Genomic DNA, 57671 nt, shown 5'->3' on the forward strand with positions numbered 1-57671 from the left:
GCTTATGCCCCATAAGAGGTACAGGCGCACCATAAAAGTGCGCCTGTTCACAATTTTATAAAGCGGCCCATTCCAGCCGCGCTTTCATTCCCCAATAGCTGGTCCAGCCGGTGGTTGAAGAAACCACTTCACCTTTATAAAGCACAACCAGCGTAGGCGTGACGCCAACCTGCCAGTTGCGCGACAACTCACCCGAGGCATCATTAACCACCGGAAGCTGGACTTTCTTTTGCTCCAGCCAACGCAACACGGCTTGTGGCTCGCCAGAACGCAGCGCAATCGTCATTACGTTTTCCCCCTCTTCCACCAGCCGTGATACCGATGGCGTGGTGTAACGGCAGACGCCACACCAACTCGCCCAAAAATAGAGTAACAACGGGCGTTCTTCACTCAGGGTATTTAGGGTCAACGTTTGCCCATCCAGCGTCTGTAGCGGCGTGCTGTCAAAAGTGGTCGGCATTTTTGGTGCGCGCCACCAGTCCATCAGCACTACGATGGTGATAAGAACCAACACCATCACCAACGCTTCCCGCCCCCACCGTCGCAGCTTACCGATCATTAGCCTGCTCCAGTTTCTGTTGGACCAGTTCATCAAGGGATTCCCACGGTACGGCACCCGCCAGTAACGTATCACCAACCAGTGTCGCAGGTGTTCCTTGTACCCCAACAACCCGTGCCAGTTGTAGATTGAGGTTCAGTGTTTCCCTGCTCAATTCATCCGGCTCGACTCGTGTGGTGCCACTTTTGGTTGCCGCAGCGTCGATGGTGGCCGCCGTATGGTTACCCTTTTTCGACATCAAACTTTGATGCAGCGGCAGAAACTGCTGCGGATGCTCACGCCAGGTTGTCAGCGCCACGCGTGAGGCAAGCGAGGAAGATTCACCACGAAAAGGCAGCAACTTAAACACCACCGCTACATCAGGATATTTCTGCACCACTTTTTCCAGCATCGGGTCGAACTGTTTGCAGTAAGGGCAGTTGTAATCAGTAAAAGAGATAATCGTCAGTTTTGCAGTGGTAGCACCTATCCGCGGGCTGGATGGATCGTGGTACAACGCCTGGTAAATCATCTCCTGCAGCTGTTCTTCGTCGGTTGAAGTCGCGGCGAAGGCGCCAAAGATGGGGGCAAGTAACAGCACAAGTGTCATCAGCAGTTTCATGATTTATTTCCTTTCGCATCAGTTAGCGCATTCAGTACCGCATCGCGCGATAAAAGTGTCGGTAGCGGTTTCCCGGCGGGATAGTTCGGCCCATAGATTTGATTGAAAGGCACACCAGCCTGCCCGCGTTGCTTGAGAAACTCAGTGATTTCTTTTGAAGGGAGTGTCCAGTCACCACGCAGTGCAACCACGTCAGGCTCCTGCAATGCAGCCTGCACATCAGCACGGGAAATGACATTTAACTTGTTAATTTTACAGGTGATACACCAGTCGGCGGTGACATCAATAAACACTCGCTTGTTTTGTGCGAGCGCATCCTGAATCGCCTGTTCGCTTAACGGCTGCCAGGTAATATTTTCTTCTGCCGGGACCGTTGTTAAAGCGCTAAAATGCACCGGCAACAGGCTCGCCAGCCATAGTGCCGAACCCAGCATCATCACCGCCAGGATGCGACGCAGCCATAGCATCCAACGCCCCGGTTTTGGCAGAAGTAACGCCAGCGATGGGCGCATGGCGATCAATAACCACGGCAAGCCCATCCCCACGCCTAAGGCGAAGAATATTCCCCACAGCGCGGGCAACGCGGCTCCCAACGCAACAGCGACAGCGGTTCCGAGGAACGGTGCGCTGCAAGGTGTCGCCAAAAGTGTTGCCAGTGCGCCCTGCCAGAAATGCCCACTTAAGCCATTTCCACCCTGAGTTGCGAGTTTGGTTGTCACTTTCGATGACAGTCGAATTTCAAACAATCCAAACAGGTTGGCGCTGAACACCAGCATCACCAACACCATAAAGCTGATAAACCAGACATTCTGGAACTGGATGCCCCAACCCACCGCCTGATTGGTCAAGCGCAGGATGGTCATTAACAGCGCCAGTGCCATAAAGGAGAGCAGGATCCCGGCAAAAGAGGCGAGGAATTGCTGGCGTATTTTGCGCCGATGTTGTTTTTCCACCATCAACACCGAGCCGAGTTTCATACCCAGAACCGGCAAAACACACGGCATCAGGTTGAGGATAAAACCGCCCAACACGGCAAAGAGCAACACCTGCCAAAGCGTGAAGTCCTCCCCCACATCGGGCACAACCGGCGCATCTTTTATCGTGATACTACTTTGCTGCGCGACACCGTTATCAGCGATAACCACTGATAAATCGCGGCCACGCAAGTCCGGCCCCGCCCCCTCCCAACCATCACTAACCGGTATCGTCGCCCACAGCGTTTCACCTGCTATCTGATATTTTGGTTTCCCAAAACTGGCATCTTCCGGCATATCCAGATACAGCTCTGGTTTCTGCCAGCCCGCTGCGCGAGTGGCTTGTACCACTAACTCCGCATGGTGATATCCGGCAGTTAGTTTATCAGTCAGGCCGCCAGCAAGCGGCACTTTGCCCATGGCTTGCGCATAGTCATGGGCAAAATTCGCATCGCTTTGAGCAGGTGTGATTTCAAACGGGAAATCGGTCAGCAGACAAACATCTTTGCACGTTGATAGCGTCAGCACTCCGGCGATTTTAGACGGCGCGTCACCTGCCAGTTTTATCGGGATACTGACCTGATGCTGGTAGCCTTGAGTGGTGATCCCAGCCACATCAAAGCGCTGTGGTACGGGCCAGAACCAAAGGGCTGATTTTACCGGCTTATTCCAGTTGATGATCGGTGCAACGCCACCATCACCAGGCGAACGCCAGTAAGTTTTCCAGCCATCCTCAAGTTTTACATCCAGCAAAACCTGCGTCTCGCCTTGCGGTGAAGTGTCAGCGCGCAGACGCACGCTGGCATGATTATTGTCAGCTGACTGTAGCCAGCCGGATTGCGCAGCCCAACTGGCTGGCAACCATAGCAGCAATAGGCAGAGCAACGCCTGCCTGAAAATACTCAACATATTGTTTCTCCATAAATGAATAATCGGACTGTGTTAAACAGCCGTTTTCATTCACGGAATACGCAAAATCGCAGATGGACTCTGAGGGTGGGCGAGGAAAACTCACGAACGGGGACAATAGAAGAAGATTTCGGCTGCAATGGCACAAGCAGTGTCAGCAGCAGGCTGAAGATAAACAATGCACCTTCGAACAGCACTGGCGGCGCGGCAAGCAGCGATTTAGCGCTCAATTCACAAGGCGTAATGGGAGACGCTTTATCCGTATCGGTAACACCGTTTTGCGCCATCATCACGCTTTCGGCAGCTTTCATTTGCAAAGCATGCAGTCCCGCCATGCGCTGCGCGGTGCACACTAACACCACCAGACACGCCAGGAACAAAAACCACTTTGCAATTTGCTGCTGTTTTAACATGAATTCTTCACTCCATTTGAACCGCATATCTTAGCCCGTCGCCTCGGTTTGGCAACTTATGCGCTGTAAAGATATGTCTATGGCGTTTAATGACACGGTTTGCTTGTTTTATCAGCAAACGAACCAACCGCGTGATGAGAGGCTTTGACAAGCCTGAAACACCTCGCTAATATGCGCCCCGTTAACCGATTCCTCTGTAGTTCAGTCGGTAGAACGGCGGACTGTTAATCCGTATGTCACTGGTTCGAGTCCAGTCAGAGGAGCCATATTTAAGTTTTCATACATCTCCACGAATCCTTATGCGATTTAGATTCAACGAGTTAGTGTGAAAAGTCTTCCCGGTGCATTTTCATTTTTCCCTTCGCATCGGACAAGATTGGTGGTCTGATTTGGGGTCATTTCAGTTCGATTATGGAGTGACCACCCTATGTCTCTGAACGACACAAAAATACGCAGTCTCAAGTCTGTTGAAAAACCTTTCAAAGTTTCCGATTCACACGGCCTGTACCTCTTAGTAAATCCAGGCGGTTCACGTCTCTGGTATCTCAAATATCGTATCAATGGTAAAGAATCCCGCCTCGGCTTAGGCGCCTACCCCTATGTCTCTCTGGCGAATGCCCGACAACAGCGTGACGATATCCGTAAACTCCTTGCGCAAAATATCAATCCGGCTCAGCAACGTATCGCAGAGAAAGCCACTCGCTCCCCAGAGAAATCCTTTAAACACGTAGCATTGAGCTGGCATAAAAACAATCGAACCTGGTCAGAGAACCATTCCGCCCGCCTGCTTGCCAGCATGAATAATCATATCTTCCCTAAAATCGGGCACTTGCCCGTCTCGGAACTCAAAACTCGCCATTTTCTCGACCTGCTGAAGGGCATCGAGACAAAAGGTTTGCTGGAAGTCGCGTCCCGTACTCGTCAGCACCTGTGCAATATCATGCGGCATGCAGTTCATCAGGGGATAATAGAGAACAATCCAGCATCGAATCTCGAAGGTATCATCACAGCTCCGGTTAAACGCCACTACCCCGCCCTTCCCCTTGAACGACTACCTGAACTCTTGAGTCGTATTGATGGCTATCATCAAGGACGGGAATTAACCCGGCTGGCAGTAATGCTGACCTTACATCTGTTTATTCGCTCCAGCGAACTGCGCTTTGCCCATTGGTGTGAGATAGATTTCAGAAACAAAATCTGGACCATTCCAGCCACTCGCGAGGCTATCCCCGGTGTCCGCTATTCCGGACGTGGCGCGAAAATGCGCAAGCCGCATATCGTACCGTTGTCCCGGCAGGCCATCAGTCTGCTTCAAAAAATAAAAGACATTTCCGTCCATCAGGAATTGGTATTCCCTGGAGACCATAATCCTTACAAGCCAATGTGTGAGAATACGGTCAACAAAGCATTGCGCCTGATGGGCTATGACACAAAAAAAGACATCTGCGGTCACGGATTCCGGACTATGGCTTGCAGTAGCCTGATGGAATCAGGACTGTGGTCACTGGATACGGTTGAACGCCAGATGAGCCACCAGGAGCGTAACAGCGTCCGGGCCGCTTACATCCACAAAGCTGAGTATCTCGAAGCTCGCCGGACTATGATGCAGTGGTGGTCGGATTATTTGGACCGATGCAGAAAGGAATTCGTGCCACCCTATGTCTGGGGCCGTCAGAAACAGATGGTATGAGCCCTGGGATATAACTAATGGGTAATTTTGAAAAAGGGCTCAGCTAACGGGTAATGCCAGTCAGTTAAGCAACTGACTGGCATTTTCCAGGCTTTTCCACATTTACGTGGCCTTTCCTTTACCACTCTCGGGAAGGCCCTTTCTCTTCTTATCGGTAGTTGTAGCATCTACGCCATGCTCTCCATGTCCCGCATGAGTTCAGGGATTCGCCCCGGTGATGCACCCTGCAATGTCATCACCATTCCGCATGATTCAGAGAAGCTCAGCTGGTTCGGCCAGTAGCCCTTCAGGCTGTTCGCCATCTTTATCATCTGGTATTGGTGAAAACGAAGGCGTCGCCTTCGTGCCACGACGATTTGAGTTCATCCTGAACATACTGCGTCAGCATATTTGACGGCCCTGAAGACATCGTTCAGTTGCGAAGGATGTTGCGACAGTACCCACTGCTAGCTCAGTACTGAAATACACCAGATGATTCCCTTCGCTGCCTCGATATGAAAAATGACCTCGGCGTACTGAGTCGGGGCGAGCAGACCATGGCGACATTCTTCATGTCTGTCTGGACTGCTGAGAATGAAGGATTTGATTTTCTTGATGAGCAGGTTTGCTCGATACCAGCGCAAAACGCATAGTTATGACGTGGTTTGCCGATCCGTTCTGGCCGTAACGCTTTTCTCTGCTGATGCTCACCTGCGAAGGTGATAAAATATCAACTATCTTTCAAATTCATAACGATCTTAACGTGAATACTCCGACCCAGGCTGAAAAAAAGTCCTTCCCGTTTTTGATTTTGACAGAACGCTTACTCGGCATGATAGCTTTATACCCTTTCTGCGCTTTGCCTTTGGTAATCGATTTTTTACCCGCAGAGTAGTTAAACTCACCATGCCATCGATTCAATGTCTTCGTCGGAAACTGACGCGGGACGAACTCAAAGAGATTCTGATATCAACATTTCTCACCGGTATTGAGGAAAAGTGGGTCCAGGAGAAAGCTGAGCTCTATTGCAATCTTTACTTCGAACGTCTAATGCGAGCCTCTGGCTTGCTGGCCGCAGCTTCGGAGGTGTCTTAGGGAGTCGAGGTAACGCTATGTTCAGCATCACCGAGGCTTGTGCTTGGGCCGTTTGCCGAACGTCTTGGGGTCAAACTCATTGGCACTGAACTTGAAAGTGTGAATGGTATTCTGACCGGGCGTATTACCGGGCACAATTGTCGTTGCATACAAAAGATCAACAGGTTGGAATCTATTTACGGGTCACTGTATGCGTATTCCGCTCTATTCGATCACGTGTTCACATTGAACATCGATCAGGGATTCGCGGTGTTTTTCAAGGTAGTTGTCGCCTCTTGTAATCAAATCACTTCCCGTTCCTAAAAGCTGAAGAGATACCTGAGTTCTGCATGCCTTAGAGGGTTACACCGGTAGTAAGCTTGTCCAGATAGCCACGAAATTACTGATGATTACGGGCGTGAGAACTATCGAATTGCGCGCGGCATTATGGCAAAAATTTGATCTGGATAACGCTATTTGGGAAATTCCTGCTGAAAGGATGAAAATGCGCTGGCCGCATCTTGTGCCCTTATCGACTCAAGCGGTAGATTTACTCAATGAACTTAATATCATGGCAGGGAACTATCGTTATGTTTTTCCAGGGCGGAACAATCCGAACAAGCCAATGAGTGAGGCTAGCGTCAATCAAGTGATCAAACGTATTGGCTATGCTGGGAAGGTTACTGGTCATGGTTTTCAGCATACTTTCTCGACTATTCTTCACGATTACGATTTTGATACTACCTGGATTGAACTTCAGTTGGCTCATGTTGATAAAAATTCAAGTAGATGTACGTACAACCATGCTCAATATATAATTGGTAGAAAAAGAATGATGCAATGGTACTCTAACTTTATATTCAAGGTGTAAAATATATGTTTATCAAGACCCTCTCGTTAAGAAATTTTAGGAATTTTAAGGCAACATCTCTGTCCTTTAAAAAAGAATGTGTTAATACTATCGTTGGTGAAAACTCATCGGGGAAAACAAATATTTTTGAGGCGATGAGGCTTATACTTGACGATACTTTGCCATATTATAAACGATATCTTTTAGAAAATGATTTTCACCGAGGATTAGGGACTGCGTTTGGTCATTGGGTAATAGTTAGCTTGGAGTTTGATGAGATAGGGGGGGATGAAGAATCAGAGCTACTGTGTCAATTAAATACTACAGTTAATGGTGGTGGCACTGGGCGAATAACTTATATTTATAGGCCGCAACTTTATATCAGAGAGCAGCTTTTTAAACTGAATGAAATTGCAGATTATGAAGAGCGGAAGAGAGCATACCATACACTGAAAGAACAGTATTTAATTGATAAGACAACCTATGAATCTTTAGTGTTGTGCCAAGGTACTGCAGACTTTAGCGATGACCAAACATACTCTATTGTGGTTGGTGATTTTGATACGCTTTTACTTTCAGATCCTAAGCTAGAACGAATTAATTTAATTGGTAACAGACAACGTAATTATAATATACAGGATAATATCAGTTGTACTTATGCTCGTGCTTTGAGGGATGTGGTCAGTGAACTTAAGAATAATCGATTCAATCCATTTCAAAAACTATTAGAATATGTATCTAAAGGAATTGATAATGATGAAATTCTGAGCAGAAACATCAAGGATGTGAATGAAAAAATATCATCGATTAAAGAAGTAAAGAAACTTTCTGATGGGATATTATTATCAATAACTAATGCTGTTGGTACAACGTATTCACCAGTTTTAAATGTTACATCTGAATTACCCTGTGAACTCAAAGAATTGGTGAAGGTTTTACAACTAAAGGCAGGAGACTCACTTTGTGAAGGATATGTCTCCGAACTTTCAGAGATGAGTCTCGGAGGTGCAAATTTAATCTATTTGGCTTTGAAACTGTATGAGTATGAAGAGGGTATCAGTAAAAATCTTCTGGCTAATTTCCTAATAATAGAAGAGCCTGAGGCACATATCCATACGCATATACAAAAATCTTTGTTTAGCAATCTTAAAAATAATAAAACCCAGGTTTTTATTTCTACGCATTCAACCCACATCTCATCAGTATCAAATATTTCAACTACTAATGTACTTGTAAAAAATGGTCTTGAAACTATTTCATGCTCACCTTCCAATGGACTCGAAGAGGACAAGATTAATCGTATTGAACGATTCCTTGATGCTATAAGAACAGATATTCTTTTTGCAAAAAATGTAATTCTAATTGAGGGGGATGCAGAAGAAATATTAATCCCTCATCTCGTCAAAAATACTTTTGGCGTTACACTTGATGAACTTGGAATTTCATTGATATCTGTGCGGGGTACTGGATTTGAATTGCTGTCTTCATTGTTTCATATAGATCGGATTAAAAAGAAATGTGCAATTTTAACGGACGATGATATAAATCTGTATGGCGATAATAAGCCCGATTATTTATCACAAGAAGAATATAATAAAGCTGTAAAATCAGCAGAGTCTGGTGTTGCTCGTAAAGTCATCCTAGATGAAATAGTTGAAAATAACAATTTTATTCGTGCTTATTACTCTAAATTTACTTTTGAAATCGATTTAGTGCTGTCAGGAGCTGTAAGATATTTTGATCAGATAGCTGATGAATCATTTGAGAAAAAAGCATTTTATAGCCCATATCAAGAAGCGTTCTCATCTTCTGATAGACAAAAAATCGGTTGTTACGCTTTAAAGTTAGCAAATAAGCATAAAAAGGGTTGGTTTGCCATGATGCTGGCTGACAAGCTTGATGCCAATTTCCCTATCCCTGCGGCACTTTGTCATTCATTAGGATTTACTGGTGATTTTAATAAATTTACTCTTGCTAAGATGGTTAGATATCGTATGGAAGTCATTAAAAATAGAGATGGGAATGATTTGTTAAATGATATTCTTGGGCAGGATGATTTAGCATTTGTTATTGATAATTTAGATGCTTCCTTGGCAGTATTTAAAGAACATTGCCCTAATGATCCTTTAACTTTTTTGCTTGAGGTTCATTATGGATGATCAAAAGAGAGGATTGTTAAATATTAAAAGCAATCTATTGGTTAGCGCCTGCCCTGGGGCCGGGAAAACAAAGCTATTAATTGGTATGCTTGAGGATAATTTATATCATAATGAAGGTTTTCGTTGGCATATTGTGTTAACTCATACTAACGCTGCAGCTGATGAGATCTCTGGCAGGATAGACAATCTTAATATAGAGACTGAGAGAGTTTGGTGCGGTACTATCCATTCATTTCTTTTAGAGTGGGTTGTTAAAAAATACGCTGGAGCCATCCCACGACTCGTGGATGGATTTTCTTTGCTTTCAGAATACAAGCAAAGGAAAATAATCCAAAGTATAGAAATTGATAAAAAATTAGAAACAAGATTGCGTTATAATTGTGATGAGGAAGGAAATGCATTTGTTGAGCCATATTGCCATGTAGTGGATAGTAAAGACAAAGAGTTGCTAGTCATTCAAGAATATAATCGCATCAAAGAGGAAAATAAATACATTGATTTTGATGACATTATAAAATTAGGTGTTGGATTTTTTAATAAAAATTCAAATATATGCAAGCATCTTTCAAAGTTAATTGGAAATATTTACTTGGATGAGTCGCAAGACACTAGTTTAATCCAACTTAAAGCCTTGTCATATATAACTAGATATAACCGTGTTTCTGTTTTTATAGTTGGTGATAATGATCAGGCTATTTATCAGGATCTCGGAGTGTCTGTAAAAAACAAAGATATTCTTAAGTCTGAATTACAATTATCTGAATTAAGACATGAAACGCTGTCTGGTTGTTACCGATCTTCTAAATTACTGGTCAATTATTATAAAAAATATTCTGCTTCGCATAATGAAGTTATCTCTATGCGGGAAAGTGATGGTAGGTCACCTATTATAAAAGATATATCGCAAGATGAATTACCAAAAAGAATTTTTAATTTAATAAGCCAATATCACTCAAAATATAATGGTGTTGATGGTATAGCAATCATAGGCCCAGATAAGTACTATCTCATGCGTCTGATCAATGATTTATATGATATTTCTGAATGTTTTGTTTATGATTTTCAATCTACAAATCCACTTTATTGTGTTAGAAATACTGTTTTTTACGAGTTAATAAAGTTAGTTCTTCTAGATGTAAGTGTGATTAACTATCAAAGAAGACATTCTCTAGCAAGAAAAATAACTGACTCAATCCCTGAGTTAAGTCATCTAAGTCCATTACAGCTTAAACGTGATTTAAAAGAATTCCAATCTGTAAAAAATAATTTTATTTTATGGTTGAAAGAACTGTATGTCTTTTTAGAAGTGAAGTACCAAAAATCCATTAAGATAGAGACAGATTATAACATCTGTAGTGCAGCCGCTTCCGTAGCAAAACTTAAAGCTGGTATGGGGGCAATAAAAAAAATGATTAACAAAGATAAAAATGTTGTGTCTGTGTCTACAATTCATGGTTCAAAGGGCGAGGAATATGATTATGTAATCTCTATTGGATATCATGACAAAGTGGTTCCACATCAATCGTCCTATGATAAAGGAAATGATTATGCTCAAGATATTGCTAACAGATTAATGTATGTGGCTTTCTCTAGAGCAAAGGATTACATGAACATATTTATAGATGATCGAAAGGCGATTAGCCCTTTCTTTATTCGAGAATTGGACTGAAATTAAATAATTTGGCTTGTGAGAGTGCCTTTAGGTATATAAATAGAAATATAATACAGTTTTTCCCCAGAGCCGATCTCATATCCCCGCCACGCCTGAGCGCTTTATGAAGTGGTTTTCATGCAGCATAGACATGCACCCTCAACCTCTAAAGCGAAGCCAGAAAAATGCTTTGGAAAATTTTCTTTCGGAGTTTGTTAAGCGAAAATTTAAATTTGATTATGCGAAAGTACAAGCGATTTTCACTGGTTCGCGGGTAGGATCAGAATATCTCTTGAGAAACAAGCCAGAGGGTCAGTTCATAGTAAGTTGTATATACCCACCAGTTATGGCAACAGCACCTGCCAGAGAATGAAGCAACATGGGTAATAAAAGGCCATCGCTTTTAATTCTTGCATAACCTAAAACCAGCGAAAGAAGAATGAAAGAACCCTGAGTAGGCAAATCATACTGGGTATGTGTCATTGCAAACAATACAGCTGAGAATAAAATCCCCACCCATAAACCGTACCGCTCACCGATAACACAGCGTGACGCTTCTGGTATCAATCCTCTGAACAGTATTTCTTCAGCAACAGGAGCCATTATCAATGCCACAACTATTTTACCAATACATTCAATAACAGACACATTTAAATAGTTTGTGGTGAAATTTTGCTCTGGAAGCAGAAAAGAAAGGACTTGTATCAACACAACGATTAGCGCCAGTCTAATCCAGCTTGTACCTGGCTTGCCCAGCCCCATTCTATTCATTCCAGTATTATACATTAATCCCATAACTACCATGGCAATGAAAACAATTGCATACGAGAAAATAAAGTAATAGGAAAAATACTGACTGGTGATATGGGTAATGAAATTCTGTAAATTGAAAATGAAATATATACTAACAGATGAATTGCTTAAGCATTTAAACAAAACATAAGCCAGAAGTGCGAACAAAACAACAGACAGCCTTTGTTTAATCGTCAAGGTTCATCTCCACATTATTTGAACAGCGCAAAGTAACCTTACTTACACCTGCTTTATCCCTGGCGATTTTAAAGTTAAGCATGCACTTGCTTAATAAGTCGGGCAACCCTGAGTCATCACCTGTAAAATATAAATCCATGTCAGTAATCAGCTGGTCATCGCTATCGCTAAATGCGATATTAAGCGTCTCAAATGGAGTATAAACGGCAGACACTGTTGAAGGTTTACTCACGATGTTAATGATTTCGCTTAATGGGAGTAATACATCATTCCATCCCATTGATTTTAATGTCTCAATGAACAGCAAAAATCGGTAACGGTCGCTTTTATCCCCCAAATCACTTTGCCCAGATTGATGCAGAAAAGTAACTTTATTGAATAACTTTGCTGAAGCCCCATATGTCTCACCCTGATTAATTAACCAGAGAATTGTTTTAGCAACGGATTTAGGAAAAAGCTTCTTACGTTGTGCTTCTTTTAACCACTTCATGATCAGAATGTGTTTCTTTAGTTCCGAACCAGAACCTGACCGTTTTTCTTCCATGGCTATATGGACCAGAAGGCACCAGGACAAATGAACCTGTTCCTCGGTGATCTGCGTTTGATATTGTGGTGTCAAATCGTCTATCTCTTTGCTTAATCAGGAGCTTTAGTATCCCAATGCACAATCGAAATCGCAATACCATGCCTTAAAGGTATGACTTCCCCTACTCCCTGTTCCCGGTTGTGACAAGCATGTAGGAATTGTTCAACTGCCTGAGCTGTAAATCTGCCCGGTTTTGTAAGTCCCTGGACACTGGCTGGTTAGGCGTTGTTTGCAATTGCCTTATCAGCTCTTCGGCCGGGATGCTGTCATTGAATGACTTCGATATAGAGAACACCGCCGTTTTGAGCTCACTCACCGTCATGTACTTGCCCTTCTTTTCGTCCAGTTGGTTCAGTCTGTCCTGGAGCTTTTGAAGTTCAGTCACTCCCTGATACCACCCGCCAATGTTGGCAGCAGGCAAAGAATTCGCCGCTAACTTTGACTGCCAGTCTTTTGAAACCGTTTTTGACAGTTCGGTATCGGGGTAAAGATGGCGGGTTTGCTCGACCAGTTGAGAGCCATATTGCAACGGCCAGTTAGTCGGTATGGTGATGAGTTCATCCAGTCGGGTTTTTAATGTCTTCGCATAGCTATCACTGTTTGCTAACCATGCAGGTGAATCATGCCGTAGTTGATCAGCAACCGGAAGTGGCAAACTGGTTGGTAAAGCTGTGAGAGATGACATCACCGCCTCTTCCTCTGGATGGCTTAGCAATGTCGGCATGAATTTAAACGCGACGAGGCTCAATACCCCCGCCGTCAGCAACCCACTGAGGAATGCCAGACCGGGAGCGATTCGGGGTGTTGGTTTCTGCCTGACTTCGACATTAACCATTGGCTGAGTATCTACAACATATACCCAACGTGGACTGTTGTTCACTTCTGGCACAAAATCCTCTGCCCGTACTGGCAGCGTGACGTCAGTACGATGGCTTTCTAACTGGTCTGAGGAAGCATCGCTATTTTCAAGCCTGACTACAGCATTTTTCAATATTTGCCGTAGCACGTCCGTCCCGGCTGCATTGTGAAGCTCCAGACGTTGCAAGGCTTCACCTGTGGAGCTCAGTAATTTTTCGCTCTGGTACAGGGCTGGCAAATCGACTCTGTGAAATGACAGTGTCCGGAATTGCTGCTGGAGACGTTTACTCAGGCTACTGAGTATCTCCATACGGGCATGTGCCGATGCAGGCCACATCGCTGACCACTGATAACGTATCAGGGCATCAAGAATCGCCATGCCTTCATTGAATCCCTGTATACCTGCCAGTTGTGTTCTTGCCAGGGTAAACCATGCCGCCGTCTGGAGTTCGACACCATTGGTATCGAACAGATTTAATGCCAGTTTTTCAACATACTGCCAGTTAACATCTGGACGAGCGGGATGGGATAGTTTTGCGAGTTCATCACGTAATGCTGAGAAATCTGGCAGTGTGCGGGGATCGCTTCCTGTTTTAAGGTGGCGTTCGGCTGAATGGAACATTGTGAAGTCCGTATCGAATGAGGGTGTGGGGGAGTTAAATAAACTGGTGTTTTTCCAGATACTGCTGTTGTTTCAGATGCCTGAGCATCACCTTACCTTCAGGCATGAATTCAGTGCCGTACCGCACAAGCCCAATACCTTTCAGTTCGGCATCAATGGCGTAACGCAGCTCTCCAGGTACTTCCTGTTCAAGCAGTGTGACATTGAGCGACTGCAAACGAGGCTCATACTTCAGTAAAACGCCGGAAAGTGTATCTATCAGTTCATGGGCGGTTCCGGGCATGCCTTGCAGGATTTTAGTCATATCCGGCAAACCGAAATCGGGTAAATGAGAGATGGTCCCCGCACGAGAGTTTAATATCCGTTGGATATTATCCAGTACGGATAAAATAATCTGGTCCTCTTCATTTACCTGTTCGAGGGGAAGGTCACCTGTAAAATTGCCAGTGAGAATTTCATATAAGGAGGGAGATTTTGCACTCATGGAATGATGCCTATATTTTTAGTGTATTTTTTCATTTAACCAAGATATAAATAATGACAGAGATATAATGCAGGCAATGAATAATGACACGTTTCTGAATATTCCCACTTCAAAGAAGAGGTATATTGGATAAACAATGAGCAGAATGTATTTAAGTCGTCTTACTGCTTTGGATGTGTGTAACCCTGACTGTGACTTTCTCAACTGATTATTTGATGTGAAAATAAACAAATATGCCAAAAAAGCTGAGAAAACAAACAATAATGCCCTGCATGGCAAATCATCTTTAAAAATATCCATCCCCAGCAGCAGAGTTGAACCCACTCCTACAGTGATACCAATTGCTTGCCTGGAAATAGCAGTCGATATAAACACGCAAAATACAAGCAATAAATATACATAAAAATCATTGAGATTTGTTGATATATGTATTTTGTGAGGGGTGTAAAGTTGATAATAAATTAGTGAGAACGATAATGTGATAATTCTATAAATCATACAGGCTAACAAGCCAATTAGTAATTTTTTTAGTTGCATGTGCTTTTTTATATTTTTTCTCTTATCATACTTAAAGTTCTCTGTTGCAGAAAATAACTCCTGCAATGGGATAGGCTAATCATGTAACACCTCCCCATATTTTTTGATTGCTATGCTTCAGTTTATCTGGAAACTGTCATGTCCTGAATCGCCAGGATAGAAAAGTTCTTTTTTGTCACCATCCATAAATTCAATTGAGTCATAAGCACCCATTTCAGATGTACCATAGAATAATGAAGGTTTAAATATTACATTCCCTTCAATGTCATATAAAACGAAATAATAGTCTTCATCCTTTAAGTATTTATATAGAGAAAGTGGCGATATGACACCAAGATGATACACTATCACTTTGAAACTCTTACTGGAGTCAGTTATTTCAAATGCTTTTGATTCATCTTTAATAAACAACGTAGCAGGTAAAAACACCCAGCCTATGAATAGTACTATCAATCCCAAGTTCATTTTTTTATTTTTCATTGCAGCCGGGTTTCCTTACTGTGCAGTCGTTAGTCTCCAGAGAATAGCGTGACTGCCCATAAAAAAGGCAAGCCAATTATCCATCACTTCACTCTTTTACCGACACGAGGTTTATCCAGTCTCTGTAAAATCTTCAACCTCCCCGTCAAAGCACTGAAAGATGAGTTTCTACGGCGGATATTAATTAATGTTTATTGATTGTTAGTTTAGTTTAGTTTAATCAAGAAACTTCATATATATTTTTCCACCATTAATTTCACCAACAACATCTCCTCCATAGATTATTTTATCTACGCCGAGGTAAAATAATCTATCATCTTTAGATATACAATTACCAATAATACCTTTCAGGCATAACTGATAATCTCCAATCCAATATTGTAACTCTTTCTTATCATGTGGAAGTTCAGTCTTATTTTTTACAAAGAGTATATAGTCACAACTATCAACCAATGGGTTCCATTTTTTCAGTATTTTGTTTTGTTCATCTTTCCATAAAGATCTAAGCCCTGATTTTAGAAGTGGCACATGGTCTACAAGCACAATTGTAGATCTACACTCTCGCTCCCACACTGCATCATAGGATATATCCTGATATACATAGCTTACTTTTCCTGATCGTAAAAGAAAACAAACAATTATAAAAAGAATTAAACTTACAATAAAAAGTAACAACTTTTTCTTCATGGAATCATCCTTCTATTACGACATTAAAATTGGCTTCATTCACGAATGGCTTATAGCCATAATCTCTGAAGCGTTGGAGAATAAACCACGAACAAAACCACGAGGAATACTCGAAATATTTTCCGTTAACATCCCCAACATCTAGACCAAAATGGTCCTGAATTTGAAAAGATAAGCCAGCTTTAAACCCCTCATCTTTAATTATAAGATAGTCCAGATAAATTCTAGTTGAATATGTGTCATGTATAATAATCCCTAAACCGTTAAACCAATCCCAATCATCAAATTTTGGAAGTTTGACTTCATTTTTTATCAGACTTGTTAATCTTTTAAGATCTTCTTTGGAAAAACATCCATCTTGGTTATCAGATAGTAATTTTTTAATATATGACTTTATTTTACTAATGCATTCTTTCGTTGTTTTATGCTCAAGGAATGCTTTATTTATTAAGTCATGCTTCAAAATTCCACCTTCATTTTGTTTGAATTTATCAAGCATGATATTAATGAGCTTTGAGTATTCCCCCCAGGCAGTTAAAAATGCCATCGATTTCATATTATCGAAATGTGCATCTTCAGAAATATCAAAATTGAAACTCGTCAATTTTTTAATATTTCCCTGAGAAAGAATTTCTTCTTTCGTCATATCACCATAGCGCATATCATCATCAGTAAAGTCATTCATTTTTCTGGCGGTTTCAAAAATCAGCCGCCGTTCTGCTTTTTGTATCTGGGTAATGAACATTCGGGGTTCAAAGTGCCATAGCTGACCGCTCAGTTCTTTTTGAGCTTTAGCCGACAATTTATCGTAGAAACATAACGCTTTGATGTGCTCCCTGAGCTCTTCATATTCATCGTTATTCAGGGGGTCCGGAAGTTGCTCTGTTTTTGTTTTCACCCAGGAAAAACGCGTATCAAATGTCGAAAAATCCCATTCAAACGGGAATTTACAGACTGAATATGTCAGTGCATCTTTATTCTTGCCTTCCTTTTGTACTTCACTTTGCAACTGTTTAATTATTCCCGAGTTGCACTGACTATCGACAGTAACATCGTCATCAACCAGCATCCACCCTGCCCAGTCAGGAAGATCGGCTTCACTGTATGTCAGGATTTTGTTATCACTGACGTTCACCCATCCACTGCTACCTGGGATAGCCACTTTGACCCAATGACTGTACCCGTTATTATTTTTAAGCAAGTCAATCCCTTGTGGCTCACAGATGTAGTTTACTGCTATCACCACTCTACCGAGATATTCGTAAGTACCCGAGTCGTTTTTACGTAGCGTTTTTGTATCTCCGCTACTGTTAATAATGTAGAAGGCCTCAGATGTAAGGGTAAGTGGCGTACTGATTAAGTCTCGGGGAATAGCTCCATAGACTGACGTACCGGCCGGGAAATAATAATAATCTCCCCCATACACTGGTTTACGACGGGCAGGTTCACCTACGCTTACCCCCCCATGAACCCGTCCGCAAAAGGTTTCAAGCATTTTCTCATCGCAGAAAACCTGGAAATGAAAGGCATTTTTGCCATCCACACTTCCCGATGTACCCAGCACCTGTTCACGTTTTATACGTTTCCCGATATTTGACAGGATCTCCTGCCTTACCTGCTTCATATGCATGGTTAGGGAATAAAAATTAAACGGAACAGGATCTTCGCCAATCAGTATTTCATGACGAATTAGCACACAGCCATCATCAGTGTTTCCGTTATAAGCCAGCGGCGCTTTGTCTTTTTGTTCAGATGGATATCTGGCGTAGATGATAACACCTTCAGCTATCGCTCTAACCGGATTCGCCTGCGGAGCCATGTCACTATGGGGGATGTGTATACCGCCATGCCAAGCACCTACGGGGTTTACAGGAAAATTTCTATCTTCATCAACAGGCATGCAGCGCATTACCCAGTCAGAATAAAGTTCGTTCGTTGAACGAGGCAGCAAAATTGGTGGTGAAATATGCATGAATTACAGTCCTGACTTATGAGAATAATGTCTTTTTACCGGGGCCATCTGGCAAATCAGAAATAATATTGGGTAAAGAAGGGAAGTCCTGCTCCATAGCCGCCGCACCAGCAAACATCGTCCTTTTCACTTTACGGATATACGACGCTGTCGTGCCGTACTCCACCTTCCCCGCCTCCAGCTTAAGGTAACTGCCCCCACCAATCAGCGTGATGCGCTTCTTCCCGGTAAACGAGATGTCACTTTCTGAAGTAAACGTCAGTTTCTTCTCTGCAAACAGCCGCATGCTGGCGTTCTGGGCCTGCATGTCTATCGGACCTTCCCCTGCCTTAAGGCTCAGTTGCCCGGTGCGGGCAAACAGCCCCAGCTTCTCACCGGCAAGGGTGGTCATATTGCCCATCACACCGGCACTGATATCGCCCCCGGCATTGATGGCAACGTTTTTCGTGGCCGTCAGTTGCAGGTGTTCGCCACTGGTGAACGCTATTCCTTCAGGTGCCGAGAACAATAACGCTTCATTGAGCGGCTTCAGACGTTGCTCATACATCTGTATCTGGCTGTCGATATCCGCCTTCAGCGCCTGGGCCTGCTCTGCGGCCATTTCCAGCTGTTGCAGTTGCTGGTTCAGCTGGTCGATTTCTTTCAGGGCGGCGTCCATATCCAGCACCTTGCCCTGGGCTTTAGCCTGAGCATCCGCACTCACAAACAGTCCTTTACCTGCGCGGATTGTTCCCCGTTCATCGGTGCGTAACTCCGTGCCTTTGCCACGGGGCTGCGCCTTCTCATCCACCAGGTGGCCGGTGTTCAGCTGGGTTTTTCCGTACTCCGTCGCGAGCTTGATATGCTCTTCGCCGCGCTGGTCCTCCATCCGCAGCTTATTATTCGCCGGGGTTCTGAGGATATTGCGGGTGTGGTTATCGCGGTTCACGTGGTCGGGGTGCTCTGAGTCGTGCATCGCATGCGAAATATACGGCAGGTCGATATCACCATTGCCGTACGCAATCGCCACTTCTGTCCCGTCGATAAGCGGCGTATGCCAGCCGAGAGTGTCCCCTGAATACGGTTTCGCCATCCGCAGCCACAGATAGCCGTAACCCTGCTCTGACCCTTCCCGGTCAAAATCCAGCTTTACGCGGTAGCGGCCCTGTTCATCCAGGTGCGCATAAATAGCGTTTTTTTCACGGCTTTCAATTCGCGCTGGCAGGGTGCCGTGGATTTCCGGGCGCGGGATTTCCACCGGGCGGAAACTGTAGCGCTCGCTGTAGGGCATTCCTTCGACAGACACATGCAGCCGGGTATCACGGGCGGCATGGTAAGTGACCACGGTGATAATCACACCCTCTTTCAGGGCGCTGATGACCGCACCCTGCGACTCCAGCACCTGGCCGGGTGTCAGGCCGGAGGCGTTACTGTCGAGATGAATAAGGGCTGATTTATTCAGTTCGCGCTCGTGATGAATGCGGGCATAAAACGCTCCGCTTTCGGTTTCCGGCTCCGGGTCGGTGTCATCACCGGCTTCGCGGTAAGGGGCGGTGTAGCGGTAATGTTCCCCTGACATGCTGGCGTCCTGCCGCACACTCACTGCTGTATCCAGTGGGGTACTGGCGGTGCGGTAGTTGTAATCACGCGTGGCAACCGTGCCGGTGACCACATGGTTTGAGGTGCGCACATCCCACACCGACTCCGCCGCACCATCGTACAGTCCGGACGGCTCGCTGTACGGCAGGCGCACATCAAACTGATAGTTGAGCTGGCTGTCGGCAAAGAGGTAAACATCCATTTCCCGGGTGCTGTCCATCTCCGTGCGCCAGTAAATCCCCACTTCCGACAGAATGCGTTGGATAAACTCCAGGTCGGTTTCCCGCCACTGGGTGATGAGTTCACGTGGGGGATAGGTCCGCTCCAGGCGAAACTCAAAATCCGGCCCTTCCAGCCCGTGCTGACGCAATACCTGCTCCACCACTTCCGGCACGGACTGGTTCTGGAACACCGCACACTGGCGGGTGAAGGAGAGCAACGCCAGGCGGGAGCTCAGCGTCACTTTGTAATGCGACTGGTCCTGGGTGGTGGACAGCCATTCCAGACGGGTGATGATGCCATGGACATGTTTACCACTGCGCATCCGCAGGGAGGCATATTTCATCAGCACCTGATCCGGGGCAATGTTTGCCTGCGGAGTGGTAAATTCAATGTCCCAGCTAAACAGCTCGCTTAACGCTTCCCGCCCGGTAAAATTCAATACATCCGGCAGCACGGCGCTGTCGTTAATCTCCAGAGAATAGCGCGACTGTCCGTCAAAAAGAGCTAACCAGTTATCCATCACTTCACTCCTTTACCGGCACGAGGTTTAACCAGCCATCACCGAGCTCAATGGTGCGCGGTTTGTCCGGATCGAGGTCATCAAGGGTCAATACCTTCCGCCAGCGGTTGTCTTTCATATCCGGTCGGTTGAACAGGACAACTATCGCCACGAACTGCGCATTTTCATCCATCGGCATATTGAGTGACACGCTGCCGTTGGGCATCACCAGCAGCTCTTTTGACGCCAGCACATCCTCTTTGAGTACCGTATCGGCGTTACGCAGCAACGTCTGATAATCAGCAGCATCCACACCTTTACGGTCCTTGAGCTGATAGACCCGGACCATTGTCGCCAGTGGCGTCTGTGCGCCATCGGCATTGACGGCGGTACGCGGCGTGAAGTCCAGATGAAGGGTTTTAATGTGTTTATAGAAGATGGATTTCGTCAGACTGACTGTGCCATCCGTGACGGTCTGGGTCAGACCGCAGCCTGCAAGCAGACAGCAGGCGACAAGCGTCAGCGCCCACCAGCGGGTAACTGTTGCCATTCAGAAGTTCCTTAATTGAGAAGAAGTGGAGCGGGATGACATGCTTAATCGAAACGGTAGTGACCGTCTTCAGCCGGTGCCAGCACCTGGCATTGCAGCCCTTCATAGCAACCCAGACTGACGGTCAGGGTTTCACGGTTATTGCTGAGTTTGCCGTCTCTCATTCCGAGCAGACCGGTACGCCCCAGTTGAATACGTCGGCCTTTGCCCAGACGTGCCTCAGGTAACAAGCGCACTGGTACCGTCAGGCGTAACCGTGCATCACTGCGGTAGCCCAGATACACGCGCATCAGCACCAGCAGGTCGGTATGGATGTGACCGCCAGGTAACCAACCTTCTGCTTCCTCCGGATTGTCCGTGACCAGTGTCACCAGCACCCGGCTGCATGCTTCTTTGGCGGTTTTGCCCAGTGTCGCTCGCTGTGAAAGTCGAACACGGTTTCCAGCCCCTAACCCACTGCGGTTATCGATATGCACTTTGACCGGATCAGGTTCGGTGATCGTCGCCCGGGTATGCGGGGCCAGCAGGCTGACCAGTGCCCGGATACCTTCCGCATTGCGGGTGGGTAAGCGCATGGTGCCCAATAGCGCCAGAAAGCGGGATACCGGGGTAGCCACATGTTCAGCCGTACCCGGAATGCCAAGACCCACCAGCCCCAGCAGGCACTGGGAAGTGGCGTCACGGCCCCCGGCTTCAAACGTGGCCGGGTATGCATACTTGCGCCAGATACGGTAATACTGGGTGGTGATACGATGGCTGAAGATATCCAGAAATGAGGTAACGGCCTCATGCCCTTCCCGGCGCTGTGCAATATCATCGAGATAAGTACTGGGTAACGGTGAATCCACACCGTACATTCCCAGAAAAGTCGTGCGCACGGTCGGGGGACGTTCGGGATGATCTTCATCCGTCTCAACCGCTTTCAGGGTACTGACGGGGAATCCCATCCCCGGCCAGGGGCGAAAACGTACCGGATCACTGGCGGGGTGGCTGGTGGCCCCGAGCTTCGGTGAGTCAGGACTTTCCTGCTCCAGCAACTGGCAGAAACGGTAAAAATTGGCTCGCCAGATGTCCTTATTGAGGGCGAATGTCAGCCCGGTACGTGCTGGCTGTGAAATTCTTTCCATCTCAGTCGTTTCCCTGTCGGTTGCAGCACCAGCGTGAGCTGGTTAAAGAGGTGAATATCCGCATACAGCGCGAAGAAGCGATGCAGCATTTCGCCAAAGAGATTCACATCCCCCTCACCTGCAAAATTATCCATGTTCAGCGTGACCTCGATATCCACGCCCCGCAGCATAAAGCCCTTCTCGAAGCGTCGGATAAGCGTGTGTTTCACCGCGACAATGGCTTCAAGGCGACGGCGGTTCATCTCATCGTCGGTCCAGTCATACAGGGCCAGCGTCCCCCGCAGCACTTCAGGATTGTCCATCATGCTGAGGAAGTTTGAGCCCAGATGACTCATGACCCGCCAGTGGAAACGGTCACTGGCCGGTGGATACAGCGGCATTGTCGGTGCGGAAACGTTCAGCACCCGGACCGGAACTTTCCCCGCCTTCACCACCCTGTCCAGCAAGGTACTTTCCAGTGCCTTACGCGGGAGCTGGCCGTTGGTGCCGGTGATCCGCATCGAGAGTGATTCGGGTTTCTCAGACAGCTGATCCAGTTCGAACGAGCGGCCACCGAGAATAAGCCAGGTGTCATAAAGGCCCGATGCCCCGCGTTTGACCCGGGTATGGAAATAGCGCTCGGGCGCATCGTGACGCATCATGCCGCCCCGGTGCCGGAAGCTGGTGAACGGCACATACTGGTGTTTGCCAAGTTTCACCGCACCATGGATGTTATCGACGCTGTAAATCTCAGTGTGGCCGTCCTGAAGACGCAGCGGCCGCAGCAGGTATTCGTTATCCAGCGGGTTAAGCGTCAGCGGGTCGGCTTCGAGCGTGAAGAGGTTGATAACCGGCGCACAATGCAGGCGGAAGTTCGCGGTCTCAAACGGCAGATCGGATGACCAGGCTTCACTGAGCACGATGTCGATTTCAAACCAGGTACTGGCCGCATTCAGCCCGATGGTTTCAAGACCCCGCAGCTCAACAAACATAAACTTCGGACGGAAGCTGAAGTATTCCAGCAACAGCTGATAACCACTGAAGGCGGAATCCGCTTTCTTCCACAGGCCATCATGGTCATCAAAGCCCATCGGCTTGCACCAGCCATCAAACTGATGGCGTTCGGTGCGGGTTCCGGCGTGACGGGCATACATGGCATGAACGCGACGGGTCATCGCCAGATGCAGGGCGGAGCTGACCGGGCTTTCGGCATTGAGAAAAATGGCGACTTTGTCGATCCCGGCCTTGCTCCAGTCCACTTTTTCCGGGCATTCAAAACGCAGGCGGATGGCAGAACGTCCATCGGTTTCGGTATGAAGACGCGCATCTGCAAGGTGCAGGGGTTGCAGAGGCACATCCCGCGTGGTCCGGTACTGGCAGGCGGTTTTGTGTGGCCCCACCGGACGCGAGAGAACCGAGAAACCTTCAGCCAGCGTTTCCGCCTGGCGAAGACTTTGCCACGCGGGAGAAAACTCAACGATAGCCAGGGATGGAATGGTCCGCATGTAGTGCGGCCACAACAGGCTTACCAGCCCTTCGGTCAGCTCCGGCAGGTCATCATCGAGCTTTTCGCGCAGTCGCCCCATCAGGAAGGCAAAGCCTTCAAACAGGCGTTCTACATAAGGGTCACGTGCGCCGGGTTTATCCAGATTAAGCATTGCCGCCCGGTCCGGGTGCGCCCGGGCAAATTCTTTACCGGCCTCACGCAGGTAGCGCATTTCGGCCTCAAAATAGCGCAGGGTTAAGTCATCCATATAAATTATAAATCCCGCTTCATTGACATTTTATTTAGTTAGGTTCTTTTGCTATGTATATTTCTGATTTGAAATCATCTTGATAATAATATGAATAAACGGAAAGAATTAGATCCTCTCCATCATATTTTATATAGAATGGGTCCAGAATACCTTCTACGGGAATGATTCGTTTTGTTGTTTTTTTGTCAATGTCGGTTTTCCAGATACAACCTAATGCTCCGGTATTGTCAAAGTAAAATGTATTGCTATCATCCCCCCAGACATATTGCCGGGTATATGCAAAAGCATCGTCAGTGATCGAATTGTCAGCCATGTCCGCAAAAACATTCAAACCCTGGTCCGGTCGGTTGGCTGGAAATACGTACATACCTTCTTCTGGGTCTTTAACGTTACCATCACTTGAAGCAAGTCGCCATTTGCTATCAGGCGATATAAATGAAGCATTGCACTCTGAAGTACCACAATAACCAATCCATGGCATCGTTTTTTTTGTCAGTGCATCTGCTTGTTCGGGGGAAATGTCTGAAATGCTTTTCCCCCCATCTGGAGATACAAACAAATAATGATATTCTTTATGTGAATCACTCCCAACAGTAAAGTAGGCTAAAGCGTTTCCTTGAGCATCTCTGGTGCGGGATATTATATCTACATCACCATCATATTGTTGAATGATTCGAGGGCTTGTATCTTCCGCAAGCTCTACGAGAAGTGTAATATCTTTATCTTGATACCGTCCGCTAACAGAAATATAAATGTACAAATCATTTTTAATTTCCTGGTATGTTAGTACCGACGATATATTAATGCCTTCAAGATTAATTCCGCCTTCAAAACTATCAGATGAAAATATTTTTTTTACAAGCCATGGTGAGTCGGTTATTGTAAATCCTGACTTGGTCTTAATTGGGGCATCGAGTACTTCATCCAGCTTGTCGCCTTCGCGGTTGAAAATATCATTGATATTTTGGAGGTTGTTGCTTGCTGCCAGGTTTTTATTGCGAATTAAATAACTGTCAGTAATACAGGTTACATCACCCTGACAACTGTTTCTTTCTTTTAGCCATTTATTTTGACGCTCAGCCAGGCGTCCATGGCTTAAAGAACTGTCATAGGTTGTTTTGAAAAAATTGTTAAGAGCACTGTCAAGTCCTGATAAATACTCATTGCTACATATCGTTTTTTCTGTCGGTGATAAATTTGCAAGGGAACAATCAAATCCCGCAGATAATGCGACCTTGCTACCAGAAAGAAGGCATAAAGTCAGAGCAATAACTCGATAACGCATAATATTCCTTTTTTTCCATTCCATATTACGGGCAAAGCACCATGGCACGGGCCGGGTCGATAGCAATCAGACCTGCCAGTAGCGTATCCATCTCAGGCATCAGTCGGGCTTTATCACTTTCACTGCGACCGGCTTTCATACGCAGAAGCTTCAGACGGCGAGCCTGCACTTCAAATAACAGGCCCGGCTCCCAGTCGCCCAGCGTCAGTTGTGGGGCACTGGCGGTCAGCTCCCCCAGCAAATGCAGCGCCATTTCATTCCGGCCGTACTGCTCAGCAACCCGGGCCATCAGCAGACGCACCAGCCAGCGCTGCCGGGGAGTGTCCAGCCCCGGTCGGGACTGAAGCCAGGCCAGTGCCGACTCGGGCCCTTCACTGTCTCCTTTCTCCATCGCTTCGGATTCAAGTAACAGCACATCGTCTCCCTGTCCGTTGGCTACCGTTGCCGGTTCATCTCCGAACATCCGGGCTTCGTCATTCACTTTTTCGGCTATCCAGCCAGTGGTCACCTCATCGGCAAACGGGGTGCCATCATTCCAGGCCAGCCCTTCCAGCCCCGGCATACGCTTCAGGAACAAGCGCAGATCCAGCAGCACGGAATCTGACCAGCTCTCCCATGGTTGACCCGCATGACTGAGCCCTTGCCAGAGATACCACTGAAGGTCGAGCCAGAAATGGTTTACCCCTTCGCAGTACATCTGACTGGCCTGCTCCACCAGCTCAGCCCAGTTTTTTTGCAGGTACAACCGTTTCAGCTGTGCCCGGTATTCCGGTTTCGGCGGAACCAGTCGGGAACGGCCACTGCTGTCCAGCGGGGGGATTTGATCGACCGTATCCCAGCGTACGGTTTTCATCAGCCGGTGGGAGGCCAGCCAGCCCTGTGGTTGCTCACCCAGCCAGCGGGAAAGTAACTTTGCCTGATCAAGTAAATCGCGTCCGGATTTGACGGTTGTGAGTTGTGGCGACTGAGAAAGGACTGATTCATGGCCGGATTCATGGGCACTGCTGTTCTGAGGGATCAATGCATCCATCCCACCGGAACGTGCCAGACGATTTTCAAGCGCCGAGCAGAGTCCGGCAAAAGACGGTTTTTCATTTTCAGGCCATTCAGAGACGGCATTTGCCAGCAGACTGATCGCTCCAGCAATGAGCGCGGCATCATCCCGTTCGACTTCCGGCCAGAGTGAGAGCGTATCCAGCAATTTTGTACTGCTGAGCCACTCCAGCGCGGCTTTCCGGGCAACAGGGCGCTGAGGATGGCAACGTTTGCCGTAGCGGGAGAGCATCGCCACCATCAGCAGCAAACCTTCCGCCAGTCCTTTCTCTCCGTCGCGGCTCAGTCGGGCCTGGATGTACCAGGTCACCACGCGGATATCTTTGGCACTTTCGCAAAGACACTTTTCCGCCAGCGCACACAGTTGCTCAGGGTCTGTGCCGGAGAGCTTATTAATCTCTTCGCGCATCAACTGGAAGCTGTCGTCATACGCCGGATCATCTCCGGTTTCCTGCTCAGGACTGAATGGCAACAACCAGTTATCCCAGAGAGGAAGAGCATCGGATGCCCGGGCAATGAGGTTCTGCTGATCTTGCTGATGGGTCGTGCATGCGGATAACAGGGCTTCCGGTGAACTCATTCTTTTTCCCGTGAATAATGGATTTGCAATAGTGGCTACATTCGTTAGTTATTGTTTGGGGCAGTCAGCACCATAATCAGAGACTGTAAAATCGTCGCCCACCGTCATGACATTCAATGAGGCTCCCCCTTCACGTTTGTAATCAAAATTACAGAATCCAAAGCCCGTACCTGAACATGAATTAACTTCGGTTACGCCTTCATCATTTAACTGCCTGGCTCTGGTATCACCTCTATCGGCTTCGACTTTTTCAGGTATCCATCCATAATTTATGAGTGCTTTTCTAGCGCTCTTGATATCTTTTCCAAAAATGTTCGGAACCGGTGCTGTGCCCTCACAATAGGGCTCTAAAGGTGCCACGGGTTTAACACGAGCCACTTTACCGTCATAGATCAAATCAGCGACCGCTGTCATACCCGGGAAAAACTCTCGCAGCCGAAAAGTATTCACCAAATTGGTTTTGGAAACAGCGCCCAGAATTGAATAAGAGTCATCAGTAATTTCATCTCCATAAATAAGAGCCTGAAGGATCCCTTTATTAAAAATGGCAACGTTGCCATTTTTGACAAAGCAGGAACCGCTTGTACCTTCCTCACCTTTGCTGAAGAAACCCACAATAGTTGTATTCCCACTGGATACCTCATCAATGACTTTCCAGCCCTGCGTTGACACAGATTTTCCTTCCCCGGTTTGCGGGGGATCACGGTCACAATTTAATGCCTGCTCTTCAGTCGTTAATTCCGGAGGTGCTGAGGGCAATTTGTCTGTTGCGATGATATGCAGGCCATTCACCGTTGAAGAAACCTGAAGCCCATCTGCCGCAGCGGTTGTTGAAAGAAAGATGGGTGAAATAATGAGGCATAGAATGCCGGATATATTTCGGATAGAGCGCAGTACATTAATGTTTGCCATAAATATCGTCTGGGTATCCCTGAATGTTTAAAAACATCGTCAGCTAAGATGAGGGTTATTTACTTAATCTCGTGACTGTTCTTTAGAAATCTCACGACAGCGTCCAGATCGTCGTTCTGGCCGTTCACTATCTGGGGTGGTTTCCATTTCAGTAACATGCTTTTCTCCTCCCCCTGTGTGGGTTTCCCTTTCCAGTAGGTTTGCCAGTGGGCTTTTCTGACGTGGGGGCGCAGGCGGCGGTTCGACATGCCGCCAGGCTCCTTCAGTGGACTGTCACGTTCCGGTCGAGATGGCTGACGGAGTACCGCCCCTGCACGAGCCCCGGCGTAAATTTGCACCGGTTTCTTTGGTGGAATGAATCGCTGATGTTTTCCTACTCGCCTTGGTGGTGGCCGAACAGGTTTACCTTGTGTGCCCCACTCACTGTTTTCTGAACATAACCAGAACAGTACAGGCAATACGGCCTGCCAGAACCCCCTGACCCCTTCATCCTGTAGGCTGATAGCGGTAGAGACCGGCGCGGTCAACGGGAGGTATTCCATTCCCAGCGGCAGGTTCCCGTCCACCAACGGCTCCTGGGCAAGCGTCAGGGCCAGCAGCGCATCAGTCCCGTTGTCATGATCGGTGAGCGTGAAAAAGGCTCCCAGCAAAGGCCCCTGACCTTCCGCAAAGACCGTGTCTGCGGGGAAATCGAGCCAGAACCCCCAGAATGGCAGGCGGCGCAGCATGTCACCCGGGAGTGCATCAGACTGATTTGTTTCACCCAGCATCCGGAAAAGTGACTCATCACAATGGAGTAGTGCCTTACCGGTGCGCCATGCTGCCAGTGACATATAAACGATATGCGGCGGGAAACGCTTCATGATCGGAGGGCTAAGAAACCCCTCCTGAGGCGTCGGGTTGTGCTTCAGCCAGTCAGCAAGCCAGGCCTTGCACTGGCGAAACGTCATAAACCGCCAGGGGGCAAGCGAGTCGGTCTCCCGCCACTTATCAACTTTGTTGAATACCCCTGGCGACCAGCCGTCCACCTGCCTGGCAAAGGCCAGTGCAGGATGAATATTTCCGCCCATCGCTACTGGGTCCCCTCAGCGATGGGGTCAACATTAAAAATAGACAGCGGAAGCTTGAAACCCTGAAGCTTCAGCAATGCCAGCGGACCGTCGCCAAGTTCGCTGCGCATCACAAACTTCAGCGGATTGCCATCCTGACTTATCCAGACCAGTTGGGTACGACTGCCATCCAGAGGGGTGATCAACGCCCTCTCCAGTAACCGAATGAATCCCCAGTTGCCCTGGTTGTTGGTATAGAGCTGCATACCACTGTTCACACTTCGCCAGCTGAGGCTCACCCCCGGGTAGTAGGTACTCCCCGGCCAGGTGAAGCTTTGCCAGCTTTCCATCTGGTTGAAGAAATCCAGTTTCTGCTCATCAAGAGAGAGCTGGATACGCGCCACATCCCGGGAAGGACGGGCCATCAGTTCAAAGTGAACACTTGCATCGCCCTGGGCAAACACAATGTCTGACAGTTCGGCCAGCTGATTAATCGCCTTGAGGAAATCGGAGTTCACTTCCATCCCCTGGCTCGCGGCAGGGTCGACAACCCAGCGATTGCCTTCCTGGTGGAGGATGCCGCCAAGGTTGGTTTTCAGGAATGTGGTAATACGACCGGAGTCACTTCGCAGGAACTGTGCCAGAAGTGGTAGTGAGGCATCACTGCCTGTCGCCTTAAACGGATAGCGACCAGCAAACGCTTTGTCCCACTGATCCACAATCGTTGCCTGCCAGCGCGTATTCAGGCTTCCCGCAGCCGGTGTCAGCACCTGCCGCCAGGCCAGATCCAGCGGTTGTACAAATAAAGACTGTCCAAAGCCGCTCCACTCCTGACCAAGACTTGCCGTCACCAGACTGCCGTAATCCCGTGTATCGGTCAGATCGATGGCTTTGCCCTGAAACACAGTCTGGGCCAGCATCTGGGACATCGCCTGCGGGTCGGGGGCGCTCGTGACTTGTTGCAACTTCAGACGGACCTGTGTGACACGGGCAAGCCATGACTGGAAGCTCAGGTTACCGTTACTGCCGGTCCCCTCCTTACCTTCCATCAGCCCCATCAGCGGACCAAAGACACCTTCAAGTGGGCCTTTTGGTGCCTGAACCTGCTCGATAAATTGTTTTGCGTTCTTCTTTTTGCCGATCAGCTGCTTCGCTGAATCGACAATCGAATCCGCCAGTGCTTCACCTTTTTGTCCGGTTTTGCCCTGCCAGGCCAGCGTGTTCATCAGCGCCACCAGAGGAGACTGGCGGACATCGCCAATGAGATTTAACTGGGCGATAGCTTCGGACAGCGAACCCGCTTCCTGCCACTGAATGCTGTTGACCATATTGAGCCAGGCATTCCCGAAATCCGTAAAGTAGCGTTCGGTCAGACGGGCTTTCAGCGCTTCCGGGGCAATGTCGCTTCCCGGCTGGTGAGTTTTATCCGTCAGTACCCAGTCAATTTCATCGCGGCGGGTTTTGACCACCTCATCAATCGCATCCTGAACCTGTTCTTCCCAGGCCTGGCGGGTGAACATCCCCGGCACCACTTCTTCGGTACTGAACACCGTCGAGGCATCGGTATCACCGGTCAGGTCGGCCAGCGTTAAATCAGGCCAGTTGCTGGCAATGCGTTTGAGCATGTCCTGATAAAGCCCTGATTCGGCGTTACGCTGCCCTATCTGTTTGAGCAGGATCTGGCGTACGGTACTGATTAATTCAGCGTCAGGCTTTATTTTCCACTCCGGGTGTGCCGGGAGGTTTTGCGCATAAAAGCCCAGCAATTTCGGCGCCAGCGCCTGCCAGGTGCCGTCCGCCACGCCCTGACGCGTCGGCCAGACCGCCAGGACATTTTTCGCCAGCCACCCCGTATCCGCTTTCTCCGGTCGGGTCATCATCAGATAACTTTTCAACACATCGTAGGCGCGTTGTGTGCCCTGCGCCCTGGCATCACTGGCCGGGGGGAGCTGCACAAAAGCGTTCAGTTGTTGCTTCAGATGATCGGCGGTGGCATCACGCATTAACAGCGCGTTGTTACGGGCATACAGCGGCCAGAGTGCCGCCAGCGTGTCATGGTCCTGATTGAGACCGAAGCGGGTGTACCACGGCGCACCGATCGCTTCACGGTTTTGCAGACGGGCAATAGCCTGCTGAAGGATGAGCTGGTTACGCAGTCGTTCAGTCAGCGGCAGTGTTGTATCGGCGGCAAGACGCGCGGTGTTCTGCGCCTGGTAAATCTGCGCACGGTTGACGGTAAGGGACAGCAATGTACCGGCCCCCCAAAGCACAATCAGGGCAAGCAGCAGTAACCGCAGACCTTTAAGCCAGTCGAAGGAGAGCTTTCTGGAACGCACGGCGGCACAGTCATCCAGGACGGCAGTCCAGGTTGGCGTGTCGATTCGGGTGTTGGGCACTGTACCGGCGACAGCCAGTTCCGGGCTGAACATCGCCCCCCGAAGGCGATACGCGGCGGAGCCCTGCATCAGTCCGGTAAACAAAACATTCAGGCTCGCTTTCAGTTCGCTCTGCAAGCGGGAAGAGAGTTGCAGGAACCCGTCATGTTGCGGGTTTTTCAGGATCTGAGACATCCCGGCCAGACGTAAACCTGGAACCAGTGCATCCAGGGTAGAAACCGCATCCTGCGGCGTGGCACCCGGACCGAATATCGCGCCGGTTGCCACGGACTCTCGCCCTTCCTGATCACCAGATTCTTTGTCCGTCAGCCATAACCAGACCGGAGCCTGCCAGCCCAGCAGGTGATCGGCTTTCTGGCGGCAACGTAAAAACGCATCACGCTCAATATCCGTTGGCAACGCGGCGGTATTCATCACCTGCACAATGCCATCAATGGGATGACCGGAACGCAGGCGTTTTAATTTTGACAGGAAAACGTCATCCGGAAGTGACTGTGCGTCACCGCCATAGACCAGCACATTGCCATCGCCATCCTGCCAGAGGTCATGACACAAACCCGGAGCCACCTTCTGGACCTCGTCCTGATTGCCCATGACCAGCAGGATACGGACCTTACGTTGCCAGCGTCGGCCATAGCGTAGCTGGAGATGTTCCTTTACCGCTTCGTCATTGAAAACGGGCTCATCGTCATCGTCTTCACCGACAATAGTTTGCGTTACCGGGGCCACAACCTGATTTTTGTTCTGCCCCCAGTGGAAGTACAAACCTGATTTACCTGCGAAGTCGAATGCCTTTTCAACCAGCCAGCCCAGGAGAAACAGCACGGCCACAATGACGGCACAAAAAGAGAGTATCCGCTGTCCGTCATATGGACCGAACCCGGTAGTAGAGGCTACTTTTTCCGGAAAGGCATAAAACAGAAATGCCGCGATGACCGTCAGAAAAAACGCGACAGCCACAACGGAGCCAATGAGTGTTTTAACTTTTACCTTAGACATTCCTGGACGTTCCCTTGCAAACTTCTTCTTTGGTGATGACGGCGACCCATGTGTCGTCCTTGCCAGCAGCAGGTTGTGCAGCGATAACCTGCATTCCACGCTGTTCAAAGGCTGAGTCGGCAAGCGCGATGGCAAGCCATGGCGCAGCATGGCCGGTGTAACCCAGAACCGGATCGATGCTGAAATTGTCTTTTGACAGACTGAATTTGACCGCGTTTTCTTCGCAGGCATTATTCCAGCTACTGCCCTGTGTCAGTGCGGGGCCGGAAAACCAACTGCCCTGGAGCTGGTCAGGCTGCACGTTGGCCCATAGCAGGGCCCGTGTGAGTGTTTTAGTCAGCGTGCTTGCGGTGCCTCTTTCGGGGCGATGAAGCCGCAGTGCATCCGGGTAAGAGAGTGCCCTACGGTTGCTGAGGACCAGCATCGCGATAGCATCAGCATCCCCTTCAGTGGGTTCGGCGGGGAGCGACAGCGTCATCGCGACCAGAATGCCCGGGTTGTCCCAGCGCTTATCCAGCCAGGCATCCAGTGCGGCCAGCCCTTTACCCGACATCAGGCGGAAAACGCGGCCTGTTTTCTGTGAAAGTTCAGCCTTAATCTGATCTTCTATCAGCGGTGAAAGGTCACTGTCACAGTCCAGCATCAACCAGCAAGGAAGGCCCACCGGGAGTGGTTCAACAATCTCTTCAACACGGGAGGTCAGTTTGGTTACTGTCGCTTTAAGCCCTGATGCCAAATTTGGCTGGAATGCAGTCAGCGCGGCATAACGGACGGGGTTAGCGCATCCCCTGGGCTGAGAAAAGTCGACTGCCGGTGCCGAACGGGTCATGGCCGTCAGCAGGTCACTGGCTTTATTCCCGGATGATGTCTGAACAAGGTTTCCCAGAATCCAGGCGCTACGCTGGCCGCGCTGAATTTCACTTTCGATGAGTTTTTCACGCTCTACGTTTCGGGACTCAGCCCCCACCTGTTCGGCTTTATAGGCAGACCTGCGCACGCTAAAAATCAGACCCCAGGTGCAGAACGGCAGACCCAGAGCCGTAAACCAGAAAACAAATCCGGTGCGCTCCGTTGTCCATCCCCAGAGTGTGAGGGCAATGCCACCCAGCATGACAAATGCGAGGAACAGCAGCCAGCGGCGCGTACTGGGCCGGACTATCCTGGTTGCTTTTTCAGGGATGGCATCAAGCAGAACGGGCATAATCAGGCAACCCCGGCCGGAGCAAAGGAACTGATCAGGGTGCAACCACAACCGCATTTATGCCCGTGAAACGCCACCGGGATACCATGGTCGAGGTAGTCAGGATTACCTTCAACGATGGTTGTAGGGCCATGGCCTTCAACCGGACAGGAAACTTCATCGCCTTTACGAGCCACACCGATACCGCCGAATTTCATTATTTCAGACGCGGTCATTACTGAACCACCATGGGAGGTTTTATCGCCTTTACGGATAATCTGGAGCATTTATTATATTCCTCAACAGTGAACCTGAATACCATGTCAATAGAATGTTTTATTCAAACTTTGATATATGTGGAAGTATTCCGGATGGAATTCAGTTTCAGCTTCAATTTGGTACCAATTGAAATAGCCAGGTGATATGAAGTCAAATATAAATAAAGCAAACTCTATTAAAAGAATTGCTTTCGATTCCTGGCGTGAAAAAATATATTTATTGGTTAATCTGATTTTTGCTAGATGGGCCAACACCTGTATCTGTTGGAGCTAAGCGATTGGACTTTACCCAACCTTCAACATCTTCACCTTCCTTAGTGAAATATATAATCTATGTGTAGTCTCCATAATCTACAGAAGCACTTACAATGTCACCAGGAACAATGAATACATTCTTAATTGCACACTGTTCATTTGGAGTTGAGTAAAAATAAACACGCCCTTTCCCTGTAACTTTAAATCCAGATTCGTCACTTGGAATTATAGCTCTTTCAGTATCCGCCTTAGATGAAGCATTAGAGCAAAAATCATCAGCTTGGCTAACAAACGACATTAAAGCAATAAATATTGCAAGTATAACTTTTATTTAATAAGTCCCTTGCCTTTCATAATATCGATTAATTTTCCGCATAATTTGGATCTGTTGCATACTTTGCTTTTTGTAAACCCCTAGCCCATCAGGGAAAGAACGTACTGAGACAAAAACTCAGCCTGTCCTTTTGCAGCATAACCATGCTCCGGCCTCATATGACTTAATTTTTATATTTTTTCGACTCAAGTAAGTTCAGTGAATTATCTTTTAATATAAAATATTTTGTAGCACTTTCTTTTTCATCAACGGTTTTCCCTGAGATAATTAATAAAGAGCTATTAGGTTTTGTCTCACTCCCTTTCCAATACTCCATATCATACGCGTCAGTTCCTGTATCTAATAGATGGCCTGTTTTAGCATCTAAAAAACTGCTACATAAAGCACCACCGCCACAACCATATGTAAAGAAAACATAATGACCTGAAAAATTTACTTTCTTGGCATTCTGTGCAGCATGAAGATACTCACCATAAATATAATTTTTTTCTGCATCAGTCAAAACGAGTTCGTGTACAGGTCCTTTATACACATTAGTAACATTATAATCTTCAAAGGCTGGGGTAGACTTAGCTTCAACTATATTAAGAGATGATAACACGAGGATAAAAAGTGACAGAAAATTAACTTTTAACTCTTTATTAAGACATTGATAATACATTGTCTTTAAATTTCCACTTTCCATTGTTTTTAGCAACCATATCATCGCGAATTTGTATCTCAACCTGATTGCCATCATTATTAACAATCACCTTACCCGAGCAAAAATCCATCGGATTATGAGTCTCTATTTTGTTATCAGCGTCTATAGATACTATTCTAATTGACCCTGCATCACATGAATTACCCATCGGGGCATCCTGAAATATCCACACTCCAGTCCAGGTGCCTGGAAGAAGAGAGTGAGATGTCAGATAGGAAGGCGATTCATACTCACTATAATGTTCCGAAAAAACTTATATTGAATGAACTACTGGTAGGTCAATACTGTTAGCCAGGCCATACTTTGGCAAAAGTGACAGCAATACAAAGAAAAACTTATGCATGTTAACCTCGATGTTATTTAACATTCCATCATTAGGTCACCTGCTAAACCCACAAGTGCTTCCTAATATTTTAAAACACAAAAGATCATCGGGTTAAGGTAGATAAGGGTCAGCATTAGCATCATCACCTACATCTACTTCACAGCGAGATGAAACTAACTTAATAAATTCGTTATCTTTGAAGTTATAAGCCGTGTTAGCGCACTTTGCTTCTCCTTGCTTGCCTTTTGCAGGAGCATTTTGACCAGAAACCCATATCATACTGCTATTTGAATGGTGCTCAACGTCAAATGAATCAGGAGAAGGCGTTCCATTATCAATGGTCGAATAATATTTAGTATTCCCATTGAATTCAGGTAACTCGGATATAATCTTTCCGGTTAATTTGTCTACTATCCACCCGCACACCCACCCATCATTTCCACAATCTTGTGGCAACTCACCATTTCTACTCATGATTATTCGATAATGGCCCGAAAAGTTCACAGGTTTAATTAGTTCTTTTTGGATATATTGTTTCCATTTGTCAGTGTGATGCTCTTGCTCGACACTGACGTCCATTTTACTTACAAAATGTCCAGTGCTAACAGTAACTGGAAAATCGGAAAACTGTGGGTTATTGTTAACACCTGCATAAGCAGTAAATATCACCACTGAAAATAAACATATTAATAAATTAATTCCTTTCATTCTTTGACTCCTCAAGCACCTTAATCATTTCACTTGGACTAATATGCGCTTTATTTATACCATCACCAGAATAATATGAAACCCCTTCGCTTTGCGCCCAGCGCCGTATGCCAATTCTTTTATTTTTTTTATTTCTTTTATAATCCCCATTTTCGTCCTTTTCAAACTCAGTTTTAGACCTACTTATTTCCTTACCTTTTCGAACACCAGCTGAAGCAAATTCTTTGGCCCAATCATATATGGCATCTTCAACACTGCCATCCCCTTCAAGGAATTCAATTATTGCCGGTCGCTTTACCTTAATAAGGTATTCTTCAAATATTTTATCTTGAATTGCCTCATCTAATAAAGCATTACTATCAAGATTTAATTCGATAATTGCAGCTTTTAAAGTATCTGGTATGATTTGGAATCTACCTGTAGCAAACATCCCATTCGATGAAGAATCATCTTGAGATTGTCTGACTTGATTAATTGTCATTTTAGTCAAGCTAGTTTTATAATGTGAAGCGTAGGTAACATGGACATTATACGCACTATAGTCATTTTTAGACTCCACCTCACCAAGAAAATATCCAAACTTGCTATGTGCCCATCCTTGTTTTTTCACTTGACGCATTGCTCCCAAAAACATAATGGGATGCATATGCCACAGCGATGGCCCCAGTTTCTCTGTCGTGAGTTCCTGCATCCAGGCGAGCTTGTCGAGAAACGTTTCGCTGTATTTCTTCCATTCAGGTGCTTCTTTCTTAAGGGCATTCAGGAACGGTTGCCAGATGGCATCATCTTTTTTGAAATACCAGTCACTCGGGTGTTTGACTATTGTTTTCAGGGTGATATCACGATAGTCGGAATTATGAAACGCACTTGCGTATTCCAGGCTTGAATAATCTGTTGCTCCGCTGTCAATCTTATCCAGAAGCCGTTGATAATTATGCTTCACAAGTGCGTGACTGGCGCGGGTATCGTCCTTCGCTGCGCTGTACAGGGAATCTATAACACTGCGGAAAAAACCAGTCGGCTGGGTTTTGCCATCCAGGTAATCAAAACTCGACGGCTCTGCGGTTTCCGTCCTGAATCCCAGTTTTGCCAGATCGTACTGAGACAACAGCTGAGGTTCTGCCTGTCCTTTTGACGCATAGGCATTCTCTGGTCGCAACTGCCAGTATTCCTGTTTCGTCGTTTTGTCAGCTTCTGTTGTCACCTGACTTAACTTCAAAATACCCGTCCGTTCAGTCATTTTCCCCTTCATGAAGGTTCCGGCCGCGACATCCTTTGTAAACAAGGCAAGCCCGGGAGAATACTTCAGATAGAGAGGATTTTTCTCGCCAACCTTTTCAGGATTAGTCAGAAATTTCTCCAGATTATCATCCATGCTCATGCACTCGATATGAACCTGATATCGAGGCTCATAGCCACCATCTTTCGCCGCCTGATAGTAACCCATATGCCCTACCGGATCACCGGCACTGATAGCGTAGGGCGCTGGACACATAACTTGATCAAACTTCATGGTCTCTTTAGCAGGCGGTAACAACTGCTGCCACCACGAAGGCTGGTCTACACCGTCAGTACCTGGTGATATGTTATTTTTATCCACCAACACCCAGTATTGAAGGCCCGGCTTCAGTGTTGTTTTTTTGCCTCTCTGTTGGGCATCCTCGTTGAGACCAACATAGGTGACAAGACCATATTCCCGTTTGTTGAAGGCAACGGTATGAAGGCTACTGTCCGTTTTGTCCCATTCAACAATGGCCCCTTTGGGCAAGGTCCCTTTTATATAGCTTTCGCTGATGTCTTTGTTTTTTGTGCTGGCCGTCATCACCCATTCAGGATCGTAAGCCGAAAGTGTATCTTTTACGGTCCATTTTGTTTCTGCGGGATTGACTGTGTAGGCCGAGTACGGAGCCAGGTGCATATACAGCGTGTAGAAATGCAAACCACTGGTTTCTTCCTCACCGGGCTGAATATAGTGCTTCACCAGTACGAATGAGCCAGAAATACTGAGCGGACCGGTTTCCCATTTAATCTGCATGTAATCTTTGCAGACTCGGTAGGCGACAACTTCCCCGTCAGCCATACAGCGCACGGCTTGCTCACCTTTAAAGGGAACCGGGAAATCTAAACTCTCGGAAGCCGCCTTACCGCTTAGGCCACACCATGGCGTGGTGGCGCTGGTGATATGGATTCCCCCGTGCCACATACCATTACGACCAATCATATACAGGCCAGTTGACTCCCCTCCAAGATGAGAAAGGATGTCTTCCTGGTTAGCAAACTCACTTCCCTTATTGTTGGAAGGGATCGGCCAGCAAATAATACTTTTCCCATATTTGTCTGTCTTACTGCTATCCGCATTTTGGGTAAGCCAAGGCCATGGTGATATATCATCCCTTGATGATGAATGGATAGATACATGCATGTGCTTATTATGTGGGTTAGAACCTCGGTACTCTTTCCATACCCCTTCCTTAACCACGTAAATTTCTTTGTTCCAAATAACATACTTTACACGGGGATCATTTATAACCACCTTTGACCACTCATTACAATCAGGTCCATTAATTGGATCATGCGTAATATCAAAGGCATTACCATCATTGTGATCGCTCTTTCTATTTTTATGTGCAGCATCCCCCATAGCACCATCAGAAAGCTTACTCCTACCTGGCCATTGAGTTGTTGCATCCTGCAATGCTTTTTTTACAGAAGGTGCTGGAGAACTCATTCCTAAATTCCTTTAACAGTAAACATCGTGATTAATATAAGTAGTTAATTCATACAAGTAAGGGAGTTTGAATTATCAGCCAACATCCTGACTGACATAATGTCAGAGCTTTTAGCTTCTAATATATTGGTTACACAAACATTATCCGATGCCAGTTTTATAATTACCCACCAGGACGTTGGAGTCATACCAGCATCTGGTCCTGCACTAGTAACCTTAACAATCATTGCCATCGCTTGACCCTGTCGTTTCTGATCCGGCACCCGCCACTCAACTTCATTCTCCAATGATGAAAATGAAGTTGTAACTATGCTCCACAGCTCTAGCGGATATTGTTTTTTTTCTGGAGAAATTATATTCAACGACATTCTATTATCATCATACAATACCAATAACTCATACCCAGCAATACCTTCACATTTATGCTCTGTTGCACCGGTGTATTTGTCTTCATTAATTTTCACGCACAAATCATCCTGAATCGTCGTTAATTTTCCCTGCATTGCATAAGTTTGCGCACTTATTAACAAAAGAAAAAACCCTAAGCTATATCGGGCAATTTTTGCTATATGATGCATAATAAATTACCATCTCAGTAATTAAAGGGGTTATTGATAACTTAGTTGTTCTGTGCAGCATCCACCAACCGTAATTATTGTTTGAGTTTTAGTGCTTAGAATATTCACAGCTTTTACTCTTCACCCTCACTTTGCCGAGGGCAATAAACGCTATTTCTGGATGTGAGTTTAACAGAATCAACTAACCATTTACCTTTGATTTTCATTAGACTAATAACGTATAACGACGCTCCCTTACCATAACCTAATTTTAGATTTACTTGTGCATCATGGTCGTTCTCGGAAACAGACTTTGTATATATGCTACTTTTCCATTCCTCACAGATGTCCTGAGCATCCACAAAATAATCTGCACCTGAATCATCATTATCTCGCAGGGCCCTGAGGTGTTCGGTAGTATATTTAAATATCGCCTTCATAGTAAGGTCATCAGCAGACTCCATGTCAGGCATTTCAGCCGCCACTAAATAATCATGGTAAAATTCGCTAACAACTTCCTCTGGCGATATATTTTTCTCATTTGAGGCTAAGGCCATATATGGCAAACAAAATAAACAGCAAAGGAGAGTTATTTTTTTCAACATAAGCACCTCGTCAATGGCATGTGGGTTGAACATTGCAGCAAAAACAACCCGCGCACTACTCCATATAGATCCAACCTTTCCTACTCCGTTACGCTGCTGATTTTCCAGTCATCGCCATCTTTCTTCAGCGTGACCTGGAGCGAGTTCGAGGTCTCCTTACCCTCCCCCAAAACGACATCAATCACAGATTGCTGGACATTTTGTCGAACGGTGCTGGTTTTAATACTGGATTTCCATGAAGGATAGACATCTTGTGATTTAGTAAAGTAATTGACGTCTGATTCCACCCAGACGTCGTACCAGTCGCAAAGATAATTCCCTTTATATTCTTTGCATTCATGTTTTTTCGCGCACAACTTCTCTAAATCGGCTGCTGAAACAGAATCGTCAGAGTCATAATTACATGTAGTTGAATCGTTAATGCTTTTCATGAGTTCATCAGAAATATATTTACGGACTATGGCGCTGTCATTTGCAGAGTCATCACTCAGGTAAGCTTTATAAAAACTAATGACTGTATTTTCAGTAACAGTATTTCCAGTTGCAAAAGCCAACTGTGAAAACATAAAGATGACCATTAATATGATGGAGTTTCGAATATTAGAAACCGATACCAGGGAGCACATGACGTCATCTCAGTCGTTAAAGGATTTGCTGGTCACCAGATTGGCCTGGGTAATATCAGTCACATTAAATTTGGGGGCTTCAGCAGGCATGTTGGCCCCGGCACCCGGGACCAGATAGTTCGCTGTTTTCATAATGAAATCCCCGGTTGAACCATGCTCTATCCCGTTCGCACTTAGCTTCAGGTACGAGCCACCTCCGTTAAGCGTCAATGTTTTCGGGGTGGTGATAATGATTTCGTCATCACTACTGGTGACCGTGAGCTGCTTTTGCGAGAACAACGCCATGGTGTTTTTTTGGGCCTGAATGTCGATATTGCCCTGGTTGGCGACAAGCTTTGCCCCTTCTTTATGCACAAACAGTCCTAGTGCCTTTTCGACCGTCACTGACAGGTTTTTCATGGCACCGATATCGAGGTGCTGACCAGCGTTAATCATCGTGTTCTTCGTGCTGCTCATCTGAAGATGTTCACCCGAGGTAAAAGCCATGCCCCGGGGAGCGGTTGCCAGTATCACGGCAGACTGGAGATTTTTGAGTTTGTCTGACACGAGGCTAATCTGGGTACTGATATCGGATACCAGCGCCCCTGCCGCATCAGCGGCACGGTTCAGCGACTGCATCTGGCTGTTGGCCTGATTTATCTGGTTAACCGCAGCCGTCATTTCCAGTACTGGCCCCTGGGCTTTTGACTGCCCGTCTGCCGTCAGGTAAATGCCTTTGGCGGCACGGACCGCGCCGAATTCATCCGTTCGCAGCTCAAAGCCGGTGCCGCGTTGTTCACGCTGGCCGTTGACCAGATGGCCCATATTGAGCTGGGTTTTGCCGTATTCCGTCCCGAGCTTGATATGCTCCTCGCCCCGCTTATCCTCCATCCGCAGCTTGTTGTTCGCCGGGGTGCGCCAGATATTGCGTGTGTGGTTGTCGCTGGTGATGTGGTCAGGGTGTTCAGAATCATGCTGAGCGTAAGCGATATACGGCCTGTCCGGGTCGCCACTGTCAAACACCACCGACACTTCGGTGCCATCGAGCAGCGGGGCATGCCAGCCATAGGTGTCACCGGCATACGGTTTTGCCATCCGCAACCACACACAGGCATAACCCTGCTCGGTACTGTTGCGGTCAAAGTCCAGCCTTACCCGGTAGCGCCCCTGGTCATCCAGCCAGGCGTACGTGTCACCTTTCTGGGTGCTTTCAACTCGTGCAGGCAGCGAACCGGAAATCACCGGCCGCTTAAGCAGTACCGGTCGATAGCAGACGGTTTCGCTGTACGGGATACCCTCAAACGTCATCTGGAAACTGTCCTGGCGTGAGCCGCTGGCGCGTACCGTGGTAATAACAATGCCCTCTTTCACCACATCCGGCAGGCTGGCATCGGTTTCCAGTACCTGGCCGGGAGCCAGATGAGGGCTGGAGGTATGTCCACTGACGGTGTACTGCGCATTCAGGATGCGTTCATGCCGCAGACGGGCAAAGTAAGCGCCGGTCTCTGTGCTTTCTGTATCACCCTCAGTCAGGAACGGTTCTGCGTAGTGGTAGGTTTCCCCTGTCGTGATGCCTTCTTTGCCACTGATGCTCTCTGTGCTGTCTTTAGGTGTCAGTGCATCACGGTAGTTGTAATCCCGTGTCGCCACGCCGCCACTGACAACATGATAAGCCGTGTGAATATCCCAGATGCTTTCCTGCCCACTGTCGCTCATGCCAGCCTGGTTTCGTAACGGCAGAGTCACACCAAACTGATACTGCTCCTGGGTATCCTGGAAAATCACCACATCCTGTTCAAGACGGGCATCCATTTCAAAGCGCCAGAAAATACCCACTTCAGCCAGTAGCCGCTGAACAAATTCCAGGTCAGTCTCCCGCCACTGGGTAATCAGTTCCCGGGCCGCGTACTCACGTGACAGACGGAATTCAAAGTCCGCCCCTTCCAGCCCGTGCTTACGCAATACCTGCTCAACGACTTCAGTCACAGACTGGTTAAGGAAAATTTCGCAGCCCTTCGTATGCGCTAACAGGGCGATTCGGGGGACCAGTGCCAGGGCGTAAACGGTATCCTCTTTTGAGGTGGAGAGACGTTCAAACGACTCCACCACTCCATAAACAGTACGCACCGGAATAGCGGGAACGCCGGTAAACATCGGCGTCTGAAGCGTAAATGACGCAGGTTTTAGCAATACCGTATCACTGCCGATATCCGCCGCCGAGCTGGTCACGGATATTTCATAACGCCAGGGCTGACTGAGTGACTCAACCGAACTGAAGCTGAGCACATCGAGAAATTCACTACAGCCATGCACGTCCATCCGGTAACGGGACTGGCCCAGCAGCTGTTTCACCAGGCTTGCCGCGTCGTTTATCAAAGAACTGCTCATGACTGAATTCCTTCGCTCTGCCCGTTAAACTCCAGCACGATGCCTTCTTCTTCGTCCCAGTTGAGCGTCAGGGAAGACGGTTTGCGTTTTGCGGCCAAATGTCTCAGTAACTGCTGGCTCAGCACCGGCAGGATTTGTTGATTCAGGAGGCTGTCAACGTTACGGGCTCCGGTATCCGGCAGCAGACAGGCGGAAGTCAACGTGTCACTCAGGCTGTCGCCAATATATGTGGTAATGCCATAGTGACGTTGCAGGCGGCGGCTGACCTGATCGAGTTTCATACCGACGATGGTACGCATTGCATCCTGTGCCAGCGGACGGAAAATCACCGTCTGGAAACGTGCCAGCAGTGCAGGCTGGAAATGGTCACGCAGGACAGGCCGCAGCAGCTCGTGAATATCGCTTTCTGTTGCATCAGGTGTTTCGTCAACCCGTTGCATCAGCAGGTCGCTGCCAAGATTGGAGGTCATCAGGATCACGGTATTGCGGAAGTCGATTTCACGCCCTTCCCCGTCACGCATAAAGCCACGGTCAAACACCTGGTAAAACAGGTTCATCACATCCCGATGGGCTTTTTCCACCTCATCGAGCAGGACCACGCTGTATGGGCGCTTACGCACCGCCTCGGTGAGAATTCCACCCTGACCGTAACCCACGTAACCCGGAGGCGAGCCTTTTAACTGGCTGACGGTATGAGGCTCCTGGTATTCGGACAGGTTGATGGTGATCAGGGATTTTTCACCGCCATACATCACGTCTGCCAGTGCCAGCGCGGTTTCGGTTTTCCCCACACCGCTTGGCCCCACCAGTAAAAAGACACCCTGCGGCCCGTTTTCCGGCGTGAGTCCGGTTTTCGAGGCACGAAGACGCTGAGCAATGGCATTCAGTGCAGCGCCCTGGCCGACCACACGGGTCGCCAGTTGCTCTTCCAGTGTCAGCAGTTCGGTCTGCTCATCCTTCATCAGCGATGAAAGCGGGACACCCGTCCAGTCAGCAATCACCGTTGCCACTGTGCGGACATCCACATCTAATCCCAGCAACGGGCTGTTGTTTTGCGCCTGAGACAGTTCAGACTGGATTGCGGCGAGTTCTTCCTGACGGCTGATATCACCGCGACATTCCTTCAGTTGTTCAGTGAGCCGCTTTTCGATCTCAAACTGAGCCAGAAGGGACTCCTGTTGTAGATTCAGCTCAGACGTAAGCTGTTCGATCTGAGGCAGACGGGAAGAATCCACGGCATTACCCAGCGCAATATCTTCCAGCAGCTCCTGTTGTTCCATTGCAAGCGAGGTGAGTTCAGCCTGCAAACGGGTAAGCTGTTCCGGTAGAGTGTCCAGGCTCATCCGCACACGGGCTGCTGCTGTATCCAGCAAATCCACCGCTTTATCGGGCAACTGCCGCCCCGTCAGATAACGGCGGGAGAGTGTCACGGCCGCACGAACTGCCTCGCCGGTAATATGCACACCATGGTGTTCGGCGTAGCGGGATTTGAGTCCACGCAACATCAGGCAGGCGGTATCATCATCAGGCTCATCGACCTTGACCATCTGGAAACGGCGTTCGAGTGCGGCGTCACGCTCAAAATATTGCTTGTACTCGCTCCAGGTAGTGGCGGCGATGGTGCGCAGTTCGCCACGGGCCAGAGCAGGCTTCAGCAGGTTAGCTGCATCCGCGCCCCCCGCCTGATTCCCGGCTCCGATGATCGTATGGGCCTCATCAATAAACACCAGCACCGGCACCGGAGAATGTTGCACCGCGTCGATAATGTTTTTCAGCCGTTGTTCGAATTCACCCTTAACACCAGCACCCGCCTGCAATAAGCCCAGGTCGAGGGTTCTGACAATCACCGGCTTCAGACTTTCCGGCACATTCCCCTCAGCAATACGCAGCGCCAGCCCTTCAACCAGGGCGGTTTTACCGACACCGGGTTCACCGACCAGAATCGGGTTGTTCTTACGGCGGCGGGACAGAATATCCACCATCTGGCGAATTTCATTATCACGACCAAAAACCGGATCAATTTTGCCTTCACGCGCCCGGGCCGTGACATCCACCGTAAACCGGTTAAGCACCGCCTCTTCCTGGCTTAAATCTGGTTGCTTACCTGACGCCTGACCTTGTGCTCCCTCGACCGTATTTATTGCCCTGCCGATGAATTTCACATTACCGACAGGCTCCTGTATCAGCGCCTCCGGGCGTTCATCCGACTGCGCTTCCAGAATAGGACGTAATCTCTCCAGTTGGCTGATGGTCAGGGTCATTAACGGCCACAGACCTTCACAACGAGCAAGCCCTGGCGTTTCAATCATGGCGGTCAGCAGATGCACACTGCGGATCTGCTCATCACCGGCAAGTGTCGTGGCAAGCCATGATTGCTTCAGTAACGACTGAAGGGAGGCTGACAGCTCCGGACGGCTGCGTACCGAGCGAGGTTGTGCGTCAAGGTGCGCCAGCAGGCTTTGCCAGACAGCATCCATATCCCACTCATAGCGACGAGCGAGTACGGTCAGATCACCTTCTCCCTGCTCCAGCAGCTTTAACAGCCAGTGCTCAGGGGTGATTTCCGCATGAGCGCGTGTCTGGCACAGTAAGGCCGCACCCTCGAGCGCTTTCGCACAGTACGGGTTAAGGCGGCGGAGCAAAACGGCGGACTGACTTTCCATATCTGTATCTCTCTTTTCTGATCGTTCAGGACACGCTACCGCCCATCGCTTTTCCTTTTGATAAGGAGACCAAAGCGCACGAGGTCAAAGGGCAGGATTAAAAGTAACTTTTGTGGTCACCCTGGCAGATGACAACAAAAGCCACCTCACGGGCTGGCTTTCGCCAGCCCGGTCAGGCATTACGCGGTGGTGCGTTCGTTCCAGGAATCGGAATGAATGATGTTGCCGTCTTTGTAAGTCCAGGTGATTTTCTCGTAGCGCAGTTCAATCGCTTCGATATGGTTGTGCTTCTCGTAAGCCGGGTCTTTGATGTCGTGCATTTTTGGCGCGACTTTCACCAATTTAACGTTCTCAAGCTTGGTGTTGAAATACTCAACTTCCTGACCTGCGTCGTTGATTTTGTACCACTTGAATTCAGCAGATTTCAGCGTCTGACCAGTCGTTACCGCTTTGTAGAGGTACGGGCTGGAAGAGTCGATCTCTTTGGTAAACAGGAACGGGGTGTGGATACGGGTGCCCGTCAGCTTGCCTGTATTGTTGTCGGTTGGGATGTACAGGTTATGCTCCTGAGCAACGACTTCGATGCTGCCTTCACGATCTTTAACGTCTACGGAACCTTTAATGTCCGCGCCGCCGTCATCCTTCAGCCACAGATAAACTGGAATTGCCATGATTTACTTCTCCATTTCTTGAGTTGAAACGCCACGTACATCCGGTGACGCTGGTTTTTCGCCTGGTATGCGACAGGCATCGGCCTGTGGCACCAGACTGATCTCGACACGCCGGTTATGCGCACGGCCATCAGGCGTATCGTTTGAAGCAATCGGACGGCTGTCACCGTAACCCTGCACCGCAAAACAACTTCCCGGTACATCCCCTGTGTCCCGCATCCAGTTGCGAACGGATTCGGCTCTTTGCAGTGACAGGCTCTGGTTAAGCGACACGCTGCCGGTGTTGTCCGTATGGCCGCTGACGACAATCAGCCAGCCTGGTTTGGCTTTGATGCCCACCAGCGCATTGACGAGGATTTTGGTAGAGCCGTCTTTAAGTAACGCTTTGCCGGAATCAAACAGCGACATGCTGTCAAGACGGACAATTTTTGGAACAGGCACAATTTTTGGAACAGGCACAAGTTTCGGTGCCGGGGGAGGAACATACGTATCAATCGCCTGTTGCAGTGCCAGCCACAGGCGTTGCCCTGGGTAATAGCCCAGACTGTAACGCTGTGGTTCACCCTGGCGCTGCCAGCGTTCAAGCAGGAGTGCATCCTTTTTCAGCGCCGCAAGCGACTGTGCTTTAGGGACGTAATGGTTCATCGGAATGGCAGACCAGCGCTGTAAATCGGAACTCATCTGGCGGATCAGATCCCGGTTATTCGTCGCAGAAAAACCCAGAGCGGCAAGTGAACACAGCCACATCAACAGGACAACACGGCGGGTACGCTGACCTCCCTGTATCGGTGAAGCAAAAGGAGCAAGCAACGGCAGAACCGCATCGGGAAAGCGGCTGGCAACTTCATTGACAACGACCACAGAAGGGAACTGCAAACAGGAACGCAGGTACAGCCACTGTGACCAGACAGACTGGGGTTCCTGCCTTGTGGCACCAGAACGCAGGGTTACGGCAAATGGGCGGACGGGGGGCGTCAACCGGTCAGCTTTCTCCAGTTCATCCAGCAAGGTTTCCCGGATAAACGCGAATGCCTGGCTGAGAACCGGCAGTACCACCAGATTATTTTCCGTCTGCTGCCAGTCAACCAGTGCCTGTGGGGATTCATCAGGCGGACACACGACCGGACTGTCTCCGCGAACGATCACCCAGGGTGTGGCTGGCCCTGAAAACTCACAACACACCACCACCGGCAGCGCAAATCCGGTCAGAGATTTCATCTGCCTGACCTGCTGACGGAGTGTTTTCAGTGCCGAACGTAAGACAGCCTCATCCTGATGCTGGTCCGGCAGACAGGCATACATCACGGAAAGCTGTCCGGCCTGACGGGGTTGCTGCACCAGAATGTTGCGCGCAATATCCGTTAATCGGCTGACATCTCCTGCCCGATACCACCAGCCCTGAGCGGTTTTTCTGAGTTGTTTCCCCTGGAATATCGCCTCAAGGCCGTCGCCACACACGAGCACAACCGGCCCCAGGGTATCAAGCGAAGGCAGGTCGACAGAGGTTTCGGTTCCGTCAGCCTGCGGTGCGCGATATCGGCAGCTTTTCCAGACAGTCCAGCCTGCAACAATGATGAGTATCACGGTTGCCAGGCTTTTAGAGACGTGACTGACGGGGATGAAATACCAGAGTAGCCACAGCAACGCCGCAGACCCTGCCAGGGTATGTATGGCAACCGGGACGATGACTGATTTACGCATTAACGTGGCAGCTCCGGTATTTGCGCCGATAACAGCGCCTGAAGCCACAGATGCCCCCCCCACCAGACAACACCAGTCAAGACGACCGCCAGCACAATCCAGAACCAGACAGAGCGCATCAGACTGTAGCGATGTTTACCGGTCCGGTGAACCACCAGAGACAAGCCCGCATCTGGCTGAGGAACACGTTCAGTCAGGGCTTTAATCACTTCATCACGCTGCGTCTGGCTCACCTCCTTCAGGCTGTATAGCCCCTGAAAACCCAGAGCAATAACCCGGTGATAGCAGATCAGAACCGCGCTAATGGGATCAGGCTGACGAAGGACTTCGGCAATGCGATCCCATAACGCTTCTCCAGCGCGTAGTGAGCCAAAAAACCGGGCCTGAAGCGGTGCTTTACGCCAGGCTATCTGACCGGCATCAAGGGAGGTTTCATCTCCCTCTTCAGTCTTCACTGGTTTTCGCGCCATAACCGCTTCATCCAGCAGGGCGCACTGGGCATAGGAGATATGGTCAATGCTTGCCTCGTCGAACCCTGCACGTTCCAGGGCTTCACGGACGCCTTCAACCTGCCTGATGCACTTTTCATAAAGTGCTGTGCCATCGGGCGTAACAGCGCCCTTCTTCAGCATAGTGACGGTTAGCCAGGTTTCCGCCATCAGCTGGTCGATATCGATGTCCTGTGTCATGAGCGCAGCACCGCAAAGAGTTCAAGCTCCAGTTTCCCGAGCAACGCAGGCACATAGAACATGCATACACCCTGCTCCTGCATCTCACGGGCCGCAGCACTTTCCATGTCGAGCGCAAAATACTGGTTTTCCATCCGCACCGGTAACGCCGCCGGTACGCGGCTGACAGGAATAAGTGGAATGCCTTTCAGTGCGGCACTGTAAATTTCATTCACGTCGTCAGGTGACCCTGCCTGGCAAAGTGCAGGGAATCTGTCAGCAATCTGCCACGCCGGAATATCGGAACGGACAGACAGATACAGGTCGGCTTCTTCACGCAAACGAATATCGTGCAGGCTGGCTTTCCAGGTCTGGTCATCAGGCCGGGACATTTCAAGTGCAATGACTCTTGAAGGCAGGCTGGCTTCCAGCAGGCCGGTGATCAGCTCAAACAGAGGCGGAAATGCGTTGACCGGCTCTGCGTGGTCATAACCTGGAATGGCATCCAGATCGTGATCCAGAGAGAAAGTCAGCATACTGCCCGCCAGACGAGCCAGTTCAGCCCATACCTGTTCAGGGTGACGAGCCGGGAAGCGTTCATACTCCGTCAGTACCCGTGCATGGGAATTCAGGGCATTCAGCAGCCAGAACAGCGAAACATCGGCGACCGCAAAATCAGCCAGGCGTTCGTTACTCTCACGGCGCATCGACATCAGACGCTGGCGGCGGGAACGAAGCTGGCGATTGAGTAACACCAGACGTTCACGAAGTGTCGGGCTGGCAGAAAACAACGCCAGCGGCGGGATAAATGCCGGGTCCTGACGCCATCCAGCCTGCCCGTCCCGGATAAGGCGAGCCACCGGGCAGGTTCTCCAGGACTCATTACTTTCATGGGCAAAACGGATGGAATAATTGAATCTTGCGACGGCCATAGACTCTTCTTCAGTTCCGAAGGCATCCTGGACGGTCACCCACTCTTCACGATAGCGGAGAGGCCTGTCAGAAATAACGTTTTCCTGCTGAACATTGATAACACCTGACTGCATCAACGGCAGAGCAATAACGACCGTGACCACATCAAGACCCGCAAGCTGAGCAGGGTCGAGTTCACGAGGCAAAGGCGGTAACTCACTGGTTTGCGTATCAATCAGCGAACCATCTTCCAGCCACAACCTCAGTTGTGAAATCTGGATCAGTCCCGATGAAAGCAAATTGTCATCAAACTCGACTTTCTCTATGCCATACGGGAAGGGAGACGCCAGAGCCGTTACCCCGGCACTGCGAAACGACTCCCATTCCGCCTGCTGCTGGAACTGCTGAGGGGACAGCAATGCCCCCTCGTTCCACAGTGGACGATAAATTTTCATCCCTGCGACCACCTTAGGCTTTTGCTTTTGGCATCTGGGAAACCAGTGACAAATTGATGTCCATGCCTTCCACCTGGAAATGCGGCACGGCAAAGAGTTTCACGCGGAAGAAGCCTGGGTTGTCTTCGATATCTTCCACCGTCACTTTCGCGTCACGCAACGGGTGTGATGCCTGAAGGTCATCGCCCGGGTCAGTCATTTCGGTCACCAGGCCGCGCACCCAGGTATTGAGCTCCAGCTCAAGCAGGCGACGATCTTTAGTGGTGCCGATATTTTCACGCTGGATAAGCTTCAGATAGTGGGCGATGCGTGACAGCAGGAAGATGTATGGCAGACGGGCATTGATACGACTGTTGGCCGTCGCGTCAGCTGTATCAAACAACGCCGGTTTCTGCGATGAGTTGGCCGAGAAGAAGCAGGCATAGTCGCGGTTTTTGTAGTACGACAATGGGATGAAGCCCAGATTCGCGAATTCAAATTCACGGGTCTCGGGGATCATCACTTCTGACGGGATTTTCACCTGATTACCGGTGCCCAGGTCATACAGATGGATAGGCAAATCCTGCACCGCTCCACCCGCCTGTGGCCCACGAATCTGGACGCACCAGCCGTTATTGATAAAGCTTTTCACCATGTTGGCAGCAAACGCAAATGACGCGTTGGTCCACAGGTATTTTTCGTGGTCTGGTCCCTTCACTTCCTCAACATAGTTGAAGTTGCGCACCGGCACGGTATCCGGGCCGTACGGCAGACGGCCCAGCACACGCGGCATGGTCAGGCCGATATAACGGGAGTCTTCTGAATCACGGAATGATTTCCATTTGATGTATTCAGCACGGTCGAAGTAGTTACCAATGTCCTTGATGGCCGCGACTTCTTCCATACTGGATTTATGGAAAAACTTCGGTCCGACCGAACCGATAAACGGCATGTGAGCAGCGGCGGAGACTTTCGAAATATTACGCAGCAGCGCAACATCCTGTGAGGAAGCATCGAATTCATAGGAAGAAATGATAGCGGCAATCGGCTCGCCACCAGGCTGATCGTATTCCATCGTATATGTGTGATAGTACAGACCGCTCTGAATAATTTCCGGGGCATCTTCAAAATCCTGGCGGAGGTCTTCTTTCGAGACATCCAAAATTTCAACTTTCACATTCTGGCGAAAATCAGTCCGGTCAACAGTATGCTTGAGTCCCCGCCATAACCCCTCTACGCGCTGAAATTCAGGGTGGTGCATCACTTCGTCCAGTTGGCGGCTAATCTGTCGATCTAGTTCTGCGATGTGCAGGTCAAGTAAGGTCTTATCGAGCTTTTCGACTTTCTGGCCTGCCTGAGTAATCACCTGCATGAAAACCTGAATTCCTGCTGTCACTCTCTCATCAGCAGACGCTTCAGCCATGATGCTGGTGTCCTGATAATCGGTGATATCACCCAGGTTTTTAACGGGGGTCAGATTGATTTTTTCAAACAGTGAAGCGTAAACGCTATTATGCGGAGTTTTTTCCAGTACAGTCGTTTGCCCTTGTACTGAATGTGTTTCGGTATTTACAGACATCAGCATTCTCTCTGTTAATCCATTAAAAGACTCACCCTGTTTTATTCAGGAGCAAGGGCACTTAATTCGTCGCGTAATTCCTGTGTCAAAGCCGGGTCGATAAGGATTTTCTCAAGCTCTTTTCGGAAAGTATTATTGTCGAGAAGATTAGATTTAAGATCGCGAAGTAAATTACGCATGGCAAGCATGGCGCGGAGTTGCGGTATCTGCCGGGCGACCTGCTCAGGTTCGAAGTCTTTCATTTCATGGAAACTAAGACTGACGTTTTCTTCCGTACCATCATCAGAAAGTGTATTGGGAACTGAAAATTTTAATTCCGGGTTTAATTCAGAGAGAACGCTATTAAAATTGTTTTTATTAACATTTAACTTACTTCTTTCTGAGAGGGGGAGATCTTCTTTACCATTACTGAAATCTCCCATTGCCAGCAGCTTCAGAGGGAGCTCAGTTTTCTTTTGAGCGTTACCTACGTGCAGGTCAAGCCGGATGTTTACACGTGCTTTTGGTATCTCACCTTGAAAGGTCGAATCAGCCATATCATTCCCTTTGTACTTGAACTGTCGTGATGAATTCCACGAGTTTATTAACAAATCGACAATAGAGCTAAAAACTAACATAGAACATCTTTACAGATCAAAGATCTACCCTTAGTGAAATATTAAGAATTTTCATCTATTTTTAAATACGAAAGAACTCTGCATATTCCGATTTTAAGGGGGTTGTTGACTGGTTTTAACATGCAGGGAAGGGAAATCCACCAAATGTGAATAAAATGGTAGTGGTATGTTGTACGTATGATCTTTTATTGATCTGTATCAATGTTTTTATGTGGGAGGCTTGAGGGCGGGCTTTGTGATTTTAAGTATTAAAATATATTACAAGAATAATCCTAAAATAGAGTGATTGAGTGCTACTTTAATGTTGAAATTTGAATATGAATATTTGTAGATTTTCGATACAAAATATTTCCACCCTTCATATCTTGAATGAGTTTTCGCATTGAATGAATTGCTCATCGTTTAAAAAAGGGTGTTTATGGATATGAAATTGTCTTATTGAGGCAAATATAAAAAGAATGCAGGAAAGAAGAAGTGAAGCTTTCGTATTTCGTTGTTGTGAAGAAGAAGGCAACACTCTTCGGGTCATGCTCTCAGTATCGGTGACAAGAACTAATATATTTTAATGCGATCAGGATAGAAGTTACCCAATATTTGAACCATTTTGACGATTGCTATCTCGCCAGTAACGTTTGGCTGGGGTGACACAAGCTTTAAGTAATACCGTATAGCCATTACTTCCCGGATGAACCACCTCCCCTACATAGTCGAGTAAAAGCACACTACCCATTGATTTTATTAGCTGGTAATCCTTATTTAGCGGTCCCTTCCTGACTTCAATCTCAAATATGGGCTCACATAAGGGACTGAACGAGAAGTTTTACACATTGGCATAGCATGCGGATTTTTCTATCGTAGAAAGCCATTGTGAGTAACCATAATTGTCACTGTAACTCGGGTACTCTATATCCGGATAAAGGGATGTGGGCGCCCCAGTCCTTGGCTGCGGCCACGTTATCCAAAGGGTGTAATCACCGGGTTCGATTATTCGGGCGAAACTGCGGTTTAAGCTCGCTTTTCTCTGAAAAGCAACCACCGACAGCATAGGGAAGCAGCCAGACTGTATCGCCTGAGTAATTCACTGGATACTGCCCTAGAATACCACTGGGTTTACCAGGTGCTAGTCGACGAGCTGTGGCCGTGGCAGGGGCGCAGACAGCTGACGTTAAATCCTGATGTGAATGCCGTTTATGTCCTGAAAACGTCGCTTGATGCGGCATTTGATGAGACAGGTAAACAACTGGCTCCCGTCATGGCCCGCATCACCGGCAATATTACGGATTTCTAGATGCTGCTGGAAAGCCGCTGTTACTGAGTGAGTGCATCACCTTAGTGATAGTCCACGGCTGCTCGTCTATGACGCGCTTAACTGGTTCAGGTCAATGGTTGCCACAATCTCAGCTCAGGGGAATGGTTAAGAAAAATGACGCGCCAGCGGTGCCGGTACGTACATCGGTGATGTCGACAAATAAAGAGCCATCGGTAGTGCTCTCAAAGGTGATGGCGGTCAGCCGGATACGCGTTCCCATTTCAGGATGACCATATAGTAGGCCGACATAATTTGCAGACGCAGTGCCGGGTTATCAGGCTGGTCAATCAGTGCCGACAGAAGCTGACGGCGCGGGATTGTCATCGAAATAAATGCCAGGCAGAACAAAGGCTATATCCAGCTCGCCGCCAATCGCCAGCACTAAAATCTGCTCACCGACAGACGATGTACGCGAGCGCTCGACGCGGGGCGTCAGCCAGTGAAGCCTGTCGGTTGTGATACCACCAGTTTCGACTCGACATAACCCAACGGGACTCCAGCCAAAAGTTATCCTCAGAACGACCTTCCCAGGAGCACGGAGAGCCATAACCCGCTGTACTAGCGATTAATTAAGTGCTCTCGATGGGCCAACCTTAGGGAGAAATCGGGAATATTTTGTCATACTGGTTTATTCCCCAAAGAAGGTCATTTCCGGTATGGCCAGGCGCCGTTAATGAGAGTGACCTCGTGTTTTGTTTAAAGACCCCATGCGCAAAATAAAATTGGTCACTCTCGACCGTTCAATTCCATGTATCAGCCCTGGTCTCGACTGACAGAATTCAGGCTCACCACGCCAGATATTTTCTTCAGAACAGTCAGGTATTCACTGTTATTATCATATAGCCAATGTAATATTTCGTTATTACCAAGGAGTCTGGTGATATATGCTTTTACAACTACCATTTTTAAATTATTCTCTGCGTACTCGTCCTGTATAGTCTGTGTTTCTATTTGTACTGCAGCCATTTCCTTCTCCAGTCTCACTAATGTTTTCACAATATCTTTGTTGTCAAGACCTTCCTTGTTTTGTTTAATTAAATGCTCCGGAGGGATGGTGTGAAGCATCATGAGTGCAAATTTTTGTGTGAAGTTGTTTATACTTATCATCCGCATAACAAATTCTAATTGTTTATACGGTTTGATTTTTCTTAATACTCTGAAAATATTCTGGGAAACATTTTTTTCAGCCAGAAGAGCCACAACTTCTTTAGCGATCCCATCGGATATATGAAGTTTGGCGTTTAACGTTGCAGCAGATGCGCCAAGTACTGCGCTCAGTTTCTCTATAGAAACACCAGACCCTATGGCTTTTTTAAGCATTTTCTGCTCCTGAATAATCGTTAACCGATTAACTCTTTTGTTATATGAGTATGTATCTTCAACGGGTGAAATAAGACAATGCGCCTGCGTAATACCGAGATCTTTCAGTGCTTCAATACGAAGATGTCCATCCATAATTTTCCTTGAGTCATCATCACTGATAAAAATAACTATCGGTTCAATCAAACCAATTTCGGCAATTGATGTGGATATTTGTTTATATTTAGTACTGGACTTCACATTTACAGGTAATGGCCTTGAATGCAGGAGACTGTTGATTGGAAATGTCTGAAACTGACTATTGAAACATTGCTTAATCATTGTTTTTTTCCATAGCTATTATTTCTACAATGGGAACCGTAGCTACTGCCGCACAATGTGCCAATGGTGTATTACGAATAATTGATATCTATGGCAATGAAGGAAAGAGAGTTCGAAGGTTTGATTCACAGGATTGGTATATAGCTACATTGACAGCTCTGGATTTGATTTCTCTGGCGGGAGCTAGTCGTGATTTATATATAGCAGTTAAAGCATATCGAGCCATTAAAAGTGCATCGGCTTTTACCTCTGTGAGTATGTTAAAATGGTTACGCGGGTTTGCGGCAACCGAAAAAGAACGTGTTAGCCTCTCAAGAGGTATTATCAGGCACTTCAATCCTTCAGCATCTGAAAAACAAATTAGCATATGGCTTACAGCGAATAAATACCCCAGAATGATTGATTCGGAAAGAGTCATCACTGAATTAAACAATCAACTTAATAATGCAGTAATGGCATCAATGGCATATGCTGGCAGCGCTATTGGTGGGACAATTCGCAATCCTGGTAGTATCAGGCAAACAAGCGCATATGCATTAGGTATTTTGCGTACAGTGGAAATAATTTAATGGAACTAGTAAAAACATTAGTGGGCGGGAGTTTTAATTCATTAATTTCCTATATCAGTGAAATTGAAGCTGATATCAATGCAGATGATTTTTATAAACATGTAGACGCTGAACATTATATCCATGACATATGGTACAGCCCAACGTTAAAGAGCGCATTTTCTGCCGCTACAATAACAATAATTTTGATTTTTTTGTTTTTATTACCTTATCAATCCATTCTTTACACTTTTAATTTAACCCATTCAGCCTTTGCTCTGATGATATTCCCTCCTTTAATATTTATTTTGGTGCTATTGATCCTTAACTTGAAATATATAATGAAAGGTAAGAAACGGGGAATAACCATGCACAAATACATGTTCTTATTTGGAATCGCCTTATTTTGCATATCTATATTATGTTCCATAATCACTCATGAAAGCTATTGGGTAATAAAGTTAATAAATATCATATTGATATTGTGGTGTAAATTTTTAATGAATAGCAATTCATTCTCTACCCTCATTAAAAGTTACATGCGCAGAAGGTTATCCAAAATAATTATGGATAACTTACTTAGTTCTAAAAAACATCAGGGGATGACACTAAAACATTAATCCAGTAGCCACCCGCTTTTACAGAAACGAGCCAGGACAAAACCAGTACTCTTTCACCTAACAGGCAAGAGAGTCTGAGAGTGTATTTTTAGGAAACCATGGACTGTAGTAGTTCAATATATAGCCACTGATTTGTCGACGGACCTCGTCCTTGCCTGCGTAACTATGTGCAGGCACCCATTCTGTTTTCAGACTGCGGAAGAAGCGTTCCATGGGGCTGTTATCCCAGCAGTTTCCCTGCCGACTGACGCTTTGCTTTATTCTGTACCGCCACAGAAGTTGTTGATATTTCAGGACTGTATACTGGCTTCCTTGATCACAGTGGAACATAATACCCTGCGACTGGCCACACACCTCATATGCCATCCGCAGGGCGCTGCTTATCAGTGCCGTATCGGTATTCGCTGACAGACTCCAGCCGATAACCCTGCGGGCAAAAAGATCCATGACGAACGCCATACCGAACCAGACGTCTTACCGCTTCACCATCGAATGGTATAGGGTTCATTCCCTAATTCCCATTTATCGTCATTCATCTCAATAAGAATTCCGCTACGCGACCATGAATCTTTATCACTGTAAATGGATAACTGTTCTTTTAGTACCGCATTATTCAGCCACGGTGTTTTATGTTGATCGAGTTTCCATTTAAAATTAACCCATGAAACAAGATGAGGATTATCATCATAGGGGTTCTTTAATGGTTTCATATATTTCTCCACGCCACCGTACTGAATATGTGCACAAAAGCGGTTTGCGCCGTAGAGTCCTTGAGGAAGATGACCTGATTTAGGATCATCATAGCGATAAAACTTGTTCCCTAGCGGGGTTAATTCTACATAACTTAACGCAACATTAGGGGATGTTGATGAGTCAGTGCCAGCAGCTTTTGCCTTAAAAACGGCCAATGCAGACGCCCCCTCACCAGAATTAAACTTTACTGTGATTAAACCAGCATCAATCAGTGCAGCCACATCTTTTCTGATATCCCCTGACGGATACATCAATGAAGCGGTTTCAGTATTCCCTGGAAGTTTAACGCCTGGATTAGGCATACTTACACAAGCATTAGCAGGTATATTTTGAGTCTCAGTGAGTGCTGTGGTGAGCAGGGTATCGATATCACTTTCTTTCAGTTGGGCGAAAACAGGACTACAACTCATTAAAATTAATGCACCAGCAACTATCCTGCCGACAATATTCCCCAAGCGTGGACACTGCGATTTAGAGCCTTCTAATATCCCCACCATTACTCTCCATTTGATTACTTTTAATTAATAAATTACTTGTCACGTTTTTCGGTTTATATAAGAAATTCAGGCGGCGTTTTCAGCAATCACCGTTCTCCATTATTTCAGCCTCAGAGTACTTTGACCAGCGGCAGCACTAACCGGCACATCCTGATGTACTGATGATGCGCGGAGCTAATCCAGCCTACGAAAAAGGGTCATCATTAGTTTCAAACCCGCTCAGGAAACCAGATAATTTTTTGCATTTCTGTCGTCCAGTATCTGCTGCAGTCGGTTCACCAGTTCCGCCAGGCTGCCTGCCTGCATTTTTTCCATCACCCTGGCGCGGTGC

At 47.6% G+C, this 57671-nt stretch carries 45 protein-coding genes, 1 tRNA gene and 7 pseudogenes (1 of these 53 running past the window's edge); 8 read left to right on the top strand and 45 right to left on the bottom strand.

The window, feature by feature from the left end:
* Nucleotides 1-55: 55 nt before the first annotated feature.
* From EC843_RS04270 to EC843_RS04285, 4 genes are read right to left on the bottom strand one after another with little or no spacing between them, the layout of a single operon-like run.
* Nucleotides 56-559, bottom strand: coding sequence for a protein disulfide oxidoreductase (locus EC843_RS04270; RefSeq protein ID WP_133521693.1), 504 nt, complete (start codon nt 557-559; stop codon nt 56-58).
* A complete protein-coding gene (locus EC843_RS04275) occupies nt 549-1160 on the bottom strand; it encodes a DsbA family protein (protein ID WP_064545619.1) in 612 nt (203 codons plus the stop codon). The genes EC843_RS04270 and EC843_RS04275 overlap by 11 nt, the downstream gene beginning before the upstream one ends.
* A complete protein-coding gene (locus EC843_RS04280) occupies nt 1157-3043 on the bottom strand; it encodes a protein-disulfide reductase DsbD domain-containing protein (RefSeq protein WP_133521694.1) in 1887 nt (628 codons plus the stop codon). The genes EC843_RS04275 and EC843_RS04280 overlap by 4 nt, the downstream gene beginning before the upstream one ends.
* A 47-nt stretch (nt 3044-3090) precedes the next feature.
* Nucleotides 3091-3456: a copper resistance protein gene (locus EC843_RS04285; RefSeq protein WP_133521695.1), complete on the bottom strand. Its 366-nt coding sequence runs from the start codon at nt 3454-3456 to the stop codon at nt 3091-3093.
* Nucleotides 3457-3646: 190 nt separating this feature from the next.
* On the opposite strand from EC843_RS04285, the gene EC843_RS04290 reads away from it, so the two are divergent.
* Both EC843_RS04290 and EC843_RS04295 read left to right on the top strand, forming a co-directional pair.
* Nucleotides 3647-3722, top strand: a tRNA-Asn gene (locus EC843_RS04290).
* Between the two features lie 161 nt (nt 3723-3883).
* The gene (locus EC843_RS04295; protein WP_133521696.1) at nt 3884-5146 is read left to right on the top strand and encodes an integrase arm-type DNA-binding domain-containing protein; all 1263 of its coding nucleotides are present in this window, start codon (nt 3884-3886) and stop codon (nt 5144-5146) included.
* A 14-nt stretch (nt 5147-5160) separates the two neighbouring features.
* Here the strand turns inward: EC843_RS04295 and EC843_RS04300 are convergent.
* A pseudogene (locus EC843_RS04300) lies at nt 5161-5466 on the bottom strand (hypothetical protein); the annotation flags it as partial.
* A gap of 502 nt (nt 5467-5968) precedes the next feature.
* On the opposite strand from EC843_RS04300, the pseudogene EC843_RS04315 reads away from it, so the two are divergent.
* From EC843_RS04315 to EC843_RS04330, 4 genes and pseudogenes are all read left to right on the top strand, one after another.
* Nucleotides 5969-6418, top strand: a pseudogene (locus EC843_RS04315) (haloacid dehalogenase-like hydrolase); the annotation flags it as partial.
* Nucleotides 6419-6501: 83 nt separating this feature from the next.
* Nucleotides 6502-7070: pseudogene (locus tag EC843_RS04320) on the top strand (site-specific integrase); the annotation flags it as partial.
* Nucleotides 7071-7075: 5 nt separating this feature from the next.
* Nucleotides 7076-9208, top strand: a complete 2133-nt coding sequence (locus EC843_RS04325; protein ID WP_133521697.1) for an AAA family ATPase — start codon at nt 7076-7078, stop codon at nt 9206-9208.
* The gene (locus EC843_RS04330; protein ID WP_133521698.1) at nt 9201-10877 is read left to right on the top strand and encodes an ATP-dependent helicase; all 1677 of its coding nucleotides are present in this window, start codon (nt 9201-9203) and stop codon (nt 10875-10877) included. The genes EC843_RS04325 and EC843_RS04330 overlap by 8 nt, the downstream gene beginning before the upstream one ends.
* A gap of 294 nt (nt 10878-11171) precedes the next feature.
* On the opposite strand, the gene EC843_RS04335 is transcribed toward EC843_RS04330, so the two are convergent.
* From EC843_RS04335 to tssB, 33 genes are all read right to left on the bottom strand, one after another.
* Complete coding sequence (locus EC843_RS04335; RefSeq protein WP_133521699.1) at nt 11172-11849, bottom strand: CPBP family intramembrane glutamic endopeptidase; 678 nt, start codon at nt 11847-11849, stop codon at nt 11172-11174.
* A complete protein-coding gene (locus EC843_RS04340) occupies nt 11839-12393 on the bottom strand; it encodes a DUF2913 family protein (protein ID WP_133521700.1) in 555 nt (184 codons plus the stop codon). The genes EC843_RS04335 and EC843_RS04340 overlap by 11 nt, the downstream gene beginning before the upstream one ends.
* A 163-nt stretch (nt 12394-12556) precedes the next feature.
* Nucleotides 12557-13915 carry a VasL domain-containing protein gene (locus EC843_RS04345; RefSeq protein WP_133521701.1) on the bottom strand — a complete coding sequence of 453 codons (1359 nt, stop codon included), beginning with the start codon at nt 13913-13915 and terminating at the stop codon, nt 12557-12559.
* 34 nt (nt 13916-13949) lie between these two features.
* The gene (gene tssE, locus EC843_RS04350) at nt 13950-14399 is read right to left on the bottom strand and encodes a type VI secretion system baseplate subunit TssE (protein ID WP_133521702.1); all 450 of its coding nucleotides are present in this window, start codon (nt 14397-14399) and stop codon (nt 13950-13952) included.
* A gap of 654 nt (nt 14400-15053) precedes the next feature.
* The gene (locus tag EC843_RS04355) at nt 15054-15416 is read right to left on the bottom strand and encodes a DUF6201 family protein (protein WP_133521703.1); all 363 of its coding nucleotides are present in this window, start codon (nt 15414-15416) and stop codon (nt 15054-15056) included.
* A 216-nt stretch (nt 15417-15632) separates the two neighbouring features.
* Nucleotides 15633-16103 (bottom strand): hypothetical protein, encoded by a 471-nt coding sequence (locus EC843_RS04360; protein ID WP_133521704.1) that lies wholly within the window; start codon nt 16101-16103, stop codon nt 15633-15635.
* A 4-nt stretch (nt 16104-16107) separates the two neighbouring features.
* Complete coding sequence (locus EC843_RS04365; RefSeq protein ID WP_133521705.1) at nt 16108-18075, bottom strand: DUF3289 family protein; 1968 nt, start codon at nt 18073-18075, stop codon at nt 16108-16110.
* Nucleotides 18076-18091: 16 nt separating this feature from the next.
* On the bottom strand, nt 18092-20395 hold the full coding sequence (vgrG, locus tag EC843_RS04370; RefSeq protein WP_133521706.1) for a type VI secretion system Vgr family protein: 2304 nt from the start codon (nt 20393-20395) through the stop codon (nt 18092-18094).
* A gap of 4 nt (nt 20396-20399) precedes the next feature.
* Nucleotides 20400-20924, bottom strand: coding sequence for a type VI secretion system lipoprotein TssJ (gene tssJ / locus EC843_RS04375; RefSeq protein WP_133521707.1), 525 nt, complete (start codon nt 20922-20924; stop codon nt 20400-20402).
* Between the two features lie 44 nt (nt 20925-20968).
* Complete coding sequence (tssG, locus tag EC843_RS04380; protein ID WP_133521708.1) at nt 20969-22051, bottom strand: type VI secretion system baseplate subunit TssG; 1083 nt, start codon at nt 22049-22051, stop codon at nt 20969-20971.
* Complete coding sequence (gene tssF, locus EC843_RS04385; protein ID WP_133521709.1) at nt 22015-23784, bottom strand: type VI secretion system baseplate subunit TssF; 1770 nt, start codon at nt 23782-23784, stop codon at nt 22015-22017. Before tssF ends, tssG begins: the two co-directional genes overlap by 37 nt.
* A 34-nt stretch (nt 23785-23818) precedes the next feature.
* Entirely contained in the window at nt 23819-25072 is a 1254-nt protein-coding gene (locus EC843_RS24750; RefSeq protein WP_243739113.1) for a hypothetical protein, read from the bottom strand.
* Between the two features lie 25 nt (nt 25073-25097).
* Entirely contained in the window at nt 25098-26705 is a 1608-nt protein-coding gene (gene tssA, locus EC843_RS04395) for a type VI secretion system protein TssA (protein ID WP_133521710.1), read from the bottom strand.
* A 48-nt stretch (nt 26706-26753) separates the two neighbouring features.
* A complete protein-coding gene (locus EC843_RS04400) occupies nt 26754-27617 on the bottom strand; it encodes a hypothetical protein (protein ID WP_133521711.1) in 864 nt (287 codons plus the stop codon).
* 59 nt (nt 27618-27676) lie between these two features.
* A complete protein-coding gene (locus EC843_RS24755) occupies nt 27677-28687 on the bottom strand; it encodes a hypothetical protein (RefSeq protein ID WP_133521712.1) in 1011 nt (336 codons plus the stop codon).
* Between the two features lie 2 nt (nt 28688-28689).
* Nucleotides 28690-32061, bottom strand: coding sequence for an ImcF-related family protein (locus EC843_RS04410; protein ID WP_133521713.1), 3372 nt, complete (start codon nt 32059-32061; stop codon nt 28690-28692).
* Nucleotides 32054-33262, bottom strand: a complete 1209-nt coding sequence (locus EC843_RS04415; RefSeq protein WP_133521714.1) for a hypothetical protein — start codon at nt 33260-33262, stop codon at nt 32054-32056. Before EC843_RS04415 ends, EC843_RS04410 begins: the two co-directional genes overlap by 8 nt.
* A 2-nt stretch (nt 33263-33264) precedes the next feature.
* Nucleotides 33265-33528 (bottom strand): PAAR domain-containing protein, encoded by a 264-nt coding sequence (locus tag EC843_RS04420; protein WP_133521715.1) that lies wholly within the window; start codon nt 33526-33528, stop codon nt 33265-33267.
* A gap of 743 nt (nt 33529-34271) precedes the next feature.
* Entirely contained in the window at nt 34272-34793 is a 522-nt protein-coding gene (locus EC843_RS04425) for a hypothetical protein (RefSeq protein WP_133521716.1), read from the bottom strand.
* Entirely contained in the window at nt 34750-34959 is a 210-nt protein-coding gene (locus EC843_RS24500) for a hypothetical protein (protein ID WP_166642033.1), read from the bottom strand. The genes EC843_RS04425 and EC843_RS24500 overlap by 44 nt, the downstream gene beginning before the upstream one ends.
* A gap of 288 nt (nt 34960-35247) precedes the next feature.
* Nucleotides 35248-35844 carry a hypothetical protein gene (locus EC843_RS04430; RefSeq protein ID WP_133521717.1) on the bottom strand — a complete coding sequence of 199 codons (597 nt, stop codon included), beginning with the start codon at nt 35842-35844 and terminating at the stop codon, nt 35248-35250.
* On the bottom strand, nt 35831-38572 hold the full coding sequence (locus EC843_RS24760; RefSeq protein WP_243739114.1) for a hypothetical protein: 2742 nt from the start codon (nt 38570-38572) through the stop codon (nt 35831-35833). Before EC843_RS24760 ends, EC843_RS04430 begins: the two co-directional genes overlap by 14 nt.
* A gap of 44 nt (nt 38573-38616) precedes the next feature.
* Nucleotides 38617-39150: a hypothetical protein gene (locus tag EC843_RS04440; RefSeq protein ID WP_133521718.1), complete on the bottom strand. Its 534-nt coding sequence runs from the start codon at nt 39148-39150 to the stop codon at nt 38617-38619.
* Between the two features lie 113 nt (nt 39151-39263).
* A complete protein-coding gene (locus tag EC843_RS04445; RefSeq protein ID WP_166642034.1) occupies nt 39264-39734 on the bottom strand; it encodes a DUF3828 domain-containing protein in 471 nt (156 codons plus the stop codon).
* Nucleotides 39735-39814: 80 nt separating this feature from the next.
* Complete coding sequence (locus EC843_RS04450; protein ID WP_243739115.1) at nt 39815-40300, bottom strand: DUF3828 domain-containing protein; 486 nt, start codon at nt 40298-40300, stop codon at nt 39815-39817.
* Nucleotides 40301-40369: 69 nt separating this feature from the next.
* A complete protein-coding gene (gene vgrG / locus EC843_RS04455) occupies nt 40370-42727 on the bottom strand; it encodes a type VI secretion system Vgr family protein (protein ID WP_133521720.1) in 2358 nt (785 codons plus the stop codon).
* A complete protein-coding gene (gene tssH, locus EC843_RS04460; protein ID WP_133521721.1) occupies nt 42724-45390 on the bottom strand; it encodes a type VI secretion system ATPase TssH in 2667 nt (888 codons plus the stop codon). Before tssH ends, vgrG (EC843_RS04455) begins: the two co-directional genes overlap by 4 nt.
* 179 nt (nt 45391-45569) lie before the next feature.
* Nucleotides 45570-46061: a type VI secretion system effector Hcp gene (hcp, locus tag EC843_RS04465; protein WP_133521722.1), complete on the bottom strand. Its 492-nt coding sequence runs from the start codon at nt 46059-46061 to the stop codon at nt 45570-45572.
* Between the two features lie 3 nt (nt 46062-46064).
* Nucleotides 46065-47762, bottom strand: coding sequence for an OmpA family protein (locus EC843_RS04470; RefSeq protein WP_133521723.1), 1698 nt, complete (start codon nt 47760-47762; stop codon nt 46065-46067).
* Nucleotides 47762-48451 (bottom strand): type VI secretion system protein TssL, short form, encoded by a 690-nt coding sequence (gene tssL, locus EC843_RS04475; RefSeq protein WP_133521724.1) that lies wholly within the window; start codon nt 48449-48451, stop codon nt 47762-47764. The genes EC843_RS04470 and tssL overlap by 1 nt, the downstream gene beginning before the upstream one ends.
* Entirely contained in the window at nt 48448-49797 is a 1350-nt protein-coding gene (tssK, locus tag EC843_RS04480) for a type VI secretion system baseplate subunit TssK (RefSeq protein WP_133521725.1), read from the bottom strand. The genes tssL and tssK overlap by 4 nt, the downstream gene beginning before the upstream one ends.
* A 13-nt stretch (nt 49798-49810) precedes the next feature.
* Entirely contained in the window at nt 49811-51361 is a 1551-nt protein-coding gene (tssC, locus tag EC843_RS04485; RefSeq protein ID WP_166642035.1) for a type VI secretion system contractile sheath large subunit, read from the bottom strand.
* Between the two features lie 35 nt (nt 51362-51396).
* The gene (tssB, locus tag EC843_RS04490) at nt 51397-51891 is read right to left on the bottom strand and encodes a type VI secretion system contractile sheath small subunit (RefSeq protein ID WP_133521727.1); all 495 of its coding nucleotides are present in this window, start codon (nt 51889-51891) and stop codon (nt 51397-51399) included.
* Nucleotides 51892-53089: 1198 nt separating this feature from the next.
* Here tssB and EC843_RS24505 point away from each other — a divergent pair.
* On the top strand, nt 53090-53260 hold the full coding sequence (locus EC843_RS24505; protein WP_166642036.1) for a hypothetical protein: 171 nt from the start codon (nt 53090-53092) through the stop codon (nt 53258-53260).
* A 10-nt stretch (nt 53261-53270) separates the two neighbouring features.
* Here the strand turns inward: EC843_RS24505 and EC843_RS24765 are convergent.
* From EC843_RS24765 to EC843_RS04500, 4 genes and pseudogenes are all read right to left on the bottom strand, one after another.
* Nucleotides 53271-53339 (bottom strand): annotated as a pseudogene (locus tag EC843_RS24765) (late control D family protein); the annotation flags it as partial.
* Between the two features lie 30 nt (nt 53340-53369).
* Nucleotides 53370-53599 (bottom strand): annotated as a pseudogene (locus tag EC843_RS24770) (baseplate assembly protein); the annotation flags it as partial.
* A pseudogene (locus tag EC843_RS04495) lies at nt 53580-53828 on the bottom strand (phage baseplate assembly protein V); the annotation flags it as partial. The pseudogenes EC843_RS24770 and EC843_RS04495, both read right to left, overlap by 20 nt.
* A gap of 206 nt (nt 53829-54034) precedes the next feature.
* Nucleotides 54035-54922: a plasmid partitioning protein RepB C-terminal domain-containing protein gene (locus tag EC843_RS04500; RefSeq protein WP_133521729.1), complete on the bottom strand. Its 888-nt coding sequence runs from the start codon at nt 54920-54922 to the stop codon at nt 54035-54037.
* A gap of 29 nt (nt 54923-54951) precedes the next feature.
* Here EC843_RS04500 and EC843_RS04505 point away from each other — a divergent pair, with 29 nt between their 5' ends.
* Nucleotides 54952-55491 (top strand): hypothetical protein, encoded by a 540-nt coding sequence (locus EC843_RS04505; RefSeq protein ID WP_133521730.1) that lies wholly within the window; start codon nt 54952-54954, stop codon nt 55489-55491.
* 701 nt (nt 55492-56192) lie between these two features.
* Here the strand turns inward: EC843_RS04505 and EC843_RS04510 are convergent.
* The 3 genes and pseudogenes from EC843_RS04510 to ttrR form a co-directional block, all read right to left on the bottom strand.
* A pseudogene (locus EC843_RS04510) lies at nt 56193-56549 on the bottom strand (DDE-type integrase/transposase/recombinase); the annotation flags it as partial.
* 23 nt (nt 56550-56572) lie between these two features.
* On the bottom strand, nt 56573-57340 hold the full coding sequence (locus EC843_RS04515) for a hypothetical protein (protein WP_064545598.1): 768 nt from the start codon (nt 57338-57340) through the stop codon (nt 56573-56575).
* A 219-nt stretch (nt 57341-57559) separates the two neighbouring features.
* A protein-coding gene (gene ttrR / locus EC843_RS04520; RefSeq protein WP_064545596.1) for a tetrathionate respiration response regulator TtrR crosses the window boundary here: on the bottom strand, nt 57560-57671 show its 3' end. It continues 506 nt past the right edge of the window; the window shows 112 of its 618 coding nt (coding positions 507-618); its start codon lies beyond the right edge, outside the window; its stop codon occupies nt 57560-57562.

The organism is Buttiauxella sp. JUb87 (genome assembly GCF_004361975.1).
GTDB classification, from domain to species: domain Bacteria; phylum Pseudomonadota; class Gammaproteobacteria; order Enterobacterales; family Enterobacteriaceae; genus Buttiauxella; species Buttiauxella ferragutiae.

What these genes read in the sequence shown, in the direction of transcription:
- tssB (WP_133521727.1), bottom strand. Translation starts at nt 51,891, where the DNA reads ATGGCTGATTCGACCTTTCAAGGTGAGATACCAAAAGCACGTGTAAAC.
- EC843_RS04445 (WP_166642034.1), bottom strand. Translation starts at nt 39,734, where the DNA reads ATGTTGAAAAAAATAACTCTCCTTTGCTGTTTATTTTGTTTGCCATAT.
- EC843_RS04450 (WP_243739115.1), bottom strand. Translation starts at nt 40,300, where the DNA reads ATGTTTTCACAGTTGGCTTTTGCAACTGGAAATACTGTTACTGAAAAT.
- EC843_RS04505 (WP_133521730.1), top strand. Translation starts at nt 54,952, where the DNA reads ATGGGAACCGTAGCTACTGCCGCACAATGTGCCAATGGTGTATTACGA.
- EC843_RS04270 (WP_133521693.1), bottom strand. Translation starts at nt 559, where the DNA reads ATGATCGGTAAGCTGCGACGGTGGGGGCGGGAAGCGTTGGTGATGGTG.
- EC843_RS04355 (WP_133521703.1), bottom strand. Translation starts at nt 15,416, where the DNA reads ATGAAAAATAAAAAAATGAACTTGGGATTGATAGTACTATTCATAGGC.
- EC843_RS04285 (WP_133521695.1), bottom strand. Translation starts at nt 3,456, where the DNA reads ATGTTAAAACAGCAGCAAATTGCAAAGTGGTTTTTGTTCCTGGCGTGT.
- EC843_RS04340 (WP_133521700.1), bottom strand. Translation starts at nt 12,393, where the DNA reads ATGGAAGAAAAACGGTCAGGTTCTGGTTCGGAACTAAAGAAACACATT.
- vgrG (WP_133521720.1), bottom strand. Translation starts at nt 42,727, where the DNA reads ATGAGCAGTTCTTTGATAAACGACGCGGCAAGCCTGGTGAAACAGCTG.
- EC843_RS04415 (WP_133521714.1), bottom strand. Translation starts at nt 33,262, where the DNA reads ATGCCCGTTCTGCTTGATGCCATCCCTGAAAAAGCAACCAGGATAGTC.
- EC843_RS04470 (WP_133521723.1), bottom strand. Translation starts at nt 47,762, where the DNA reads ATGCGTAAATCAGTCATCGTCCCGGTTGCCATACATACCCTGGCAGGG.
- EC843_RS04430 (WP_133521717.1), bottom strand. Translation starts at nt 35,844, where the DNA reads ATGAAAGGAATTAATTTATTAATATGTTTATTTTCAGTGGTGATATTT.
- tssF (WP_133521709.1), bottom strand. Translation starts at nt 23,784, where the DNA reads ATGGATGACTTAACCCTGCGCTATTTTGAGGCCGAAATGCGCTACCTG.
- EC843_RS04400 (WP_133521711.1), bottom strand. Translation starts at nt 27,617, where the DNA reads ATGGCAAACATTAATGTACTGCGCTCTATCCGAAATATATCCGGCATT.
- EC843_RS04360 (WP_133521704.1), bottom strand. Translation starts at nt 16,103, where the DNA reads ATGAAGAAAAAGTTGTTACTTTTTATTGTAAGTTTAATTCTTTTTATA.
- EC843_RS04345 (WP_133521701.1), bottom strand. Translation starts at nt 13,915, where the DNA reads ATGTTCCATTCAGCCGAACGCCACCTTAAAACAGGAAGCGATCCCCGC.
- EC843_RS04425 (WP_133521716.1), bottom strand. Translation starts at nt 34,793, where the DNA reads ATGGAAAGTGGAAATTTAAAGACAATGTATTATCAATGTCTTAATAAA.
- EC843_RS04330 (WP_133521698.1), top strand. Translation starts at nt 9,201, where the DNA reads ATGGATGATCAAAAGAGAGGATTGTTAAATATTAAAAGCAATCTATTG.
- EC843_RS04420 (WP_133521715.1), bottom strand. Translation starts at nt 33,528, where the DNA reads ATGCTCCAGATTATCCGTAAAGGCGATAAAACCTCCCATGGTGGTTCA.
- EC843_RS04500 (WP_133521729.1), bottom strand. Translation starts at nt 54,922, where the DNA reads ATGATTAAGCAATGTTTCAATAGTCAGTTTCAGACATTTCCAATCAAC.
- tssJ (WP_133521707.1), bottom strand. Translation starts at nt 20,924, where the DNA reads ATGGCAACAGTTACCCGCTGGTGGGCGCTGACGCTTGTCGCCTGCTGT.
- EC843_RS04440 (WP_133521718.1), bottom strand. Translation starts at nt 39,150, where the DNA reads ATGCATCATATAGCAAAAATTGCCCGATATAGCTTAGGGTTTTTTCTT.
- tssC (WP_166642035.1), bottom strand. Translation starts at nt 51,361, where the DNA reads ATGCTGATGTCTGTAAATACCGAAACACATTCAGTACAAGGGCAAACG.
- EC843_RS24760 (WP_243739114.1), bottom strand. Translation starts at nt 38,572, where the DNA reads ATGAGTTCTCCAGCACCTTCTGTAAAAAAAGCATTGCAGGATGCAACA.
- tssL (WP_133521724.1), bottom strand. Translation starts at nt 48,451, where the DNA reads ATGACACAGGACATCGATATCGACCAGCTGATGGCGGAAACCTGGCTA.
- tssE (WP_133521702.1), bottom strand. Translation starts at nt 14,399, where the DNA reads ATGAGTGCAAAATCTCCCTCCTTATATGAAATTCTCACTGGCAATTTT.
- EC843_RS04365 (WP_133521705.1), bottom strand. Translation starts at nt 18,075, where the DNA reads ATGCATATTTCACCACCAATTTTGCTGCCTCGTTCAACGAACGAACTT.
- EC843_RS04515 (WP_064545598.1), bottom strand. Translation starts at nt 57,340, where the DNA reads ATGGTGGGGATATTAGAAGGCTCTAAATCGCAGTGTCCACGCTTGGGG.
- EC843_RS24755 (WP_133521712.1), bottom strand. Translation starts at nt 28,687, where the DNA reads ATGGGCGGAAATATTCATCCTGCACTGGCCTTTGCCAGGCAGGTGGAC.
- EC843_RS04410 (WP_133521713.1), bottom strand. Translation starts at nt 32,061, where the DNA reads ATGTCTAAGGTAAAAGTTAAAACACTCATTGGCTCCGTTGTGGCTGTC.
- vgrG (WP_133521706.1), bottom strand. Translation starts at nt 20,395, where the DNA reads ATGGATAACTGGTTAGCTCTTTTTGACGGACAGTCGCGCTATTCTCTG.
- tssA (WP_133521710.1), bottom strand. Translation starts at nt 26,705, where the DNA reads ATGAGTTCACCGGAAGCCCTGTTATCCGCATGCACGACCCATCAGCAA.
- hcp (WP_133521722.1), bottom strand. Translation starts at nt 46,061, where the DNA reads ATGGCAATTCCAGTTTATCTGTGGCTGAAGGATGACGGCGGCGCGGAC.
- tssK (WP_133521725.1), bottom strand. Translation starts at nt 49,797, where the DNA reads ATGAAAATTTATCGTCCACTGTGGAACGAGGGGGCATTGCTGTCCCCT.
- EC843_RS04295 (WP_133521696.1), top strand. Translation starts at nt 3,884, where the DNA reads ATGTCTCTGAACGACACAAAAATACGCAGTCTCAAGTCTGTTGAAAAA.
- tssH (WP_133521721.1), bottom strand. Translation starts at nt 45,390, where the DNA reads ATGGAAAGTCAGTCCGCCGTTTTGCTCCGCCGCCTTAACCCGTACTGT.
- EC843_RS24500 (WP_166642033.1), bottom strand. Translation starts at nt 34,959, where the DNA reads ATGGGTAATTCATGTGATGCAGGGTCAATTAGAATAGTATCTATAGAC.
- EC843_RS04275 (WP_064545619.1), bottom strand. Translation starts at nt 1,160, where the DNA reads ATGAAACTGCTGATGACACTTGTGCTGTTACTTGCCCCCATCTTTGGC.
- EC843_RS04280 (WP_133521694.1), bottom strand. Translation starts at nt 3,043, where the DNA reads ATGTTGAGTATTTTCAGGCAGGCGTTGCTCTGCCTATTGCTGCTATGG.
- EC843_RS04325 (WP_133521697.1), top strand. Translation starts at nt 7,076, where the DNA reads ATGTTTATCAAGACCCTCTCGTTAAGAAATTTTAGGAATTTTAAGGCA.
- tssG (WP_133521708.1), bottom strand. Translation starts at nt 22,051, where the DNA reads ATGGAAAGAATTTCACAGCCAGCACGTACCGGGCTGACATTCGCCCTC.
- EC843_RS24750 (WP_243739113.1), bottom strand. Translation starts at nt 25,072, where the DNA reads ATGCGTTATCGAGTTATTGCTCTGACTTTATGCCTTCTTTCTGGTAGC.